This window comes from Shewanella sp. 5S214, from assembly GCF_041439795.1.
Lineage (GTDB): Bacteria > Pseudomonadota > Gammaproteobacteria > Enterobacterales > Shewanellaceae > Shewanella > Shewanella vesiculosa.
This window is the reverse complement of sequence record NZ_JBGOOV010000007.1, coordinates 115344-173014: the sequence shown is the minus strand read 5'-3', so window position 1 is coordinate 173014 and position 57671 is coordinate 115344. Positions and strand designations below refer to the sequence as shown.

Annotated in this window: 54 protein-coding genes and 1 riboswitch (2 of these 55 cut by a window edge); of the genes, 20 read left to right on the top strand and 34 right to left on the bottom strand. The window is 41.8% G+C overall.

All coding sequences use genetic code 11. The annotated features are described in order from the left end of the window. Nucleotides 1–724, top strand: partial view of a glycosyltransferase family 4 protein gene (locus ACED29_RS06985; RefSeq protein WP_124016693.1) — the 3' portion only. It extends 272 nt beyond the left edge of the window; 724 of the gene's 996 nt are visible here — the last part of the coding sequence; its start codon lies off the left edge, out of view; it ends in the stop codon at nt 722–724. 66 nt (nt 725–790) lie between these two features. Here the strand turns inward: ACED29_RS06985 and ACED29_RS06980 are convergent, their stop codons facing one another. The 6 genes from ACED29_RS06980 to ACED29_RS06955 all read right to left on the bottom strand — a co-directional run bounded on the left by ACED29_RS06980 (nt 791) and on the right by ACED29_RS06955 (nt 5706). Beyond that, nucleotides 791–1930 (bottom strand): glycosyltransferase family 9 protein, encoded by a 1140-nt coding sequence (locus ACED29_RS06980; protein WP_347690610.1) that lies wholly within the window; start codon nt 1928–1930, stop codon nt 791–793. Between the two features lies 1 nt (nt 1931). After that, nucleotides 1932–2714, bottom strand: a complete 783-nt coding sequence (locus ACED29_RS06975) for a glycosyltransferase family 25 protein (RefSeq protein WP_347690611.1) — start codon at nt 2712–2714, stop codon at nt 1932–1934. Nucleotides 2715–2806: 92 nt separating this feature from the next. Further along, entirely contained in the window at nt 2807–3289 is a 483-nt protein-coding gene (locus ACED29_RS06970) for a hypothetical protein (RefSeq protein ID WP_371697342.1), read from the bottom strand. A 27-nt stretch (nt 3290–3316) separates the two neighbouring features. Next, nucleotides 3317–3652 (bottom strand): glycosyltransferase, encoded by a 336-nt coding sequence (locus ACED29_RS06965; protein WP_371697341.1) that lies wholly within the window; start codon nt 3650–3652, stop codon nt 3317–3319. 46 nt (nt 3653–3698) lie between these two features. After that, the gene (rfaD, locus tag ACED29_RS06960; protein ID WP_182698227.1) at nt 3699–4652 is read right to left on the bottom strand and encodes an ADP-glyceromanno-heptose 6-epimerase; all 954 of its coding nucleotides are present in this window, start codon (nt 4650–4652) and stop codon (nt 3699–3701) included. Between the two features lie 52 nt (nt 4653–4704). After that, on the bottom strand, nt 4705–5706 hold the full coding sequence (locus tag ACED29_RS06955; RefSeq protein ID WP_182756923.1) for a glycosyltransferase family 9 protein: 1002 nt from the start codon (nt 5704–5706) through the stop codon (nt 4705–4707). Between the two features lie 506 nt (nt 5707–6212). Between ACED29_RS06955 and ACED29_RS06950 the strand changes: the two genes are divergently transcribed. The 3 genes from ACED29_RS06950 to ACED29_RS06940 all read left to right on the top strand — a co-directional run bounded on the left by ACED29_RS06950 (nt 6213) and on the right by ACED29_RS06940 (nt 9083). Further along, entirely contained in the window at nt 6213–6968 is a 756-nt protein-coding gene (locus ACED29_RS06950) for a glycosyltransferase family 25 protein (protein ID WP_371697340.1), read from the top strand. A 104-nt stretch (nt 6969–7072) separates the two neighbouring features. Next, entirely contained in the window at nt 7073–7579 is a 507-nt protein-coding gene (coaD, locus tag ACED29_RS06945) for a pantetheine-phosphate adenylyltransferase (RefSeq protein ID WP_371697339.1), read from the top strand. A gap of 4 nt (nt 7580–7583) precedes the next feature. Next, complete coding sequence (locus tag ACED29_RS06940) at nt 7584–9083, top strand: capsule assembly Wzi family protein (protein ID WP_371697338.1); 1500 nt, start codon at nt 7584–7586, stop codon at nt 9081–9083. A gap of 96 nt (nt 9084–9179) precedes the next feature. Here the strand turns inward: ACED29_RS06940 and mutM are convergent, their stop codons facing one another. From mutM to ACED29_RS06905, 7 genes are all read right to left on the bottom strand, one after another. Beyond that, the gene (gene mutM / locus ACED29_RS06935) at nt 9180–9995 is read right to left on the bottom strand and encodes a bifunctional DNA-formamidopyrimidine glycosylase/DNA-(apurinic or apyrimidinic site) lyase (RefSeq protein WP_124016702.1); all 816 of its coding nucleotides are present in this window, start codon (nt 9993–9995) and stop codon (nt 9180–9182) included. Nucleotides 9996–10003: 8 nt separating this feature from the next. Further along, nucleotides 10004–10462 (bottom strand): hypothetical protein, encoded by a 459-nt coding sequence (locus tag ACED29_RS06930; RefSeq protein WP_182741151.1) that lies wholly within the window; start codon nt 10460–10462, stop codon nt 10004–10006. A 276-nt stretch (nt 10463–10738) separates the two neighbouring features. After that, nucleotides 10739–12556 (bottom strand): bifunctional molybdopterin-guanine dinucleotide biosynthesis adaptor protein MobB/molybdopterin molybdotransferase MoeA, encoded by a 1818-nt coding sequence (locus ACED29_RS06925; RefSeq protein ID WP_371697337.1) that lies wholly within the window; start codon nt 12554–12556, stop codon nt 10739–10741. A gap of 18 nt (nt 12557–12574) precedes the next feature. Next, on the bottom strand, nt 12575–13165 hold the full coding sequence (mobA, locus tag ACED29_RS06920; RefSeq protein ID WP_182698238.1) for a molybdenum cofactor guanylyltransferase MobA: 591 nt from the start codon (nt 13163–13165) through the stop codon (nt 12575–12577). Then, complete coding sequence (locus tag ACED29_RS06915; protein ID WP_371697350.1) at nt 13149–13841, bottom strand: energy-coupling factor ABC transporter ATP-binding protein; 693 nt, start codon at nt 13839–13841, stop codon at nt 13149–13151. Before ACED29_RS06915 ends, mobA begins: the two co-directional genes overlap by 17 nt. Nucleotides 13842–13899: 58 nt before the next feature. Beyond that, the gene (locus ACED29_RS06910) at nt 13900–14607 is read right to left on the bottom strand and encodes an ABC transporter permease (protein WP_124016707.1); all 708 of its coding nucleotides are present in this window, start codon (nt 14605–14607) and stop codon (nt 13900–13902) included. After that, on the bottom strand, nt 14604–15368 hold the full coding sequence (locus tag ACED29_RS06905; RefSeq protein ID WP_371697349.1) for a substrate-binding domain-containing protein: 765 nt from the start codon (nt 15366–15368) through the stop codon (nt 14604–14606). Before ACED29_RS06905 ends, ACED29_RS06910 begins: the two co-directional genes overlap by 4 nt. A gap of 644 nt (nt 15369–16012) precedes the next feature. Here ACED29_RS06905 and ACED29_RS06900 point away from each other — a divergent pair. Beyond that, nucleotides 16013–17401 (top strand): sigma-54 dependent transcriptional regulator, encoded by a 1389-nt coding sequence (locus ACED29_RS06900; protein WP_182698241.1) that lies wholly within the window; start codon nt 16013–16015, stop codon nt 17399–17401. 56 nt (nt 17402–17457) lie between these two features. Next, a complete protein-coding gene (locus ACED29_RS06895) occupies nt 17458–19548 on the top strand; it encodes a HAMP domain-containing sensor histidine kinase (protein ID WP_124016773.1) in 2091 nt (696 codons plus the stop codon). A gap of 541 nt (nt 19549–20089) precedes the next feature. Here ACED29_RS06895 and ACED29_RS06890 read toward each other — a convergent pair. Together ACED29_RS06890 and ACED29_RS06885 are read right to left on the bottom strand one after the other, a co-directional pair. Next, nucleotides 20090–20770, bottom strand: a complete 681-nt coding sequence (locus ACED29_RS06890; RefSeq protein ID WP_124016710.1) for a 7-cyano-7-deazaguanine/7-aminomethyl-7-deazaguanine transporter — start codon at nt 20768–20770, stop codon at nt 20090–20092. A gap of 304 nt (nt 20771–21074) precedes the next feature. Continuing rightward, complete coding sequence (locus tag ACED29_RS06885; RefSeq protein WP_371697336.1) at nt 21075–22433, bottom strand: isochorismate synthase MenF; 1359 nt, start codon at nt 22431–22433, stop codon at nt 21075–21077. 354 nt (nt 22434–22787) lie between these two features. On the opposite strand from ACED29_RS06885, the gene ACED29_RS06880 reads away from it, so the two are divergent. Next, a complete protein-coding gene (locus tag ACED29_RS06880; protein WP_124016712.1) occupies nt 22788–23981 on the top strand; it encodes an HD-GYP domain-containing protein in 1194 nt (397 codons plus the stop codon). Nucleotides 23982–24015: 34 nt separating this feature from the next. Here ACED29_RS06880 and ACED29_RS06875 read toward each other — a convergent pair whose 3' ends face one another. From ACED29_RS06875 to ACED29_RS06860, 4 genes are read right to left on the bottom strand one after another with little or no spacing between them, the layout of a single operon-like run. Beyond that, nucleotides 24016–24447 carry a group 1 truncated hemoglobin gene (locus ACED29_RS06875; protein WP_124016713.1) on the bottom strand — a complete coding sequence of 144 codons (432 nt, stop codon included), beginning with the start codon at nt 24445–24447 and terminating at the stop codon, nt 24016–24018. Next, the gene (locus ACED29_RS06870; RefSeq protein ID WP_124016714.1) at nt 24447–25289 is read right to left on the bottom strand and encodes a DUF3034 family protein; all 843 of its coding nucleotides are present in this window, start codon (nt 25287–25289) and stop codon (nt 24447–24449) included. The genes ACED29_RS06875 and ACED29_RS06870 overlap by 1 nt, the downstream gene beginning before the upstream one ends. 18 nt (nt 25290–25307) lie before the next feature. Continuing rightward, nucleotides 25308–27617, bottom strand: a complete 2310-nt coding sequence (locus tag ACED29_RS06865) for a putative bifunctional diguanylate cyclase/phosphodiesterase (RefSeq protein WP_371697335.1) — start codon at nt 27615–27617, stop codon at nt 25308–25310. Further along, nucleotides 27607–28302: a methylamine utilization protein gene (locus ACED29_RS06860; RefSeq protein ID WP_259396827.1), complete on the bottom strand. Its 696-nt coding sequence runs from the start codon at nt 28300–28302 to the stop codon at nt 27607–27609. The genes ACED29_RS06865 and ACED29_RS06860 overlap by 11 nt, the downstream gene beginning before the upstream one ends. Before the next feature lie 160 nt (nt 28303–28462). On the opposite strand from ACED29_RS06860, the gene ACED29_RS06855 reads away from it, so the two are divergent. The 3 genes from ACED29_RS06855 (at nt 28463) to ccoG (ending at nt 32396) form a co-directional block, all read left to right on the top strand. Beyond that, complete coding sequence (locus ACED29_RS06855; protein WP_182756903.1) at nt 28463–29113, top strand: paraquat-inducible protein A; 651 nt, start codon at nt 28463–28465, stop codon at nt 29111–29113. A 204-nt stretch (nt 29114–29317) separates the two neighbouring features. Continuing rightward, nucleotides 29318–30760 (top strand): sigma-54-dependent Fis family transcriptional regulator, encoded by a 1443-nt coding sequence (locus ACED29_RS06850; RefSeq protein ID WP_182756901.1) that lies wholly within the window; start codon nt 29318–29320, stop codon nt 30758–30760. A gap of 172 nt (nt 30761–30932) precedes the next feature. Continuing rightward, nucleotides 30933–32396, top strand: a complete 1464-nt coding sequence (ccoG, locus tag ACED29_RS06845; protein WP_371697334.1) for a cytochrome c oxidase accessory protein CcoG — start codon at nt 30933–30935, stop codon at nt 32394–32396. 148 nt (nt 32397–32544) lie between these two features. Here ccoG and ACED29_RS06840 read toward each other — a convergent pair whose 3' ends face one another. Then, nucleotides 32545–33057: a malate synthase gene (locus ACED29_RS06840; protein WP_259395664.1), complete on the bottom strand. Its 513-nt coding sequence runs from the start codon at nt 33055–33057 to the stop codon at nt 32545–32547. Nucleotides 33058–33209: 152 nt separating this feature from the next. On the opposite strand from ACED29_RS06840, the gene ACED29_RS06835 reads away from it, so the two are divergent. Next, nucleotides 33210–34745, top strand: a complete 1536-nt coding sequence (locus ACED29_RS06835) for a DUF3612 domain-containing protein (RefSeq protein ID WP_124016721.1) — start codon at nt 33210–33212, stop codon at nt 34743–34745. A gap of 63 nt (nt 34746–34808) precedes the next feature. On the opposite strand, the gene ACED29_RS06830 is transcribed toward ACED29_RS06835, so the two are convergent. The 4 genes from ACED29_RS06830 to ACED29_RS06815 are packed head-to-tail and all read right to left on the bottom strand — an operon-like array spanning nt 34809 to nt 38421. Further along, complete coding sequence (locus ACED29_RS06830) at nt 34809–36149, bottom strand: sensor histidine kinase (protein ID WP_371697333.1); 1341 nt, start codon at nt 36147–36149, stop codon at nt 34809–34811. Next, nucleotides 36113–36790, bottom strand: a complete 678-nt coding sequence (locus ACED29_RS06825) for a response regulator transcription factor (protein ID WP_371697332.1) — start codon at nt 36788–36790, stop codon at nt 36113–36115. The genes ACED29_RS06830 and ACED29_RS06825 overlap by 37 nt, the downstream gene beginning before the upstream one ends. Nucleotides 36791–36833: 43 nt before the next feature. After that, nucleotides 36834–37592, bottom strand: coding sequence for a hypothetical protein (locus tag ACED29_RS06820; RefSeq protein ID WP_124016724.1), 759 nt, complete (start codon nt 37590–37592; stop codon nt 36834–36836). Nucleotides 37593–37617: 25 nt separating this feature from the next. Continuing rightward, complete coding sequence (locus ACED29_RS06815; RefSeq protein ID WP_371697331.1) at nt 37618–38421, bottom strand: hypothetical protein; 804 nt, start codon at nt 38419–38421, stop codon at nt 37618–37620. 290 nt (nt 38422–38711) lie between these two features. Between ACED29_RS06815 and ACED29_RS06810 the strand changes: the two genes are divergently transcribed. The 5 genes from ACED29_RS06810 (at nt 38712) to ACED29_RS06790 (ending at nt 44910) form a co-directional block, all read left to right on the top strand. Continuing rightward, nucleotides 38712–40232 carry a flavocytochrome c gene (locus tag ACED29_RS06810; protein ID WP_371697330.1) on the top strand — a complete coding sequence of 507 codons (1521 nt, stop codon included), beginning with the start codon at nt 38712–38714 and terminating at the stop codon, nt 40230–40232. Between the two features lie 28 nt (nt 40233–40260). Then, nucleotides 40261–40614, top strand: coding sequence for a cytochrome c3 family protein (locus ACED29_RS06805; protein ID WP_124016726.1), 354 nt, complete (start codon nt 40261–40263; stop codon nt 40612–40614). Between the two features lie 297 nt (nt 40615–40911). After that, complete coding sequence (locus ACED29_RS06800; protein WP_182723181.1) at nt 40912–42156, top strand: hypothetical protein; 1245 nt, start codon at nt 40912–40914, stop codon at nt 42154–42156. Between the two features lie 39 nt (nt 42157–42195). Then, a complete protein-coding gene (locus tag ACED29_RS06795) occupies nt 42196–43323 on the top strand; it encodes a hypothetical protein (RefSeq protein ID WP_124016728.1) in 1128 nt (375 codons plus the stop codon). Nucleotides 43324–43608: 285 nt separating this feature from the next. Next, nucleotides 43609–44910 (top strand): anaerobic C4-dicarboxylate transporter, encoded by a 1302-nt coding sequence (locus tag ACED29_RS06790; protein WP_371697329.1) that lies wholly within the window; start codon nt 43609–43611, stop codon nt 44908–44910. Nucleotides 44911–44943: 33 nt separating this feature from the next. Here the strand turns inward: ACED29_RS06790 and ACED29_RS06785 are convergent, their stop codons facing one another. After that, entirely contained in the window at nt 44944–45810 is an 867-nt protein-coding gene (locus ACED29_RS06785; RefSeq protein ID WP_182698256.1) for a LysR family transcriptional regulator, read from the bottom strand. A 121-nt stretch (nt 45811–45931) separates the two neighbouring features. Between ACED29_RS06785 and ACED29_RS06780 the strand changes: the two genes are divergently transcribed. Continuing rightward, nucleotides 45932–46564 carry a TetR/AcrR family transcriptional regulator gene (locus tag ACED29_RS06780; RefSeq protein ID WP_371697328.1) on the top strand — a complete coding sequence of 211 codons (633 nt, stop codon included), beginning with the start codon at nt 45932–45934 and terminating at the stop codon, nt 46562–46564. Between the two features lie 423 nt (nt 46565–46987). Beyond that, a riboswitch (cyclic di-GMP riboswitch) is annotated at nt 46988–47086 on the top strand. A gap of 130 nt (nt 47087–47216) precedes the next feature. Continuing rightward, nucleotides 47217–48662, top strand: coding sequence for an N-acetylglucosamine-binding protein GbpA (gbpA, locus tag ACED29_RS06775; RefSeq protein ID WP_371697327.1), 1446 nt, complete (start codon nt 47217–47219; stop codon nt 48660–48662). A gap of 121 nt (nt 48663–48783) precedes the next feature. Here gbpA and gorA read toward each other — a convergent pair whose 3' ends face one another. From gorA to ACED29_RS06760, 3 genes are all read right to left on the bottom strand, one after another. Beyond that, nucleotides 48784–50139 (bottom strand): glutathione-disulfide reductase, encoded by a 1356-nt coding sequence (gorA, locus tag ACED29_RS06770; protein WP_273058040.1) that lies wholly within the window; start codon nt 50137–50139, stop codon nt 48784–48786. 88 nt (nt 50140–50227) lie between these two features. After that, nucleotides 50228–50749 (bottom strand): hypothetical protein, encoded by a 522-nt coding sequence (locus tag ACED29_RS06765; RefSeq protein ID WP_124016733.1) that lies wholly within the window; start codon nt 50747–50749, stop codon nt 50228–50230. Between the two features lie 72 nt (nt 50750–50821). Continuing rightward, entirely contained in the window at nt 50822–51481 is a 660-nt protein-coding gene (locus ACED29_RS06760) for a hypothetical protein (protein ID WP_371697326.1), read from the bottom strand. A 470-nt stretch (nt 51482–51951) separates the two neighbouring features. Here ACED29_RS06760 and prlC point away from each other — a divergent pair, with 470 nt between their 5' ends. Beyond that, the gene (gene prlC, locus ACED29_RS06755) at nt 51952–53991 is read left to right on the top strand and encodes an oligopeptidase A (RefSeq protein WP_182741130.1); all 2040 of its coding nucleotides are present in this window, start codon (nt 51952–51954) and stop codon (nt 53989–53991) included. A gap of 215 nt (nt 53992–54206) precedes the next feature. Continuing rightward, nucleotides 54207–54869 carry a flagellar brake domain-containing protein gene (locus ACED29_RS06750; RefSeq protein WP_371697325.1) on the top strand — a complete coding sequence of 221 codons (663 nt, stop codon included), beginning with the start codon at nt 54207–54209 and terminating at the stop codon, nt 54867–54869. Nucleotides 54870–54970: 101 nt separating this feature from the next. Here ACED29_RS06750 and ACED29_RS06745 read toward each other — a convergent pair whose 3' ends face one another. From ACED29_RS06745 to ribB, 6 genes are all read right to left on the bottom strand, one after another. After that, nucleotides 54971–55351 carry a carboxymuconolactone decarboxylase family protein gene (locus tag ACED29_RS06745; protein WP_182698263.1) on the bottom strand — a complete coding sequence of 127 codons (381 nt, stop codon included), beginning with the start codon at nt 55349–55351 and terminating at the stop codon, nt 54971–54973. A gap of 58 nt (nt 55352–55409) precedes the next feature. Next, complete coding sequence (locus ACED29_RS06740) at nt 55410–55769, bottom strand: MerR family transcriptional regulator (RefSeq protein WP_371697324.1); 360 nt, start codon at nt 55767–55769, stop codon at nt 55410–55412. Nucleotides 55770–55806: 37 nt separating this feature from the next. Beyond that, nucleotides 55807–56193 carry a VOC family protein gene (locus ACED29_RS06735; RefSeq protein WP_182723186.1) on the bottom strand — a complete coding sequence of 129 codons (387 nt, stop codon included), beginning with the start codon at nt 56191–56193 and terminating at the stop codon, nt 55807–55809. A 111-nt stretch (nt 56194–56304) separates the two neighbouring features. After that, nucleotides 56305–56682, bottom strand: coding sequence for a DUF3703 domain-containing protein (locus tag ACED29_RS06730; protein ID WP_371697323.1), 378 nt, complete (start codon nt 56680–56682; stop codon nt 56305–56307). Between the two features lie 2 nt (nt 56683–56684). Further along, a complete protein-coding gene (locus tag ACED29_RS06725; RefSeq protein WP_371697322.1) occupies nt 56685–56948 on the bottom strand; it encodes a hypothetical protein in 264 nt (87 codons plus the stop codon). Between the two features lie 346 nt (nt 56949–57294). Further along, nucleotides 57295–57671, bottom strand: partial view of a 3,4-dihydroxy-2-butanone-4-phosphate synthase gene (ribB, locus tag ACED29_RS06720; RefSeq protein WP_011639277.1) — the 3' portion only. Its footprint extends 280 nt past the window's final position; 377 of the gene's 657 nt are visible here — the last part of the coding sequence; its start codon lies off the right edge, out of view; its stop codon occupies nt 57295–57297.

The following is a 57671-nucleotide window of genomic DNA, read 5'->3' as shown; positions in this document are numbered from 1 at the left end:
ACACGCCAATGCAGATAAAGCGAAACAATATGATCGCAACACTATTTTTATCTCTCAGCGCCATGCTAATAATCATCACAGCGATTGCTATGTTTACAATGGCCTAGATTGGTCTGAGTATGGCCAACCTAGCTTTGAATCTAACAGTAACTATGTTCACTTTTTGGGTAAAGCGACGGTTCGTCATAAAAACATGACTGGCGCTGCTAAGATTGCCAAAAAAGCGGGTCATAAATTAGCGGTATTGGGCGGTAAACGATTTGAGTTTGGTAAAAAAGGCTACTTTAACCTTGATATGAACATCGACTTTAAAGGCATGGTGGGTGGCGATGATAAATTTACGATTATTAAGCAATCACAAGCGTTATTATTTCCAGTGAGATGGCATGAACCCTTTGGCTTGGCGATAACCGAAAGCCTGTTTTTAGGTACGCCAGTTATTGGAACACCCTTTGGGTCTTTACCTGAGATTATCACCCAACCTGAAATGGGACTGCTGACGACAGATTATAATGAGATGGTGGATGCACTGAAGCACCTAGATCGTTTTGATCGTAAAGTGTGTCACCAAGTGGCAAGGGATGTGTTTAATGCAGATGTGATGGCGCAGCAATATCAAGCCATGTACGACAAGGTGCTTAACGGTGAATATTTAAATCAGGCTGCACCTTATGCTACCCAGAGTTTATTAGATTTACTGCCTGTTACCGAATTGATGTCATAACTCGCATCATTCACGGTTAACCGTTTCAATAAAAAAGGCCTATTCGGCCTTTTTTATTGACTCCAATTATAGCCGTTCAGCTAGCTTGGGCGTGCCACTATAATGTTGCTTTAGCTGTTGGGTGAATGCATCAACAATTTGCTGCGGTGTAATTGATTTCGCTTGGCCGCTACCGGTTAAAATAATACTGTCGCCCTTAGGTTGCCATAGGGTTAAATCATTCGACATTATGGTCACTTGTGGTTTATCCATGCATACAGCTAAGTGTGCCGTAGCGGTTTCAGCGCTAATGACGATATCGCTTTGTGCAATTAAGGCGGGCAATTGAAAAAAGTTTTGCTTGGCGGTAAATGTGGTAATCGCTAAATGGTTTAGCTCGCTATCTTCAGCAACTTGAGTGGTCACTTCATTCAATTTATCTGGTGGACAGTTGAAAATATACACCAGATTTTGATATTGAAGTTCGAGAGTTAAAATCACTTGTTTAAGTTGAGCAAAAGGATAATCACGTTTATCGGCGGTGGATAAATGGTTTACAAACACCACCAGTTTATTGGTGTCATTTGCGGTTAACTTGTTAATCAGTGTACAAGCTTGTTGTTGATAAATAGCATCAACATGAAACACTAACTGCTTTTGACCATCGACTAAATCGCCACAAGTAAGACCTAACGCCCGCTCGAAACATTGGCCATATAAATCGGTAATATGTTGACTGCTCTTAACCATGTCATCGTAGCTGAAGTAGGCATTTATATTATTAAAATACAGCCATTTTGCTATCGGGTTACTCAATGGTTTACTTTTAGAGGCGACGACAAAGGCTGAAGTTGATATTTTTCGAGCAATTTTTGCGAACTGCTCACTGCGATTCTTACCAATAAATACAATTAAATCATAATTGAGCGATTGTGCTTGGCTGATATAGCCTTGTCTTTGGGCGAGATCGCCAACAATGGGGTAGGTGTTATCGATAATACCCAGTGAGTCTATCCATTCATTGAGGACTTTATTGCGGCCTGTTGCCCACGATTGTGGACGACTACGACAATCATCAAACCACACATCAATAACCAAATGTGGATACTTAGCTTTTAGGGCTTTTAACCAGACACTCTGGTAAACAAAATCACCAATGGCTAAGTGGGTCATATACAAAATACGCTGGGCATTTTGTAATTGTGTATGGCTAATTAATGAAGACACATTAATCCTTTTTTAACGCTTGAGTGAATTGACGAAATTGTTTTTCCAGCTGAGGTGTTGCGATAAATCGCATCAATGCCCGGCTCCAATTTAACATTAACTTTGTCACACGTCGTTGAGGTGCTCTTTCTAAGTTACCGTCAGGATTAATATCTGACGGACCTTCTATGTCGACAGAAATACAGTAAGGCAGCAAGCCAAAAGGCGTTATTCCTAGGCTCCACCAAGATTTTAAATGACCATCTACTGGTTGAACAATATAAGGCATATGTTTAATCAGTGACTCTGCACCACGACGACTAATGGCTTGGGCCATTGCCCCAAGTGGAAATTTTTTATAGGTCACAAATTCAAATTCACCATAGTGCATCGACGACTGAATATTTTTACGACTTTTTCGTGTCAATGGATATAGCTTAATAAAGTCCCAATCCATGGTGGGCAGATTGAGGATCATGTTGATTGTATCGGCAAAGTTAGCCTCAAGGTGAATATCATCTTCAAATACAAAGGCTAAGTCTAAATCGTCGTCGATAATTTTTTGCCACGCTCGTTTGTGGCTTAAGCTACAGCCGATTTCACCAGCACTGAGATCGCGATAATAATGTTGTCTGGCTAAACGTGCGGGGGATACGGCTTCGATTTCTTCGCTTGATAGCAATTTACCTTCAACAGCGTCAATGCGTTCAAACGGAATGTTAACCGCCGCAAGTTGCGCTGCAATTTGTGCTAGCCGCTCTTGCGAACGAGCCAAATTAATAACAAACACTTTGTACTTTAACATGAATAATTAAGCCTTTTTCACGGAATACTTTGTTGCTAAACGGGTTAAATCTCAATGCCTATTACGCTAAAAATAGGGTCAATAACCCTTTATTAAATAGTGATAAAACGCTTTGCTATCGCATTGATAATCGGTTTGGGTAATTTATAGCGTTGTTGGGCTTTATTGATAAACAGATCCCAACCACTTTGTTTAATTTCATCTAATGTGTTGTCATCGATGTGACCTTTGAATAGCTCGCAAAAGTCATTTACAAATCTTACTTCTCGCTTGAGCGATGAATTACTGTAGCCTCGGCCAGCGTAGTGAATAAAACTGGCATCGCGATAATGCTCTGGCCCCATAAAGTCCATGCGATTAAATTTAGGCGAAATATTCTGATGCTTTAGACCGTCTCGGTGCAATAAGTAGTTTACATATGTTTGTTCGTAATACTTGATATGGTTACATAGCTGTTGCAGATCGTCGAGTTTAGCAATATCAAACAATCGGTTTTGCTTCGAAATAAGCATACAACCTAAGTTGTAATACACTGGGCGATTGTTGACCACAGGCCAGTTATCGACAGGCCCCATAATTGAGGTTATTTTATCAATTACACTTTAGCGCGCTAAGTGCTCGCCTTCATTAAACAAATAAACCGTGTTCAGGTCATCGTAAACCTCAAAGATATTCTCTGCATCGGGTTGAATAATAATGTCAGCATCGACATACAATACGCGATCATATTGTTTCAGAATTTCTTTAATATACAGTTTTTCAGTCCATGCAGGGCTGGCAGTATGTTGAGGATCTGTAATCGTGATTGGATAATGAAATTCTTTAGATACAATGAGATCCGCGCCAACTTTTTGTGCATATTGCTCAAAGCTGAGCAGTGCCGCTCGGTACATCGGATTTTCATCACCAATCGCAAGCGTGAAGATAGCTTTTTTCATTATTGTATCCAAGTAAAGTAAGAGTTAGCTTAACGGTTGCTCGTCATTATTGACCAATAAAGTGCTGGCTCTTAAGCCAATTTAAATACTCTGGTACCGCTTGTTCGACCGTTTTAAATTCGGCGTGATAACCGGCGGCCCTTAGTTGAGTTAAATCAGCCTGAGTGTAACTCTGATAGGCACCTTTAAGCTTATCAGGGAAAGGAATGTACTCAATGTGTCCTTTACCATGATACGCAATCACAGCGTTAGCAACATCATTGAAGCTTTGTGCTTGGCCAGTACCACAGTTATAAATGCCCGATACTGATGGATTCTGCCAGAGCCATAAATTAACCTTAACGACATCCTCGACAAACACAAAGTCACGAAGTTGCTGGCCATTGTCATAACCATCCACGCCTTCAAATAAACGACATACACCATTATGATTAATTTGGTTATTAAAGTGGAAAGCCACACTGGCCATACCGCCTTTATGTTGCTCACGCGGACCATAGACATTGAAATAACGTAAACCAGCTACCTGGCTGGTAAGTTTTTGTTGTCTTACATACTGGTCGAATAAAAATTTGGAGTAAGCGTAGACATTCAGCGGCTTCTCGAGTTCACGTTGCTCAATAAACTTTTCGCTGCCGCCATATACCGAGGCCGAAGAAGCATAGATAAATTGACAGTTATTGGCTTGGCTATAATGTAATAAAGTTTTTGAATACTCGTAGTTGTTAGCCATCATAAACTTGCCATCCCACTCTGTGGTAGATGAGCAAGCACCTTGATGGAAGATTACTTCGAGTGCGTTATCAAAATCACCCGCTTGAATTTGCTTGATGAAATCATCTTTATCGAGATAGTCGGCGATTTCACAATCGGCTAAATTAAACATTTGGGTACCGTCGGTTAAATCGTCAACGGCAATAATGTCATTTCGTCCCATGGCATTAAGTTGTTTAACTAAATTACTACCAATAAACCCTGCTGCGCCTGTAACCACTATCATAATAATATTTCCAATATTTGTGCTCTAGATGAGCAGGCTGAACCTATTGCGATTAAGATAACTTATTCAAAAAATCTGCAATTTCTTGGGACACTTGATCAAAGTCAATTAGCGACATATTACGGCCAGTTTTCTTACCAATTGGCGGCGTATAAGTGAGTCGCTTACTCGGCTCGGTTAACGTTTGCCATCTAATATGTGGTGCTGATCGTCTACCGGCATAAAAACCGACAGTCGGTACATTATGTAAGCCGGCAATGTGCAATGGGCCTGTTGAACCGGCAATAAACATGTCTGCGGCAACTAGCGACTCGGCAAAATCACGTAAACTGCTTAATGGTTTCGCTAACGAAACGCGTATAGGTTGATCTGCAAGTAACGCTTGAATATTTTGGGCTAAAACCAATTCATCGCCATTATAGGTTAAAACAAAATGACAAGCTGTTTGGGTAAGGCGGTTGATTTGGCTGATCATTTTTGCCAGATCGACTTCTGCAACACTGCCCGAAGAACCACCGGTACCTGGATGAATAAAAATCAGCTTTTCATCACCTTGTTGGCCATAATATTGCTGCCATTTAGGTTTATATTCACTCATATCCCAATACTGCTTCGGTAAACTTGGGATAGGATAACCATGATGGTGTAAAAAATGTTCTATCAACATACAGCTGCCACGCCAACAACCTTCACCTTTTTTGTAATCTGTGTTTGCTCGATGTTTATACAGATACTGATACCAATTATGTTTCGGCACTAGCTTGTATGGAATATCAATGTTTTTTAAGAGCTTATACATTCTCATTTCAGAATGTGCCACGATGACAGCATCGTAATTTTGCTTGGCAATATGTTCTGCGATAGCTTTGTCATCACCAGAATCAGCAATAGCATTATCAATATAGGGACATGCTTCGGCAAAAGGTGTAATTACTTTGGCAACAAATACGTCAATTGTCGCATCTGGAATGGCTTGTTTGAGTAGATAGAATGCAGGCCATGTCAGTACAAAATCGCCAATTTTATCGTGTTTGATGACTAAGATTTTTTTCATATTAGTGTCTGAAAGATAAAAATATTAACTTAATTCCATCAGATGATGGGGCTCATTATAGTGTAACTTTTAACGATTCTATTAACCATCATGATGATTGAGGTATAACGCTTTTGCCAAGTATATCAACTCAAGACCGTTTGTTCATCGTTTTGCATTAGGAATTGTATTGAGGGTGAGTAAATATCGGTTGTTATTGTTAACTCATCTGGTGACAATGAAGAAGTTTTTTGACAACAAACTAAAGCGATAATATTAGTGATATACTCCCAAACCTCTCACTCTCAAAATAGTGAAATGTATGTGAGAGACAGGACGCAAATAACCACTAATTTAATAACGGTTATTTCAAGCTTATTCAAAGGATTACATCAAATGTCACTGGCAAAAGTAACCTAACTGAAGCATCGACCATTTTATTCAGCAGATATCATCACGACTGAGTATTATTGGGTTAATCGTCAGTAGTTGAACATGATTAAAATAGGTGTTTGGGTTATTAGCATATGAAATTTAAAGTTTTTCTAATAAATTTAGATAGCAGTACAGAACGATTTACCTTCATGGATGATCAACTCAAACAGTTAGGTATCGAATATCAACGTATTTCTGCCGTATATGGTAAGGATTTACACGCTACCGACATTAGCAAAGTATATGATCCGCAAGCAAACCTTCAAAAGTACGATAAAAAACTGAATTTAGGTGAAATTGGTTGTTACCTCAGTCATGTGCAATGTTGGCAAATGATTATTGATCAGCAATTAGATTATGCCTTAATTCTCGAAGATGATTCTGTCTTAGATCCCGCATTGATGACTGTGATACAGCATATCGATAATTTATCTACAGATTGGGATTACATCAAACTGTGTCATGGGCGTAAGCAGAAAGGCATTGTACAATCAATAGCGCTTGATGATCGTTTTAGTTTATCGACGTGTTTGAAGCTGCCGTCTTCGACTCGCGGGCAGTGCGTATCATTGGCTGGTGCTGAAAAATTATTAGCTACGGCCTATCCTATTGCACGTCCTGTGGATATTGATATTCAGTATTGGTATGAAAAACAATTACGCTGTTTTGTTGTTAGACCTTTCCCGGTGATCGCGACCGATTTAGACAGTGATATTAGCCGACAAGGGCGACGCAATAACGCCAAGCGTCATCATTTATTGCGTATTTGGCAAAAAGTGAAATATGAGCTGGAATTATTAAAATATAAACAACAATTGCCGCCATTGCCCAGAATACAAAAAGAGTAATTTAGCCATGTTACCTTGCTAATATGTAAACTTAATAGTGATTCATTCTGACCCCAAAAATAGATAAACTAGCGACTATAAAGATGATGTAAAGGCGAAATATTATGCATAGAAGAGCAATTTATCCGGGTACCTTTGACCCAGTGACCAACGGTCATGCCGATTTAATCGAACGTGCTGCACGCCTATTTAAACACGTGATTATTGGTATCGCCTCAAACCCTTCTAAGCAACCTCGTTTCAGCCTCGAAGAGCGTGTCGCTCAAGTTAATTTGGTGACTGCACATTTAGACAATGTTGAAGTTGTCGGCTTTACTGGTCTGTTAGTTGATTTTGCTAATGAGCAACATGCGAGCGTGTTGGTGCGTGGATTGCGTGCGGTATCCGATTTTGAATATGAGTTCCAATTGGCGAATATGAATCGCCGTTTAAGCCCCGATCTTGAAAGTGTTTTTTTGACACCAGCGGAAGAGAATTCATTTATTTCATCTACGCTAGTGAAAGAAGTTGCCTTGCACGGAGGGGATGTGAGCCAGTTTGTTCATCCACAGATTGCGTTACAATTAAAGCAGAAAGTTGCTCAAATTAAAGCTGAGAATAAGGGTAAGTAATTGCATGATAAAAGGATTTAGTTTAGCTAGTGTTACCGCCGCATTGGGGTTAAGCGCTATGATGGTTTACACCAATGCTCAAGCTGCGCCCTGGGTTGATACTTCAGATATCTATTTACGCGCAGATATCCAAGCTTTAGCCGATGCAGGTGTGATTAGCGCGCCGATTAATACGTTTCCATTGATGTGGGCGGGTATTGGAGCTGATCTTGCCAAAGTTGAGCCTTCGATATTAACCCCTGACTTAGTGGATGCTTTCGCACGGGTTAACTTTTACTACCAGAATGCTGTGGGTAATCGTGGTAACACCAGTATCAAAGTGGCTGCTGCATCTGATGAGGCGCGCTTTCAACATTTTGGCTCTGATTATCGTGAAAAGGGCCAATTACAAGGCTCACACGAATACACAGGTGAGCGTTTCGCTTATAAGATTTCCACCTCTGCAAATTATAACCCTGCGGACGACGAAGAAATCCGTTTAGATGATTCTTATATTGCTGTGGTGTTAGGCAATTGGATTGTCACTGCTGGCAGTGTTGGCCAGTGGTGGGGACCAGGATTTGACTCCTCGCTGCATAAATCGAACAATGCCAGACCCATGCCATCGTTGATGGTCAGCCGTAATAATTCACAAGCATTCGAAACGCCTTGGCTGTCATGGATGGGCGATTGGAGTTTAACTGGAGGTATAAGTGTTACAGAGAAAGATCGTTATGCTCCGCATACCCTATTGTGGAACCTCCGTGGTGCCATTAAGCCATTTAAACAGTTAGAAATAGGCTTGTCTTGGACTACGCAGTTTTGTGGTGAAGGCCAAGAGTGTAGTTTTAATACAGCGGTTAAATCCATTACTGGTCAGCGCGATTGTCGAGCAGATAATGTCGATGAATTTGGTTGTTCAAACTATGGTAACCAGATGGCGGGTTTTGATGTCCGTTATGCAGATACCTGGTTTAATGTGCCTGTCGGTTTGTATCTGGAACGCACTTGTGAAGATTCTAAAGGTGATCCATGGCAAATTGTTGACTGCGGCAAAATGGTCGGTGCTGACACGCGTTTCAATTTTGCCAAACAACAGTACAAATTGTTTATCGAATATACCGATACTATGGTGTATTGCGGTGAAGATAAAAACCAGTTTAATTGTTTTTACGAGCATTCAACTTACCAGAGTGGCTCACGTTATTATGGTCGTGCTTTTGGCAGTACCTATGACAGCGATGCCAATGTTTATGCTCTCGGGTTAATAGGTCAGTTCGACAATAGCCATGGTTTTACCTCAATTATTCGTTACGCTCAATTGAATAAAGATGGTGCTAATCGTGGCGGTGAATGGGCGCCGCAACCATTAAAAGAAGATATTATGATGCTCGAGTTGTCATATCGCTTGCCAGCGTTTAACGGTATGTTGACCTTAGGCGGCAGTGTGGCAAATTCCAAATTTGAAGTGCAAGCCAATGATAGTCAAGGGACTATTTTTTCAACTTACGAGTATAAGTTTTAAGCGTTATGGTTGATTAACCGAGTTGAGGTTGATGATATAAGGGAGCCGAATGGCTCCCTTTTTTATTGGTTAATGCTAGGCGCAGTGGCTAGACATTTACCGTTGCTGGCATAAACCACAAAATACTGTAGTACGCTGACCGAGTTTTATCTCGCTTAATAAGTTGCCACAGCTGGTACATGTTTCGCCGCCGCGGCCATAAACATGCAACTTTTGCGCAAAATATCCTGGCTTACCATCTGCATTAGTGAAATCTTTCAATGTTGTTCCACCTTGCTCAATAGCATGAGCCAAAATCTGTTTAACTTCCGCCACAAGAATGGTTAACCTTTCTAGGTCAATACTCCCAGCGGCAGCTTGTGGATGGATCCCTGCTGCAAATAGTGCTTCATTAGCATAAATATTACCTGCTCCCACTACGATATGATTATCCATTAGGCATAACTTAATGGCTTTTTTCTTGCCAGCCAGTGCAGCTTGCAATTGTAATGGTGTGAAATGCGGGCTTAATGGTTCTGGACCAAGCTTTGATAGCAATGGATGAGCCTCTTCTGGTAATTCGTACCATAGCCAGGCGCCAAAGCGTCGCGGGTCGTTAAATCGCAACATACGACCATTATCGAGGATTAAATCAATATGGTCGTGCTTTTCTACCGGGGTGTTACGCGGCAAAATACGTAAACTACCGGACATACCTAAATGCACTATGGTGATGCCCGCATCAGTGTCGATTAATAGATATTTGGCGCGGCGACGAACATTATTAATCCGTTGGCCGACAATATTTTGTGCCACGTCAGGCACTGGCCAGCGTAATGATCCATTACGGACAATGAGCTCACTGACAGTTTGGTCTATGAGATAAGGACTGATCCCAAGGCGGGTTACTTCAACTTCCGGTAATTCAGGCATAAAAACTCTTATTTTGATTGAGAAGGAACGGCAAGAATAGGCTGTAAATCGGCGCGTAAACTGGGTGGTACTTGATACCAATTTTGGTTAGACGATTGTAATAGACCTTCATTTGGAAAATAACGCCATTGTTGTGCTGTGTGAACATGATTAATCGCGATCGTGAGCGTCTGCTCTGCAAGGCTATGCTCTGGTTCGGTTTTTAATGGTGACACACTAATGTTTTGCCATGATTGGGCCCATTGCTGACAATTGAGTACTTGCTGGTGGCATTGCCATTGACCATCTTGTTGACTTAGCCATATATCATCGAGGTGTAATTGCTTTAAAGGCATTTGCGAGTCAAATAAAGCCACAGCATCAGCGGGAACGCTAGCCGTTTTATCATTGATGAAAGACAGTACGGCAATCATAAATACACTGGCTCCAATAATAATATAGTTCCAACTTTTACGAGAAAGCGCCATAGTCATTACCTTTAATCGGATGATGTTATTTATCTTAAAGCAGCATTGTGCCCTGTTGATTTTTGAGTGTATCACCCAGGAGATAAAAAACGAATCGGCTCAGGAGTCATCCGTAAATTAATCTTTGTTGTAGTATTGATACGGTTGCGGATAGGGTTTTAGGTTAACGATGAGCAATGAATTATCTGCTTTACTGCATTCCCCGATAGTCATTACACTAATATCATGACGTCATGATATTAGTGTAATGACTATCGGGGGCGTGTTTAGTTTCAGTTACAATAAATCGGCAAATGGCTGAATAAATACAGATCCACCAGCGGGTATGGTGTCATGGTCATCGCCAATGACGATAAGGCAATTGGCATTGACCATCGAACTGAGCATGCCTGAACCTTGTGCTCCCGTTGTACTGACATGAATTTTGCCATCAGGCCCAAGAGTATAAATACCGCGTAAAAACTCTGTGCGACCTGTTTTGCTTCGCAGTGGTTGGCTGGCAATGGCGGGAATAAATTGCGGTAGCCAGTTTGCTTCGCCTGCCATTTTACGAATAGCCGGCTGCACAAATTGTAGAAAAGCCACCATTACAGCCACTGGGTTACCCGGTAAGCCAAAAAAGAGACTTTGATTAATATTACCCACCGCAAGCGGTCTTCCTGGGCGCATATTAATCCGCCAAAAATGGGTATTGCCCACATTCGCGAGAGCCATTTTAATGTAATCGGCATTACCCACGGATACGCCGCCAGAACTGATCACAATATCTGCTTTGGTTCCTGCATCAATGAGGGTATTGGTCAGTGTCTGCTCGTTGTCATCTATGATACCGAGATCAATGACCTGACAACCGAGCTTTTTCGCCATAGATAAAATCGTGTAGCGATTAGCGTCATAAATGCAGTTAGCTTTTAGTTGATCGCCAGGCTGACTCACTTCATCACCGGTAGAAAATACCGCGACAATCGGGCGTTTAAATACCGGTAATCGATGGAAACCGAGTGAGGCCATTAATCCCAGTTCTGCAGCGCCTAATCTTGTACCAGCAGCTAAAGCGACTTGACCTTGAGCTATATCTTCACCAGCAAGGCGAACATGTTGGCCTTTGATAATCTTGTCTTTTTCAAGCAGTATTAATTTTTGATTTTGCTCATTTGCCAGTTCGATTGCCTGAATCGTATCGGCGCCTTGTGGCACGGTAGCTCCAGTCATAATGCGCACTGCTTCACCGTCTTGTAAAATATTAGGATAGTGATGTCCTGCTAACACTTCAGCGACAACTTTGAGGGGGGCGTTAGCTATGCTATTGAAGGCAAATGCGTAACCGTCCATTGCGGAGTTCGTTTGCTGCGGCACATTGATTTCAGAAATAATATCTTGTGCTAACACATGGTTATCGATATCAATCAGGTCAACGACTTCGGGGTGATTCGTTGGTGTAATTTGTGCCAACACTGCAGCTACACCTTGCGATACACTAATACCGTTTTTATTGTTTGCGGTGTCGTCTATTTTCGCCGCTTTACTGGCATCAACCGGTAAATTGATGACTGTAGCTTGCCAGTTTTGTTGGTAGTGCTGAACAAAATCAGCAATTTGTGCCACATTGTTTAAATCTAAACGAGTTAAAGATGCAGGGACCGTCGTCTCATCACAGCAGGCGATAGCGACAATATTGTCATCATGGATATGGATCAATGGCTTATTATGTGCTGCACGATGTAGTTCAATTTTAGGTAATGCTAACTTTTTAAAGCCCTCTACCAAAACAATATCCACTTTATCGACTTCAATTTGACGCAATAAGTGTTGTAACTGGGGATCATCATCGAGCGGATCTTCGGTCATTAACGCCCAACGCATATTCGACGCCACTAAGACTTGTTTTGCTCCTGCTTTACGCATTTCGAAACTGTCTTTACCTGGAATATCGACATCAAAATTATGGTGAGCATGTTTTATGACTGCCAAACGTAAACCACGCTGATTCAATAACGGAATAAGTTGTTTCAGTAAGGTGGTTTTCCCAGTGCCGCTGTATGCACAAAAACCTAAAACGGGGATCGGCAATGGATTGGTAAATAATGCTGTCATGAAGTACCTCTACTGAAATTACTTGGCAATTTGCTTTGCTAACTGATGTTTTTGTTCTGGTGTATTGATGTTAACGAATGCATTGGGTTGGTCGGCAAAACTTTCTACTGCCACTTTATGTTGCTTGTACCACAAATCAATTTTGCGCTCTCCCGCATCCAAGAAAGCCTGCATCGATGTCACTAGATGAGGTTTTAATAGTAATACTACGGGTTGTTCATACTCACCATCACTGGCCACAGCAAGGTCGGCCTGCTGTTGCTCTAAAGCCGCTAATAACCTTACGACTAAGTCATCAGGTAACATTGGGCAATCACAAGGCACGACCAGAAGATAATCTGCTTCAGTTTGCTTTAATGCGGTGACCATTCCAGCAAGCGGCCCTAGATAACCACTATCTTGGTCGCTAAAGACTTTGTAACCCCATTGTTCATACTGCTCTTGATTACGGTTAGCATTAATCATAATGCCATCGACTTGGCTTTTTAGCTTATCAATTGTATGGCAAATCATGGCTTGGCCATTAAGACTCACTAAGCCTTTGTCATTGCCACCCATGCGCCTAGCCATGCCGCCAGCTAAAATTACTGCGTCAATTTGTGGTGCCATAATGTAATTCCGTTGTATTAGCCTGATGCACTTCTCCTACTGTAGGAACATGCATGCTGGTATGAATGGTATGTTGTTTGATGTGCCAATATTGATGACATAACGCCGTCAGGCCACAGGTTTGATGGCTACTGATTAATAGTCCTGTGCCATCTTGTTTTAATTGATTAATCATCGCAAGCACTAAACTCTGCGAGTGTTTATCCATATTCGAAATCGGTTCATCGAGCATTAATAGTTTTGGTTGAGCGATCCAGGCTCTTGCGATGGCAAGGCGTTGTCGCTCTCCGCCAGATAAGTCACTGGCATGGTGGTTAAGCAAGTCAGTTAATTGAGACATATGAATCGCTTGGCTAATGCGTTTTTTTCGTTGTTCTGACGATAACGACCGTTGAGCTAAGGCATAAGTTAAGTTGTATTTGACTGAACCCTCAAACAGGTAAGGGTGCTGATGCAAATAGACTGCTTTACCTAAAAGCGACTGAGTTCGCCACCACGGTGTGGGCACAAAGCCATGACTCTCAATTTGGCCCTTAGTAGGGGACTGTAATCCAGCAAGTAGCTTCATTAAGGTTGATTTACCTGAGCCATTATCACCTTGCAGATAAATGACATCACCCTGACTAAAGCTAAGTCTATCAGCACAAAATAACATCTTTTGATTAAATTTAATCATGACATCTTTAGCTTCAATACTGACTGGGTATTTAACAGCGTTATTCGCTAACGACATTTTAATGGCTCCTTGGGACGGCTTTGCCTCGCAATGAACCCAAGATGAAATTTAACACTAAGGCTAATATGAGTAACACCAGTCCTAAGGCAATTGCTTGGGCAAAATCGCCTTTGCTCGTTTCGAGGGCGATAGCCGTAGGGATATTACGAGTGACATTCATAATATTGCCACCGACCATCATAGAGCAACCCACTTCAGTTAAAATTCGACTGAAACCGGCGATAATAGCGAGTAAGAGTGGCACCCGTAATTCACGGCATAAAGTCCACACTGCGCGTAACCAGGATGCTCCTAAGGTTCGTGATGTTTCCCAAGCTCGACGATCGACACTCGAAAATGCTGCTTGTGATAATGCTATCAATACCGGGGCGCAAATTAGCATTTGACCCAGAATCATGCCTTTTTGAGTAAATAGCCATTTTAAATCACCTAAAGCGCCATTACGGGTCAGCAATAAATAGACTAATAAACCGATTACAACGGTAGGAATGGATTGTAAAGTTTGCACTAAGTTAGTGACAATCCAACGACCTCTAAAGTGGCTAAAAGCAAGGATAAAACCTAAAATAATAGAGGGAATAATCGTGATCAATAGTGCAGCAAAAGACACTGAAAAAGAAATATTAATAATGGCCCAAACATGAGGGTCAAAAGAGAGCAGCAAGCTAAATGCTTGCTGCAATAGTACTAACCAGCCATCACTCATTTTTTATAGGTTGCCTTAAACAATTGCTCTCCTTGCACTTTATAATTGTTAATCATCGTTTGTGTTGCAGGACTAATAAACCAATCGCTCAATGCTCTGGCACCCTTATGATTTAAATCTGGGTATTTTGCTGGGTTAATTAACATGATCTGATAAGGGTTAGCTAATTTATCACCACCTTCAAAGCTAATATTGAGATCGAGTTTAGCTTTATAAGCAATATACGTTCCACGATCGGTTAATGTATAAGCTTGTAATTCATCCGCCATTAATAACGTTTTACCCATGCCTTGGCCTACAGAGGTATAACCTGCAAAGTCTGGTGTAATGCCGGCATCTTTCCAAATGATTAATTCTTTCATGTGGGTACCAGAGTTATCACCGCGAGAAACAAATTTACTGTTACTTTGGGCAATTTTACTGAAGGCTTCAGTGACTAATTTGCTAGACTTTACTGCCGCAGGATCATTTTTAGGTCCTAATACCACGAAATCATTTTCCATAATGCCGCGCGGTTCAATACCATCGCCATCGGCGATAAATTTCGCTTCAGCATCTGGGGCGTGAGTCATCACAACGTCAACATCTCCTTGGCTGGCAAGTTTTAATGCTTTACCTGTACCCGTTGCAATAACTTGAACAGTATAACCTGATTCAGCTTCAAACTTAGGTAACAGTGCCCCCAGTAGGCCTGAGTTTTCAGTACTGGTTGTGGTTGCTAACTTAATCACTTCATTTGCCAGTGCAGTAGGGCTAAACATCGCTCCACTAAGTACCGATGCTGCTATCAGAATACTAATGCTTGCTTTGAGTTTTAACATTGCCGCTCCTTGATATATTAATCGTTATGATATTCATATTTTTGGTCTGTTGATCTTTGATGATCAAAATTTTTAAACGTAAACCGTGTCGCACCTTGTATCAAAATCGCAGTGCAAGTTATGACGCCTAGCCTGCTAAGCGAATAATTTGCAACAAAGACTTTTACTTGCAAAGGCGTCTCACGCTTAAGTGGAACCTTTCGGGCAGCACTTGTAGCCACTTTCTATTACTTGACCGCTTGTTCATGTAGAATGATCACACGCTATAAGCTTCGCCTCGGAGAAATGGCTATAAACTGCATAAAAATTCATCTCGAAAGATCAACAAGCCCTAACTAAAAAATTAAATGCATTAGGAAATAACTAATTCCCAACGTAATAAGCAAGTTAAATGCCAAAGTACTTTAATGCAAATACTGTTCACGCATAAAATCGAAACTGTGAACTTGCTCCCAAGCTATGGTTATTTATATTAGACAAATTGTCCCATGATCACCTTTCTATGGTTCATAGTGACCAAGTGATTTGAATTCAGTGATACAGTATTACAAAGCTTGCCAAAGCGTCCATATAAGAGTCCATTTATGAGTCCAAATGAACATGCCAACCCAGTAGCAAAGACCACAATGTCAGTACTCATTGTTGATGATGAACCCGGTATGCGCAGTTTTTTGATGAAAGCCTTGGCTAAAAAGTTTGCCTTGGTTGAAACCGCTTCTTCAATTGCCCAAGCTGAAGAGTTACGCAGTCATGGTCATTTCGATTTATTGATTGTGGATATTCGCTTGCCTGATAGATCGGGTATTGAATGGCATGAAGCGCTTAATGATCCCGAGCACCAATCCGATATTATTTTTATGACTGGTTACGCCGATATGGATGTGGCAATCAAAGCATTACGTGCGGGTGCGTGTGATTTTATTATGAAACCGTTTCATTTAGAGCAGATGATCACTGCCGTTGATCGTTGTATCGAAAAACGTTTGCTTAAGCGTGAGAATTTTATGCTAAAGCGTGAATTATCGCACGGTCAATCATCGACTATTATCGGTAACAGTGAAGCTATTCGCGATGTTAAAGAAGTGATTGAACGCATCGCCCCGACGAACGCTGTGGTGTTAATTGAAGGCGAGTCTGGTACGGGTAAAGAGCTGGTGGCCAGACAGCTACATCTGCTTAGCGGTCGAAGTGGTGCATTTGTGCCGGTGAACTGCGGTGCAATAGCCCCAGATCTGTTGGCCAGTGAGTTGTTTGGCCATACTGCAGGCGCATTTACAGGGGCCAAAGGTAATCGTGAAGGCTTATTTAGTTATGCCTCGGGTGGCACAATATTCTTGGATGAAATTGGCGAAATGCCAATGAATATGCAAACGGCATTATTAAGAGTGCTTGAACAGCGTGCGATTCGTCCAGTTGGAAGCGAAAAAGAAGTGGATATTAATGTGCGCGTTATCGCGGCAACTAATCGTTTATTAATCGATGAGGTTGAGGCGGGACGTTTTAGGCGCGACCTATTTTACCGTTTGAATGTATTAAATATTGTTATTCCATCTTTGCGATCTCGCCCCGATGATGTTGCTGAACTTACCCATTATTTTACCTTACAATTGTCACAAGAATTGGGTATTAAAGACGTTATTTGGAGCCACGAAGATCTGCAAGTGCTGCAGCAACATGATTGGCCTGGTAACATTCGCGAGCTACGTAATATGATTGAACGGTGTATTTTATTAGGCAAACCCCCTGCTGAATATTGGAAAAAACCTGCGTCAGTTATGGTCAACGATGCCATGGGTTACCCGCTTAATTGGCCATTGAAAGAAGTTGAAAAACAACATGTCACAAAGGTTGTTGATAATCATAACGGCAATAAATCTGCTGCTGCCCGCGATTTAGGTGTGTCGCGAAAAACATTAGATCGAAAATTTAAAGATTGGTTGAATCACGCCGAAGAAGGTCACGAGGAAACATAAACGTGGCGAATTCGAAGGGTTTTTTTACACGAGTTTTCGGTATTAGTTGGCAGCAAATGCAAGCCAAAGTACGTTATCGGATCTTGTTTCTGACATCTCTGCCTATTGTATTAACCCTGGTTAGCTTAGTTTTTATAACCATATATTGGAATGTAATATACACGGGCAAACAATTGTTTATGAAGGTAAAGGCTGATTTAGTTGTCGCCAATAGTACCTTGATGCAAGTGCAGGAACGCCAACAAGACAGTTTAGAGTCGATCAGTAAATCATGGGATTTTCAACATGCATTTAGGTTGCTACAACACAGTCAGCAGCAAGCTGATCCCAAGGTTATTAGTGCGCTAAATATACTATTAGAACAGCAGCAAAAAGCATCAGGATTAGACTTTCTAAGGTTAATTCGTGTCGCAGATGCTGCCGCGGATCCCGACTTACGTTTGATGTTGCACCAAACTCAACAGAAGGCTTTTTCTGGTTTGATGGTGCTGTCAGCTAAACGTCTCGAAAGAATTAATTCAAGTCTAGCAACCCAAGCTAACATTAGCTTAATTCCCACATTACATGCCAAACAGCCTCTACAAAATATTGAAACACGTGGTTTATTAAGCCGAACCTTATTACCGATAGCCGACCAGTCGGGTAATGTATTTTGGTATTTAGATGGTGGTATGTTGTTTAACCGCAATACTGCCATCGTCGATAATATTCGTGACTTAGTTTACGGCAAAGGCACATTACCAGAACGCTCAATCGGTACCGTGACCCTTTTTCTGGATAATATTCGGATTAGTACTAATGTCCCGATGGAGCAATTTCCCAAAGACCCGAATAAACCCAATAGAGCATTAGGTACGCTGGTGTCTAATGAAGTGTATCAACAAGTACTGGTTGAAGGGCAAACATGGATAAATCGTGCCTTTGTTCTCAATGATTGGTACATCTCTGGTTATTTACCTTTACAGGATGTGCGCGGTAAACGGATTGGGATGGTTTATGTGGGCTTTTCTGAGTCTCCTTTTCTGCATAATTATTTACTCAATATTATCGAGCTCGGTACCATTTTAGTGTTTGTGTTATTGATTTCAGGTTTTCTAGTGTACCGGGGAGCAAACAGCTTATTACAGCCAATTGAGTATATTCACCAAGTGGTTACTGCGGTGCAATCTGGGCGCAATATCAGGATCGGTAAATTAGACATCAATGGTGATAATGAACTGGCACATTTAGCCGAACAATTTGACAATATGTTGGATCAGTTGCAGCGACGTAATGCCCAAATTCAATCTGCTGCAGAGCAACTTGAAATTAAAGTTGAGCAGCGTACTCGTAGCTTGCAAGATAAAACGGAGGAGCTCGAGCGTAATGTGGCGTTATTGCATGCGACCAGACAACAGTTGGTCACCAATGAAAAACTTACCGCATTAGGAGAGCTCATCGCAGGTATCGCCCATGAAATTAATAATCCTACCGCGGTAATTTTGGGCAATATGGAGCTGTTAAAATATGAACTTGGTGATAATGCTGCCGTAGTCGAAGAAGAGATCGAGTTAGTGCTCCAGCAAGTGGGCCGGATCACTACAATTATACGAAGCCTACTGCAATACAGCCGTCCAGGTGAGTTCAATGCCCCCATAACATCGCAACCAGTGACGCAAATTGTTGAAGAGATGCTGTTGTTAGCCCGCCATTCCATTGAACAACAAGAGGTCACACTGATCAAGGATTTCACTGCCACAGGTGATGTTGAAGTCAATCGTCCCCAGCTGTTACAAGTTCTGATTAACTTAATGGTTAATGCCGCTCATGCGATTGAAAACAAAGGCCGAATTTGGCTACGAACATATGACTGGCTAGAAGATGGCAAAACGATTGGCGTTAAAATTGAAGTTGAAGACGAGGGAGTGGGGATTAATAAAGAAGATTTGAGTCGTATTTTTGACCCATTTTATACCACACGTAAAGATGGTACCGGTTTAGGTCTCTCGTTGAGCTATGGGATAATTAAACGGCTTGGTGGTACGATTGAAGTGAATTCGACAGTAGGTAAGGGCACCATATTTACCATTGGTCTTTACCACAAGGCAAAAGATGATCAACAACTTGGGCCTTATGAAGGCTTACATTTTGGTGAAAAAGCACAATAAGAAAACAGCTAAAAAAAAAGCCGGATGATGAATCCGGCCACAAAGAGTGTATGAGCAATGTCGTGCTTGCGAACTCTGAAAAGTGATTAAAGGTGATGAAGTCTTTAATCACTAAACCGAGTTTTGGAACGCAAGTTAATAATAATCATTCTCATTAGTGTTTGCAAGCATTTAAGGTAATATATCGAATCTTTACATTTAATTAAGCACATAAAATAATAAGCTATTGTTTTTATTAAAAATGTTTATGCTTTATTACTTGTGTGTAAATGTATTTTGTAAAATAAAACAGTTTGGCGCTTATTCTGGTATTAGAGGTTGGTGTTAGTCTGATTGTTATTGTTCACGCTTAGATGAACGTTACTGGAACGCGAGGCGCATCTTGCGATTAATGTGCTGATGATAATCTGTGGAATATTGTTTAGAACAACAATACTGTCATCGTATTTGATAAAAACTGCGCATATTAAATAAGTAAAGCATCGGCGGCACTGTAATTGAGCTGACGATGCTTTTGCTTATTCACCTATCCTAACAACGATTACTTTGATGCATGAATAATAATGTCGTCATCAGTCGTGATGTCATTTAATAAAATTTTATCTTGTAGTACCTTCAATAACACCCCATAAGCCGGTAAAAACAATCCTAAGCTCACGATCAATTTAAAGGCGTAATCAACGCTAGCAATTTCTGGCCAATGTGTGGCCATAAATACATCACTGGAAGCATAAAACGCGATACTGAAAAACACTAAGGTATCGACTAAGTTACCTACTAATGTTGATGCTGCGGGGGCAACCCACCAAGCTTTGGCCTGACGTAATTTAGCAAATACAGTGATGTCCATTAGCTGGCCAATCAAGTACGCCACAAAGCTGGCAAAGGCGATGCGAAACACAAAGCTGTTCCACTCGATTAATGCACCAAACGCTTGTAATTGACCTTGGTGAAACAATACCCCGACTAAATACGACACCACAAGTGACGGTATCATGGCTTTAAGAATAATGCCTCTAGCAGCTTGTTGGCCAAAAATTCTTACGGTTAGGTCGGTGGCGAGATAGACAAATGGAAAGCTAAATGCACCCCAAGTGGTGTGGTAGCTAAACAGCTGAAATGGTAGCTGAACAAGATAGTTGCTTGCGCAAATAATTAAGATATGGAAACTGACTAATAGCATCAGTGCTCGGCGATATTTCGCCTGGGTTAACGTCAACATATTGTGGCCTTTTTAATTGGGTTAGCGCGGGGTGAGGGAACCCGCTATTAATTAGTTAACAGTATTTACTGGTGTTAACGGGACTATATAGCCTGAGTTAAGCCGATAAGTTAATACCTGTTATAGAGAATATTATCATTATAGTTTATTGGTCGTGTTTGCTGATAAATACACCACTTGATTAACCTTTTTAAGCGAATTCATGGCGGTCAGCAATCATGGGGGCGGGATAATAGCATGGGTTTTGTACAAGCGAAAGGCCTAGTCATGGCGAGCAAGCATCGTTGGAGTCAGCTTAGAAATATTAAAAATCGATTAATATAGACAATACTGTCGCTAATTTGTTTTCCAGCTCTTGCCACTCAGCTTCAGGATTTGACCCCGCAACAATACCTGCTCCGGCAAACAAGTTGATTCTTCTGGGTTCAATTAAAGCGCTGCGGATCGCAACAGAAAACTCTGATTCATGGTGATTTAAATAACCACAAGCTCCAGCATACCAACCTCTAGCGTAACCTTCTCGCTGGCGAATAAAGTTTAATGCCGCCTCGCGAGGTAAACCTCCTACGGCAGGAGTAGGATGCAGCGCCCGTAATAATTCAAAATCACTAATGCCTGGTTTTAACTGTGCTCGAATAGCGCGATGTAAATGTTGAATATGATCAAGCTTAAATATTTTAGGCTGCTCGTCGGCGCCCACATACTGACTTAATGGTGTGAGTACATTGACAATATGCTCTCTGACTAACTGATTCTCATGGCTATTTTTAATATCATCTAATAGCGCTTGAGCCAGTAATGCATCCTCATCAGGATTAAGTCCTCGCACTGTTGTTCCGGCTAATGCTTCGGTAAACAGTTCCTGTTGGCGGCGTAAATATAACCGTTCGGGTGAACAAGATATAAATGCGCGTTCAGGGCTAAATTGAAAGCCAAATTGAAAGCTATTTGGATTACGCCCTTGCCAACAGGCTAAAACAGTCCAAGGGTCAATATGGTCATTTACATCAATTTGGCTGTGGCGTGATAAGACGACTTTGGGAGTCGATTTGATAAAATTAGCTTGGGTGACCTGTTCAACCAATTCCTTCCAGCGGGCAAAATTAGGTAAATCACTTCGACCCATTAACATGAGTTTATTCGGTGGCGACAAGGGAGCAGGTTTTTGCACCATTGCGATAGTATCAAGTGCAGCTTGGATTTCGTCTTCAGCGTTTCCATTCTCAAAATTAAGGTTTACTAATATCCTAACCTTATGACCGCTTCGGCGTAATTCTATTCTAGGTAATATAAAGTGTGCACGGCCAAATTCAGGCCAACATTCTACCGTGCGATCGAACGCTAAACCGCCGTAATAGCGAATGTCTTGGTGATTGGTTTTGTTACGCTGTTGCTGATAGATTTGCGCTAAGGCATTGTCGTCGACTTGGTCGGCAAAATAAAATGCCTTACATGAACCTATAGCGGCGACATCTTCATTTCTATCACGGCCATGCCAATAAATTTTAGGGTATACGGTTTGGGCACTTAACCAAGAGATTAATGGTAATGCTGGAGCATCGACTGACAGTTGCACTATAGGGTCACAGATCGGTATGCTGCGAAGTTGTTCGAGCTTAGAGATCAACTCGCTAAATTGTGGTGAAAAAAAGTGACCTTTCAATCTGTGCCTCTCGTATATCAACATAAGCGTTAACGTTAATAAACAGATGAAAAAGTGTCAATTAGCAAGATTAAAGTGTGTGATCTGAATTGCTAATATAGCCATGAGATTTTGGTAATGTGTCTGTTAGGTAACCATGTTAAAGAATTCAGCTATTGGCTAGTGTTATTGGATCGTTATAGAATGAAAAAGCAATGTCGAACATCTCGTTGAGTCAATGTTAAAGTGCCATCGATATTTGTGTGATGATCTGAAGTAAAAATTAGCTGAATTGAGTAAAGTAGTTCAAAATATAACTAGAAATTGCAAGTCAGATTTCGTTTTTTAGTTTCGTCTCCCGGAGTAATTTGTACAATGAATGATTCTGCCGAATCAAGCAATGTCATCAAAGTCCCTATCGATAAACTTGCTTTAGGCATGTTTGTTACCGCGATAGATCATCAGAACGGTAAAGTAGCCATCCGTAATCCCGGACAAATTAAATACCGTGATGCAATTGTCAAACTTAAAGCCAACAATATTGCATTGGTGTGGGTTGATATTGAACGCTCTTCAGACACCTGTGGATTAAAAAAAGCAGAAAGAGCAAGCTCTGCTAGCAGCCTATTAATGCGTAAAGCGACGGTCACTCGAGATGGTCAACGAGGGCAAGCTAAAAAGTTACTTGCTGAAGCCAAGGGGCTTATCAAAAAAGTAATGTCTGAAACCTTCGAAGGTAAAGCTATCGAAGTGGGTCAATTTGAAGATGTTGCTGATAAAATGATTGAGTCGGTTATGGATGATGCCGACGCATTTAAGTGCATCTCAGCACTGCGTAGCAAAGATGCTTACTTACTTGAACACTCTATCAATGTTGCCTTTTTGCTCGTCACCTTTGGCAAGCACCTTAAGCTTGACCGCGAATTGCTTAAGCAAATGGCGGTTGGGGGGATTTTACATGATATCGGCAAAATTAAAGTTGATAACGAAATATTACACAAACCAGGTAAGCTGACCCCAGAAGAATTTGAACACATGAAATTGCATCAATTTTATGCAATTGAAATCATGAATGAAACAACAGGGCTGTCACAAGTGAGTAAAGATGTGTGCTTAATGCATCATGAAAAGCTTGATGGCCGCGGTTATCCTAATGGCCTCAAAGATGAGCAACTTCCTCAGCATGGGCGAATGAGTTGTATTGTAGATATTTTCGATGCGTTAACTGCTGCTCGTTGTTACAAAGAAGCCATGAGCCCCGCGGCAGCATTTAAAATATTGATCAGCTTGACACCATTTCATCTTGATCAAAAACTGGTATATGAGTTCATCCGCTGCGTGGGTATTTACCCTGTCGGTTCATTAGTACAGCTATCGGACCTGCGTGTAGGAATTGTATGGGATGCTAAAGGTCGCGATGCCTTGCATCCTATCGTTAAGTGCTTTTATTCAATCAAGCATAAGCACTATACCGAAGTGACTATGGTGGATTTACTTAAATCTGAGTTAAATATTGAGCGAGGCGTATCGCCAAGTATGCTCGATGTCGATCCTAGCCCTTTTTACTAAATGCCAGTAAAGCCCTGTGAGTGAATAGCAATAACTAATGGCCAATAATCTGTTGGTACATGGGTGCTAACTTAGCTAGAAGCGCATTACGTGTTGCGATAGGAATATGCTGTTGTTTAAGGGCTTCAATCAAATGGCCCACTAAGGCATCAAAGTCGGCTTGGCTAATGTGCAGTCCGATATGGGCATCATACATAGATGCTCCTTGATAAAGACACTCACCGCCAGTGACAACACATAAATGCTCAATCAGCCGTTGACGAAAAACACTGATGTCGGTTTGTTCAAAGTGATGTAAGAGGCGTTTGTCTTGGGACAAATTAACCAGGAAATCGTCGGTGATCATACTGATGCCTTTGTTTCCCCCCAGCTGCTGGTAAAGGCTTGTTGGTTGGCTTGCGCAGCCAGTAGACAGTAATAACAGTGCGCCCAATACCAGTAGATGATGTTTAAAAGCATTCAGCATTACAGTGTTCCCTCTACGGATAAATACCACCCTTGTTGCTGCTTAAATCCGGCAATACTGCCTAAATCGACATATGCGCCGACAACCGAAAGGTGTTTATTAACAAACCAGGCGACAAAAATATCTTGCCAATCTTGCTCTTGCGCAAAACTCAACTCATCTGGTTTTTGTTTGTACTCATAACCCAGAGCAATATTATCAGTTAATAACACCGCAATAGAAGCTTCGGCTTGTAAGGTGTAATCGTTGTTGGTTGCAGTGCCAAATCCGAGTAAACCTGTTTGGTTTGCTTTGGTGGCTCTCAGGGTTAGGTTGGTTACAAGGTTACGGCCTGCAATGGCTTCAAAATAGACCTTGCTAGCGGCCAAATACACATCTAACCCCCAATCATCTCTTGCTCCCACTGCTTGTGGTAAGGCAAAGTCATCAACACGTTTGTACTGTAATCCTAAGCTGATTTGCGGCATTGCGGTATAGAGCACTTCACCAGCCAGTTTGTATTTTATGCCTACAATATCTTGGCCTAGTTTGCCGCCCAGAGTGTCTAAATCAAAAGTTTGTTTGGCAATACTCAGTTCAAAGCGATTATCAATGCTTAACGATGCCCCCATAGAATGCAGTGTAAAGTCGTCAACATAAACGGCGGAGTTCATCGCGGTTAAAGACCATTGATCAGAGCTTGCATAACCATTAATTACCGCCCAAGGTACTATGCCACCTCCGGCACTACCTTCAATAGTGGTTGCGCCGCCAGTGGCGATAATTTTGCTCGTATCAGCTTGGGCCTGCGTCACGATTAGGCTTAATAGCCCGGATAATATAATGCATATGATTTGATACATTAGCGCACCGTATCTTCATTAGAATGGAACATTAGATTGATTGAATTGTTGAAACCATACAATAAAATCATCCGCTTTTAATGGCTTAGAATACACATAGCCTTGAATTATATCACAATTAAGCTTGCGTAAAATATCGATTCCTTCTGCGGATTCTACGCCTTCAGCCACTACGGATAAGTTAAGTCCCTTAATTAACCTAATGCTAGTATCAACGATCATTAAATCAGTGGCATCGGTATGAATATCTTTAATAAAACTGCGATCAATCTTCACTTCATTGACCGGTAATAATTTCAAATAGGCTAATGAAGAGTGTCCTGTGCCAAAGTCGTCGATGGCAATCGATATACCGATATTGCGAAATTGCTGCAAAACCGCAATCACCGTTTGCGCATCTTTCATCACCGCACCTTCAGTGACCTCTATCGATAGGGCGGTAATGGGTAAATCATTGCTAATGAGTAATTGTTCAATGTCCAGTGGTAGCTGAGGATTGGTTAAGTCGTGGGCGGATAAATTTATCGCGACCGTAAGTGAAATACCTTGTTGCTGCCATTTGGCTAGCTGTTTTATGGTGGTATTGAGCACCCACTCGCTAATAATCGAGATATTACCTGAGTTTTCAGCTAAGCGAATAAATTCATCCGGTGGAATAAACCCTAATTCAGGATGCAGCCAACGGATCAGGGTTTCTGCTCCATGGCAATGATTCGTCTGAATATCAACTTTGGGCTGAAACACTAAATGCAGTTGCCCTTGACTTAGGGCTATCGGTAAATCGCGGATGATCATTAATTCACGCAGATAGCGCTCATCTTCGCCTTGTTGATAAGTGGCAATACTTAATGATTCCATGCGGGCTTGGTTTAAGGCAATTTCAGCATGGCGAATCAAGGTATCGATATCATTACTGTCATAGCCTCGGGATAAATCTACCATCCCTACGCGAACGTTGACTGTGATTTTTGATCCTTGAATGGCAAAGGGTTGAGTTAATAAGCGTAAATAATTATCAAGCTGTTGCTCATCAATACCAGGTTGGAATAACAATAAAAACGAGTCGCCATCTAAGCGCGATATTAACTGTGCTGTTGGAGATAAGCTTTCTAAGCGACTCGCAAACAATACCAACAGATCATCGGCATTGGCAAAGCCAATAATGTTATTCAAATGACGAAAGTTTTTGATGTCTATCATCACTAAGTTGCCATGCATTTTGCTTAGCAGCTGACTAAGGAGTTGTTTAGCTGCTACGCGGTTATACAAGCCTGTGAGGTTATCGTGCTGTGACTGGTACACTAAGTCATTTTTGCGTGACTCAATATTTTCACGCATTATCGATAGGGTGTTGGCTAATACTTGTAACTCTGCGGGAGCACCTTTAATTGGCGGAGGATTTTCGCCTTGGCCCACTTTGCGGGCAAAATTAACCAATCCATAAATAGGTTTGGTTAAGCCGCCAGCAAACCAGGCTGCAATCATAAAGGCCAGTAAACAGGTTATCGCAAATACAAGTAACATGTTATTGCGTAATGCATCGTAATTTTGCTGCCACTTAATATTTGATTGGTGTAATACCGCTAATTGATTATCGCTATTGTTGTCTAATGCAATGGTGGTAGATAAATAGCCCAGTGGTACGTCGTCGCTGACCACATCGATAGTTTGGTCTAATTGATCCATCTGCGCTAAAACATCTTGTTGCTGAGCGGGTGGCAGGGTGGAGACTATTTCAATTCTGTCAGCTGACTGGTTAATGAAACTAATATCGATCCCGGTAATGGTTTTTGCTTGGTCGGCGACGTTTTTATCCATCGCAAAGCCCATACCAACCCAAGCGATTAATGTAGGTGCTTTAACTGGCTGCAAAACAAATTGGTAGCTACTGTGATCATAATTAAAAATTTCGAACGTGGTTGAGCGATTTTTTGTTAATGCAAATAACTCATCAATATTCGCTTTAGTCAGACCTTGTAAACTTGATGACAGCAGGGTTCCCTGCGGAGAGAGTAAAATAGCGGCATCGGCATTAATCCGACGGCCGTGGTTTGCTAAAACGGATGATATTGTATCTTGCTCGCCGGTCGCGACCGCGCGCTTAAAGCCAAAGTCAGCACTTAATAATGACAAACTTTGGTTAAGCTGCTTGTTGCGATTTGACAACATTTCGACAAAAACGTTAGAGCCAATTTTAAGATTTTGAGTTTGTTGTTGGCGGAAATCTCGTTGAGTTGCGCTTAACACAAACAAGGCAGTAGTTAACTGCATTAAAGTTAATATGAGTAAAAATGCAATGATCAATCTGCTGCGAAAACTATTTGGCATGTTGTCCCATCATATGGCTGGCATGATCAGAAGCACCAAATCCGCTAGGTGGCGATGATGGTTTATTTTGGTGTTCTATATCGACACTAAGCGCTAATTGATTAGCGCCATCATTAAGGATAATCGAAGATGATGCTGGTGCAACAATTTGCCAAGGATGCCAAATCTTAACTTGATATTCTCCTGGCGGTACATCCGTTAATTGTATTTTCCCCGACGCATCACTTACCGAGAAATAAGGACTTTTAGCAACGTAAATAAAGGCTTGCATATAGTCATGAATATTACAGCCGATAGCGACTAGACCCGCTTTATCAAAGTTAATCGGATCTGCGGTCGTGCCTACGTATAATTTTAGCTCAAATTGTTTGGCTTCAGAAAATGAATAAACATGGTGTCGAGTACGATCTAAATTAGGAAAATCAACATTTGCCCCTTGTGGCACAGCTAATACAAAAGGGTAAAATACGCGATCTTGTTGACGCATTTCGTAATGGGCTGTAGCAGGCAGTGTTATTTCTGTTGTCGAAGTGGCTTCAAGTGGCGCAGTCGAGATAAGTTCTACCACGCTATCACTGAGCATATTACCTTGAGCATCGGTAACATCAACCGTTAAGGTTGCCGCAGTCACTGATGCTGAAATAATATAAGTTAACCAGAGTAAGCATGTCGTAAACCGGAACATTGGCATGTATTCGCCTCATTATTAGACAGTAGAGCGGGTTGCAACATAATGGCTAATCATATGAACAATATGACATCATAACCTAGCATACTCAAAATACATCATTATCACAGTAAAATACGACCATTTGTTTTGCTACAAATTATTAACCGAGGTGTTCATGAAAGTGTATTTATCGATTAGTTTAGTATTGATATCGTTAATATTACTCATTCCCGGTGTAACAGAGCCCATGTTAACGATGACAGGAACGATTGAAAAGTCACAGTTGCTTGATACGGGTAAAGACATGTTAACCCAAAAACTCACCGAAGATTCTCGTGCTAATACCCGTGGAATACTCGATGTTGCGGCCAGTCTGTTTGGCCTAGATACACTTGAGGGAGAGGTGGAGGTGTTTCGCAATAGTCGCAGTATCATTGATACCATAGTGGCGCTGTACCAGTCTCATAATCTAATCGTCGCCATGTTAGTGGGGTTATTTAGTATTGTGATCCCCGCAGTGAAGTTAATCACTATGCTGATATTACTGCTGCCAGTGCCCCAGCGAATCAAACAACAGCTTAACAGTATGATTGGCGCTATCGGCAAATGGTCTATGGCCGATGTTTTTGTGGTTGCTATTATCGTGACCTACATGGCAGGTAATGCTTCAGCCGGTATGGGCGATATGCTTAAGACTCAATCTCAGTTTGAAATCGGTTTCTATTATTTTCTAGGCTACTGTATTTTTTCAATCGCCAGCCAGATGATGATCGACATGACACAAACGCGAAAGTCACAGAGTACCTTTGTTAATATTGACGGCTGATGCTGCTAGGCTTTTGAGCTGACGACAATAATATTTTTTTTTAAAATAAAAAGAGCTTAAATCAGTTTCTTATTATCTTGATGAGTCGTGAATAACACGAAAATAAGTCATTATTGTTTTGGATATTCAAAGTCGTGATATTTCGCGACTTATGTTTTTCAATGGTTATAATGAGCATATGCATTGGTAACCTTAAGATTGACTATGACTGACTCTACAACCACTGACTATATTGGCTCTGATCATTTTCTACCCGAAAATACTCTATTGCTTAATGCCATGACAGAGGGCGTATATGGTTTTGATTTAGCCGGTAATGCAGTGTTTATCAACCCCGCGGCAGAACAAATGACCGGCTGGAAAAGTGCCGAATTAATTGGCAGAAATATTCATGACTGTCATCATCATAGTCATGCAGATGGCAGTCATTATCCTCAGCATGATTGCCCCATTTATCGCACCTTACATGATGCTATCCCTCGGCAAGTGACCGACGATGTATTTTGGCGTAAAGATGGCAGCAGCTTTCCAGTGTATTACAGTTCCACCCCAGTATATGATCAGCAACAACTCGTCGGTGTTATCGCGATATTTCGTGATGTAAGCATGCAAAAACATACCGAGCAATCATTGAGACAAGCATTGGCACAAGTGCAGGCTTTGTCAGAACGGTTAGCATCAGAAAATCAATACTTACTCACTGAGCTTCAAGGTCAGCAAGGCGCCTCAGGAATATCGGGTAACAGCCAACCTATCAATCAACTCATTCAACAGATCCACTTAGTCGCAAATACCGACAGTACGGTATTAATTTGTGGTGAAAACGGCACCGGCAAAGAGTTAGTTGCGCGTAACTTACATAGGCTAAGTCATCGTAAAGACCAGCCTATGGTAAGTGTTAACTGCGCTGCATTTTCGACGGCCTTGTTAGAAAGTGAGCTGTTTGGGCATGAAAAAGGTGCATTTACTGGCGCCACAGCGCGTCGCAAAGGCCGATTTGAATTAGCCAATAATGGCACCTTATTTTTAGATGAAATTGCCGAGCTAAGTTTATCGGCACAATCTAAATTGTTACGGGTAATTCAAGAGCAAAGCTTCGAGCGTGTTGGCAGTAGTGAAACCATTAAGGTTAATATTCGCTTAGTTGCTGCCACCCATCACGATTTAGCCGCACGAGTAGAACAGGGCTTGTTTCGCATGGACTTGTATTACCGCCTGAACGTATTTCCAATTACCGTGCCTCCTTTACGAGAGCGCCGTGAAGATATTCCACAATTGGTCAGTGATTTAGTCACATCACTGAGTAAAAAGCTTGGAAAAAAAATCACTAAAGTGAGTGCTAAAGGGCTGAAGAACTTACAGCAATATGCTTGGCCAGGTAACGTACGTGAGTTACAAAACCTGATTGAGCGAGAAATGATTTTATCGCAAAGTGGCCATTTACTGTTTAATACTTTGCCCGCAGTGGTTGCCCCTCCATTGGCAGCTAGCACGTTAACCATGGCCCAAGCCGAAGCCGCGCATATTATTACGGTATTAAATGCTAGCCATTGGCGTATTTCTGGCCCGTTTGGTGCTGCTGCAATGCTAGATATGCCGGCGAGTACCTTGCGATCTCGGATGAAAAAGTTAGCCATTACGCGCTAATTTTTATTACTCACTTTATTAAGTCACGATATATCGCGTAAAAGATGATATATCGTGATTTTTATTTATGGAGTTTTTATTTTAGTTGTTTAAAATCATAATATTAAGATAATTATTGAGTTGGCTTAGTCTTTGCTATAACAGGGCAATATTGTGTTATAGGAATATCTTCATGCCTAAATTATCATCTCAAACTCCGGCAGTGATTATGTCAGTCGATAACGCTGCCGTTTCACAACGGATCCCAGTGGTGCAAATTGCTACGCCGTCGACAAAAATTCATGTTCGAGAACAGAAGGGCGTTTTTCAACGACTGCGTCAGCACAGTAATACTTTACTGATTGCGATTTTTTTCCTGATCCCATTTATCAATTACCAAGGCCGGCAAGCCATTCTGTTTGATGTAACCGAACAGCAATTCTTTTTCTTCAATATCACCTTGTGGCCACAAGACTTTACCGTATTAGCATGGTTTTTTATGGCTGCTGCTTTTGGGCTGTTTTTTGTTACGGTTTACTGGGGGCGGGTGTGGTGTGGTTTTTTGTGTCCACAAACTGCGTGGACCTTTATTTACATGTGGGTTGAAGCCAAAGTAGAGGGCATTCATCATCATCGGGCGGCGTTAGATAAAGCCCCATGGTCATTGAGTAAAGTGCGTAAACGAGTGATTAAGCATGCGGTGTGGATAGTGTTTGCCTTGCTGACCGGCTGCGGATTTATTGGTTACTTTATGCCTGCTCGCGAGTTGTATGTTGATATTTTTAGCGCAAACAGTGGCTTTTGGACTGGTACATGGGTGTGGTTTTTTGCCATCTGCACTTATTTAAATGCCGGCTGGATGCGTGAAATGATGTGTTTGCATTGCTGTCCTTACTCACGTTTTCAAGCGGTGATGTTTGACGCCAATACTAAAACGGTTAGCTATGATGCTGCTAGAGGTGAGTCTCGTGGGCCACGTAAACGTTCACAAAAAACGGAGCTAGGTGACTGTGTAGACTGTAATTTGTGTGTTGATGTTTGCCCAACTGGGATTGATATTCGTAACGGCTTACAATACGAATGCATTAACTGTGGTGCCTGTGTTGATGCATGTAATCAGACCATGGAAAAATTTGGTTATGCCGCTAATTTAATCAGCTTTACCAGCGAGAATGCCTTAACAGGACAAGCAAAAGCCAGTTTGTGGTCACTAAAATCTCTCGGTTATGCCAGTGCACTATTGATTATGATTATTCTGATCATTAGCGATTTAAGCCACTTAAGCCATATACAGCTTAATGTGATCCGCGATCGCCAAACCTTGTATCGTCAAGTGGGCGTCGACCAAGTTGAAAACAGCTATCAGCTCAAAATTCGCAATAAAACGCAACAAATGGCTTTTTATCAAATCAGTATCCACAGTGACGATGCTCAAGAGCAAGTATTGCAAATCGTTACCGACAGCTTGATTGCGATAAAACCTGCAGAACAACTGGATTATCCGTTGACCCTCATTGGTCGCTTAAGTAACCGAGCGAGTGAGAGTACGCAACAAACAGTGCAATTTAGGGTCACCCAAATTCAAAGCTTGGAAAATCCAACGCCAACGGAACCAGCGAACCAGACCTCGCAAACATCACGGTTCTTTTGGCCATAATCTCTGTATCTCAGTATGACGACATAAAGACGTGCTGACCTTACTCGATGCAACACAGCAACATGGTTAAGTAACAAAAAGGCTTGTCGCATTATTAATGGGACAAGCCTTTTTTGCTAAATGGTCGTAGTGTTATCGCGCTAACGTATTAACGCTGATGCAGTGCGTAGTCGCTGCCGTCTTTAGCGGTAAACACTTTACAGTTGCCTTCAGTTGGCTGACAGCCTGTGTGGATTAAGCTAATCCATTGCTTGTATGGCGTCGGCAAATTCTTAATTGGAATAGCAACCTGAATGTCTTCAATATTAGCTTGGTCTGTGGTGCCCATTTGTCCTTGGCGGTCGAAGCTAATCTCAACATGGGTATCATTATTCTTTAATACCACTGAAGTCGGTTCACTTTTATGACCCGTCAATGCCACAAATTGACATGGATTTTGTAAACCACACTGAGAACCATCTTTCAAAAATGCTAATAAGTGGGTGTAGTAAACAACATAGCTGCTGACATCTTGGTGTGAGCCTTCGGCTAATGGAAATTGTGCATCCAAAAAGTCTTTTGCATTTGTGCTGCGATCCTGTGGATTGGTCGTTGCCACAAATTGCTCACCAATGAAGCGGTTAAGGTTTTGGGTGGCTGTTGCGCTTGCTTGAGTAGACATATTCATCGCCTTATTCCTCTTCGTGTTGTTGTCGGTCAGAAACCTTTGTCATTATTGTTTATCATTAAGCTCTGTTAGCAGCTTGATTTTTAGTCTATGCTATTTTTACAAACAATTTCACAATAAAAATTTTACAGTGTGAATTATACAAAATGAGAAATGAAAAAAGCCTAATGCGAAAGACCCATTTTTTGGGCACAAAGATAAGAAACTTGCGTAAACGCAACAACTTAACCATGGAAGACTTGTCAGCTCGTTGTGTACGTGTTGATTCAGGTAATTCGCCATCTGTGTCATATTTGTCGATGATCGAACGCGGAAAGCGTGTTCCGAGTGCAGATATGTTGGCGGTAATTGCGGTTGTTTTTCAAAAAGAAGTGGAATGGTTTCTTGATGATGTGCCAGAAGATGAAGCCATTACGCCGGAAAAAGGCAACAAAGGTGGCATTAGTGGTATGCCGCTGGAGCCGAGTTTTTTGTTTTCTAATGACATTCTGCAAATTGCTATTCCTGAAATGTTGTCGCAAACCGGCACCAGTGGCCGCCAGTTTGCTCATTTACTCATCCGCGCGCATCAAGAGCATCATCAAAATCATTTTCCTGATTTAGAGCGCGCCGCCGAAGAGGTCGGCTTAAAACGCATGCCGCTTGCCACTGAAGATATTATCGATATCGCCAAAGGCATGGGCTTAAAAATTAAATGGATCGACCGGGTTCCACAAGAAGTGATCAACGAAATGGGTGTCAGTGCTAAGCAGTTAGTGACTTCATTTTTTGAGCCGCCGGGGACTATTTACATTAGTAATATGTTGAAAAATAGACCCAGTAGATTGCGCTATGATTTGGCCGTGCACATAGGTCATTGTGTATTACACAATAAAGATGGCTTAAAGAGTGTGATGATGTCGGGTCGCCGTGATGACTTTGATGATGCTCTTGTCCCTCAATCCAATACATTGAATGCACAAGATATTTTACATGCATGGCGCGATTTTGAATCAAGCTTCTTTGCCGGTGCTTTGTTGTGTCCAAAAGTGCCGTATCGACAGTTACTGGATCGTCATGGCTATGAGATTAGTGTGCATAAGCAATTGCAGGTGTCAGCTTCAGTGGCTATGCGCCGCATGACAGTGGTATCACCTTATCCTCATTGGCATTATTTTGATGCCTATGCGCCGGGTAAGTTAAAAGCTGTGTATCGCGGTAATGGTATTCCTTTGCCTTGGGGCAACATGCGCCTAGTGGAAGATCCTTGTCAGCATTGGGCTGTATTTAGGATGCTTAACGAGCAAGTCGAGGGTACCTCTGCACAAATATCGATTTTAAATGTTGGTAATGAACCACGTATTTATTGCTGTGAATCGATTAAAGTGGACGACTCGGCGGGCAATGCACATGTGTTATGTGCTGGAATAGATTTAAATCCGGCGATTGAAGCGCAAGGCAAAGACGCTCAGTCGATTGCTCATGATTTGAAACAGGCTTGTGCTACGGGCGGCGGCTCTATCGTTATTCCTAAACACATCCAAAAAGATCTCACCAGTGTGGCAAAAATTCTGAACATTAATTGGATTGAACGTGGGATTAAAAAAGATGCCCAGTTAATTTGTTCGCGTGGTGCCGTGTGTCCGCGTCAGCCAAGTTGTTATGCCGCCGGGCGTAATTTATGTGAAGAAAACCAAGGTTAAGTGGTCCTTTATGTATGCCGCATCAACATAAGTTGATGCGGCTTCAAGCAACATCTGATGTACCTAAAGGGGAAACTGTACCGTCACGCAAAGCCCGCAGTTGTTTACAGGATCTGCTGGGGTTAAGCTAATTTTTGCATCCATCTGCTGCACAATACTCGCCACAATCGCTAAGCCTAAACCTGAGCCATATTCATTACTGCCTAATATGCGATAAAAAGGTTCAAACACTTTTTGAACTTCAGTATTTGCGATACCTGGGCCTGTATCTTTGATGGTCATCTCTATGCCTTGCTCGGTTTCAATAATACTCAAATCAACTCTACCGCCACTAGGTGTATAGCGGATAGCATTGTCGATCAGGTTGTGAATTAAGGTTTTTAAACGGACAGGGTTGGCGTTGAGCTGGGCGTCGCTATCTTGGCTAAAGCCCAAATCAATCTCTTTTGCTTCCACAAGTGGGTATAGCTCTTCAATCACCTCAGTGAATACTGTTTTTAGTGAGGTTCGTTGATGTTGTTGGATGCTGTTGTCTTGTTGACGCGCCATCGATAATAGTTGTTCTAGCAGATGAATACTGCGACTGATCCCAGCTTGTAATGCATTTAGTTTCTGACGCGCATCGTCGGTTAACTCTGTCTGCTGAAGACGTTGAGCCTGTAACGACAGCGCCGTGATAGGCGATCGGAGTTCATGGGCGGCATCGGCAATAAAGCGCTTTTGGCTAGTAATAACCTGGCTGTTTTTGCTGAGTAAGCGATTAATCGCCTCAACAAAGGGCACAATTTCACTCGGCAATTGAGTGGTGGGAATTAACTGTAAATCGTGCTCAGTTTGGCGGTCTACATCGTGGGCTAAAATGCTAATTGGACTCAGAATTTTACCTAGAATATAGCCGAGTAATAATAATAAAATCGGAATTAATACTAACAATGGCATTAGGGTATGTAGTGCGGTTTCAAAGGCGATGTTGTCACGAATGGCAGTCTCTTGAGCGACAGCTATTCGCTGCGAGGATGATAAGGTGCGCACAAATACTCGCCATGACTGTGTGGCTAAATTAACCGTGTGAAATCCATCAGTTAAATTGCTCGGCAAGGCTAGGATATTTTTCGCTATAGGATTGCTTGCTGGATTGTCACCCAATAACTGCACCGAAACTTGAAACTCCAACTGATCTTGGCTTAACGGGGTTAGTGTGCTGTCGTTTGGGGTCAGCGAGTAACGGTCAAATAGCACAGCCATTTGTTGCAATACATCATCTTGTAGCTCATGGGCTTCTTCAAAAGCACTGCTAAAAGTAAAGCTGGCAGCAATGATCGCAACAGACAAAATTGCAGCTGAAATCCAATAAGATAATCGCGTTTTTAACGAGTTACGGGGGCATTTTTTGACACCATCCATCCTACACCTCTGACATTTTTAATGGTTTCTGTACCCAGTTTTTTACGCAAACAATGGATTAAAAACTCTACCGCATTGCTTTCTACTTCTTCACCCCAGGCATAAATACGTTCTTCTAAATCACTTTTTGAATGAATTGAACCGGGTCGGATAAGCAATGTTTGCAGTAAGGCGAACTCACGGTTAGACAGTAAGATATTATCTTGAGTGAGGGTTTTGGCTTCATGTGTGGCAGGGTTTAGCCATACAATATTATTGGTTAATTCAGGCGTATGCTGGTTGGCATTGCGCCTTGCTACCGCACGAATGCGAGCCTGTAGTTCGCTCATATCAAAGGGCTTAATGACATAATCATCGGCACCTAAATCGAGCCCTTTGACTCTGTCTTCTAAGCTGTCTCTGGCGGTAATAATGATCACCGCCAGAGCGGGGTGCTGAGCTCGAATATATTGCATCACTTGCAAGCCATCCAGCTTAGGTAAGCCAAGGTCGAGCAACACCACATCATATTGCTGGCAACGTAAACTGTGCAGTGCCGTTTCGCCATCGCATATCCAATCAACCGCATAGGCGACATCTTTTAAGGCACTTTGCATGGCATCACCAATCATTTTATCGTCTTCTACTAATAAAATACGCATAGCACCTCAATTGAACACAATGACACAAAGTGAAAAGTCTTAATTAATGATTCTTTGTTGCAGCTTGCTGCTTAAATAGCATCAAACACAACACCATACCAAAGAGTAGTGCCGCCGATGCAGTAAAGCGACTAAATTCTAATCCACCATGGCTAATGGGTTTATCTAAAAAGTCACCGACTACAGCACCTAAAGGTCTGGTTAAAATAAAGCTAAGCCAAAACAACAGTGTGCGAGATATTGGGCTCCAAAGATAGGCGGCTAATAATACTAATAGCATACTACCAAAGATAAGCGCGCTGGCATCGTAACCTAAACCCGCGCTATCCACAGTCCAGTCGCCTAAAGCTGTACCTAGGGTTTGTGACAGTAAAATCGTAACCCAATAAAAGCATTCGGTTTTGGTATTGTTTATCGATTGATTAGACAGGCTACCGGCACTGACGTACCAAATTGAAAATGACATGCACAACAGGCTCACCAGTAACAATGTGCCCCCGGTATAGCCTATGCCTAATGAGCGGTCGGCAAAGTCTGCCATGGTAGTGCCTGCAGTAGTTGTGGCGATAATGGTGGCCCAATAAATACTCGAAGAATAATGTTTACTGCGAATTTGTATTGCTACCGCTATCGCGAATAAACCGATAAAAATAACTGAGCTCACTAAATAGCCGAGGTTAAGCGACATCGATAAAGCATCACCTGCCGTTTCGCCTAAGGTGGTCGCCAGTATTTTAACCAGCCAAAATATTAAGGTGACTTGTGGCACTTTAGCCCGCGCCTGCTGTTGTAGTGTTTCCATATCGATACTCACTTATGTTGATACATTATTGGCTTTTTTGCTGTTTGGCGCGCACTGAAAGGTAAGCTACAAGTGCAACAATAATCGCTAAAAAAACAATACTGGTGCTGGTGGTGCCAAACCCAAAGCCACCTTTACGAACCGGTTGTGATAATAAATCACCGATAGAGGCACCCAGCGGGCGGGTTAAGATATATGCCAACCAAAAGCACAATACTGCATTGGCTTTGAAGCGATAAAAAGCCACGCTAATGACGGTGATTAAACCACCAAATATCAAAGCCGAAAGGCCGTAGCCAACATTCATGTCTTCAGATACCCAATCACCGACTGCAGTGCCTAAAGCAAAGGTAATGAGAATGGCCAGCCAATAAAATAATTCACGCTTAAGAGTGACAATGGAATGAATCGATAAAGTGCGTTCTTTGCTAAACCAGTATGCAAATGTTGCCGCTAATAATAGGCTAAACACCGTAGTCGATACTGGCAAAGGCACATCAAGTTTGTCTGTGAGAATGTCGGTGACTAAGGTGCCAAAAATACTGATAAGTACCACTACACCCCAATAAGCATATGGGCGATAGCGAGTTTGCTTAAGCTGCACCAATAAGGCGACAAGTAATAATATCCCCATGATGATGCTGGTATTAATCATGCCTACATGAAGATGGAAGCTAAGATAATCTGCTGCGGTTTCTCCTACCGTGGTCGACATCATTTTTATTACCCAAAAGATCAGCGTGATTTCGGGCACTTTATTAAGCCAAGTATTTGGTGATAGGTCATTCGGCATTGTGTGAATAGATGATGCTTTGGTTAAAGGTTTCATAAGGACTCCTCATCCAACAGTGAAACTGATTTAGCACTATCTTGCCGCGCAATACTTAGGCCAAACATAGGGCGGTGATGTCAACCATAAATATGTTAGCCAGATGAGTTCAGCGTTTGGACTGCATTCCAATATCTCTGCTTGGTAACAGATCCCGCTAAAAATTCTACTCATAATTGATAAGTCGATATTTGTTGTTATTTTCACCAAACATTAACAATAGTTCCCGTTTTGGAATTGATTCCATCGATATGATGAAGCGTCAATAATATAAAAAGGGGTGATAACCTATGAGCAATATCGATCTATTAGGGCGCCGTAAGTTTATTGCAGGTCTAGGCATTGCTGCTGGTGCAGCGATGGTAGCACCAGCAATGGCTGTGTCTGAAAAGGCAGAAGGGGTTAAATGGGACAAAGAAGTTGAAATCGTCATTATTGGTTCTGGTTTTGCGGGGTTAGCTGCCGCAATCGAAGCCACCAAACATGGTGCAACAGACGTCCATATATTTGAAAAAATGTCCTATTTTGGCGGTAACTCGGCAATTAACGGTGGGCTTTTCGCCGCACCAGGCACGCAGATGCAAAAGAAAGAAGGCGTTGAAGACTCAGTAGACAAAATGGTTAATGACCAATTATTGTCTGGCCGTGGCATTGCCGATGAAGGGTTATTACGCCATGTCGCATCTCATGCGGTTGAAGCGTTACAAATGACCTTAGATGCGGGTTCTGAATACCATCCTTACTTACAACAACTAGGCGGTCACTCGGTTGCACGTACTTACCAAACCTCAGTAAGTTGTGGTGCTGGTATTACTCAGCCATTGTACAAAGAGTGCAAACGTATTGGTGTAAACACCCACAATCGTTCAAAATTTGAAGGATTCCTCGTCGGTAATAAAGGCGAAGTTGTTGGTGTTAAAATGCGTCAAAACTATCACTTTGGCGAAGACCAGCCTGGTAAGGTTCTCAATATTCGCGCCAAACGTGGTGTGATTATGGCTACTGGTGGCTTTGCGCAAAACGTTGATTTACGGATGGCGCAAGATCCAACCTTAACTGCAGATGTGGGTTGTACCAACGCACCAGGTGCAACAGGCGAGGGCATGTTCGAAATGTTCCGTTTAGGGGCTATCCCTGTGCATTTAGCTCACATTCAATCTGGTCCTTGGGCTTCACCTGATGAAGGTGGCTTTGGTTATGTGTCTAACTATTCAATTTTCAATTTACCTCACTCAATTGCCGTTAGCCGGACAACCGGTAAGCGTTTCATGAATGAGATTGCCGATCGCAAAACACGTGCTGATGCTGAATTAAGTAACCGTGATGAAAAAGGCAATCCTGTACCACCACTGTTGATTTCAAGCTTTAAAGATTCTAAAGCACATCCAAATACCGAAAAAGTGATTAAGTACAATGTCGGCTGGAAGTTTGATTCAGTTGAAGAGTTGGCAACACACTTTGGTGTGCCTTTAGCGGGCTTAACAGCACAAATCGCTGAATACAATGGCTATGTAAAAACGGGTAAAGATAAGCAATTTGGTAAAGATATGACCTTGGCGAAAAATAAAATGATCGAAGCGCCATTTACTGTCGTTCGCTTGTGGCCAAAAGTGCATTACTGCCAAGGCGGTGTAAAAGTAAACACCAAAGCCGAAGTAACAGATAGTTTTACTGGTAAGTCTATTACTGGCCTTTATGCCGCTGGTGAAGTGTGTGGTGGTATTCATGGTGTTAGTCGTCTGGGGAGTTGTTCTATTCCAGAATGTATGGTGATGGGTATGACTGCAGCTAGAAGTCTCATGAAAGTTTAATTAGACCAGTGAACAAGAGGAATCATTAATGAAAAACTTTAATATTATACTTGGGCTGGTACTACTTGGATTAACCAGTTTATCAGTACAGTCAGCAGAGATCCGTGACTATCATAAAGAGGTTATCGGTAAAGACTGTAAAACCTGTCATGACAATGGCATCAAGCAGTTTCCATCTGATCAATCCTGTTTGCAGTGTCATGATGTTGATGACTTAGCAAAGAAAACCGCCCGAAGTGAAGAAGACAAGTGGCAGAACCCACACAATAACCTTCACTATGGCAAAGATGTACCTTGCCAAGAGTGTCATGGCGAACATACACCTAAAAAACCATTATGCAGTAACTGTCATACGTTTAAGTTTGATAAGCATAAAGGCTAAACTAATTTAAATTTATATTAGTTCAATAAGCCACATATTAAGTATTTAATGTGTGGCTTTTATGTTTTTATAATTAGTATTCTATTAATTTTTATATATTTAGCGTTTTATTAATTTAGACTTTTAATAATTAGGTTTTGTTTAACGAGTTTGTGTTGTTAATGACTTAAGTTAATGTGTGGCATTAACTTTGGTTTTGGTAAATATATTTGTTGTAAATAGGTTGAATGTAAGTTTTTGGAATTAATTCCATAGTTAATATCTTGCTGACGTTAATAATAAAGCAAGAGAGATGTGATGAAGTATAATACGCTATTAATCATGATGATGTTGTCTAGCTCAGCTATGGCAGGTGAGTTACCTAGCTTTTTAGATTCTAATGATATTAACAATGCAGAGTTTGCCTGTTTAGGAGAGGAACCTCAGTACGATAAAAATGATCAAAAATATGTCGATATTTTATGGAATGAAACCCTGCAATACTTACAATCTTACGCGGTAGCATTAACCAATAGTGAAAACGGCCCTTGCTTAAATTCAGATCAAGCAATGTACGATTCTACTGAAGGTGGTAAGAATATGTGCATTATGGATCGCACAGACATGAAGCTATTAGTTAAAAACATTTATCAAGTTATCAATAATCCAGACAAAGCTAAAAAGTGTTTTGGTGCACGCCAAGACGTCGATTGGATATACAGCCCTGGTGGCCAATTAGCCCAAAACTCCCCCGTAGCGAAATGGCTTAAACGCACAACATTTGAGACCTTTTTTGATACTAAAGTGACTAATAAAGAAGTCCGTAAACTTGGTAAACAGTTTACTAAAAACTTTACCAAAATGGTGACGGGTGATGAAGTGAAGATGCCCTCAGCGTTCCCAACAGATATTAGTGCCAATGCATTACCTAACTTATGGGCTGCTGCAGGTTGGTACCCAATGTATGCCGAAGAAAGTAAGCGTAATGATAAAAACTTCAACAACATACGTGGTGGTTATGCCTATGCCGAAATTTTTGGTCACTGGGGACTATTACGCATAGACGAAATTAACGGAGAAAAGGTTGGTGCAGAAGTCGGTATGACAGTGCAATCAGTTGACACTTTATACCCATATCATAACCATGCAATATCTGAAATTTATTACAATATGCGAGTGCCTGCGTGTGCGAATGAATTTAAGAGTTTTGCAGTGCGCGAAGATTCACCGTTAATTAACACTGTTAAAGAAGACGACAAAGTCAGACAAGTTCAGTTTGATGCAGGCCAACACAATGGGCAGACCATGTGGCTGTCAGGCAGTGCTGTTATCGATCCACTCATGTATTTTCATCAAAACACTATTCATGCCTTTGAAGTCGATGGCAGCTGTGAAGCTAAACCACAAGAGCGCGCAATCGTATCTGTTTGGGCAAGAAGCAATGCAAACGACAAGCGTAATGATTATGGCACCACATTGCTTTGTGAGTCAGCTAATAAACCCGGTACACCCGCTCATAAAGATGAAGTTATTCAATGTGACTTAACAAAAATTAAATGGTAACTGCCAAATTATTAATTATCGAATTAGGAATACAATAAAATGAAATTATTAAAGTTATCTTTATTATCTTCTTTAGTATCACTGAGTATGGTTTCTTGTTACTCAATAGCACAAGATGTTGAAGATGGAATTAACGTTTCCGGTACGTTAAGAGCTAATTATTCATATAAACAATATAGTGATAGTTCTAAAGATAAATCAGGTGATTTAACTTTTGAAATGGCGTCAGTTAAATTCAACGGCAAATTAGATGATTGGGGTTTATCTTCTGAATATCGATTTTATGATGGTTGGGAGGCATTAAGGTATGGCTATGCTTTTTATGATTACTCACCAGAGTGGCAAGTTCAAATTGGTATAAATCAAGTGCCATTTGGTAACCCGGGTTTTATTTCAAATAGTTTTTGGTTTGGCGTACCGTATTATTTAGGTTTTGAAGATGACTATGATGCAGGTATTAAAACTGTTTATTCAAATAATGGTTGGGGGACTGAGTTTGCATTTTATAAAGGCGCTGAATATGGTGCCAGTCGTAATGAACGATATTCAACAGACTTATATTCTGGTCAGGTCAACGGTACCGACTATTACAATGAAGAAACTAACCAATTAAACTTACGTCAAACCTATGCTATGGAGTATGAAGGCGGTAAAACCGTGGTCGGTGCTTCGGTCGAGGTGGGGCAAATTTATAATAGTAATACGGGTAATAATGGTGATAGATATGCCGTCGCCTTACATCTTGACAGTAGTTATAAAGGTTGGGCGTTGCAGTTACAGGCAATGCAATATGAGTACAATGCAGCAGATGCGTTAGACGATAACAAGCTTGCGGTATCGGCTTATAATTGGCAATACGAAATTGCGTCTAAAGCGCAAGCTTATAGCATAAACATTGCTAAAACGATCACTACCAGCTGGGGCAGTGCAAAAATCTATAATGACTTTGGCGTGGTAACCCCCGATGTTGACAATGAAGACTACGATAGCAGCTACCAAAATGTTACTGGGGTTGCGTTATCTTCCGGACCAACATACACCATGATTGATTTTATTATGGGTAAGAATATGTATGCCTCTACGCTTGATAATGGCCATGTTGGCCTACCTGAAATCGGCGACAGCTGGGATCATCGTATTAATATCAATTTTGGTTACTATTTTTAATTGCTAGTTGATTCGTTAGATAGTCACGTTTCACTTTTATCTCTTAAATGCCAATCCTTGGATTGGTATTTTTCTATTTCCACTAACACTAACCGCTGTCTTTTATTACATCATTAGCAAAAAATGGTTAATAAAACTGCTAATAAAACTCATCTTATGCCTTTCAGTAGCGTTAATTGATCCAGGTCTACATTCGGCCAAGCTCAACAGAGTAATATCGCGATCTTTAAAGTAGCAATCGCTGCTATTTCATTGACGTATTTGGGTTTGAATAGAGTTAACACTATGATGATAATAGAAATAATAATTGTGCTTGGGTCTATTTACCTTGGTGCAAGAATGGGCAGTATAGGGATAGGTTTTGCTGGCGGCGTAGGGGTATTAATTCTTACCGTCGGTTTAGGATTAACACCTGGTGCGATCCCTATCGACGTGATGCTGATTATTATGTCAGTGATCACCGCGATTGCTGCGATGCAAGAGGCAGGAGGAATGGAGTATTTGGTGTCAATAGCGGAGAAACTACTGCGTAAACACCCTAAGCACATCACATTTTTAGCACCAATGGTAACGTATTTTATGACCTTATTTGCCGGAACGGGCCACACTGCATTCTCGACATTACCAGTTATAGCCGAAGTCGCCAAAGAGCAGGGCATACGACCATCTCGGCCTCTATCTATCGCAGTTGTCGCCTCGCAAGTTGCCATCACGGCCTCTCCTATTTCTGCCGCAGTGGTGTTTTTCTCGGGTATTTTAGAACCGTTCGGGGTGGATTATTTAGTGCTATTAGCCGTATGCATCCCCTCAACCTTTATTGCTTGTTTAATTGGTGCCGCTGTTGCCTCGATGCTCGGTAAACCGTTAGCGCAAGACCCCATTTATCAACAGCGTTTAGCCAGCGGACTCGTCAATATTCGGGGTGAAACCCAAGTCACTTTGCAACCTGGCGCTAGAAGGTCGGTGGCTATTTTTCTAGTCGCGATAGTGGCGGTAATGTCTTACGCCACAGCCATTTCTGACAAAGTGGGCTTAATTGTGAACCCAGTGCTGTCGCGCGATGTGGCGATTATGTTGTTTATGCTATCTGCCGCAGCGGCGATCACTTGGTTTTGCCGTTTAGATGCCAGCAAGATTTCTAATGCATCAACGTTTAAGTCGGGCATGTCAGCGTGTATTTGTGTGTTGGGCGTAGCTTGGTTGGGTGACACCTTTGTGTCTAATCATATTGACGAGATAAAAGCGGTTGCGGGAACCTTGCTCCAAAGTCAGCCATGGTTATTATCGGTGGCATTATTTTTTGCTTCTATGTTGCTCTATTCTCAAGGTGCGACCACTAAAGCGTTAATGCCAGCTGCATTGGCAATTGGGGTGAGTCCATTAACGGCAGTTGCTTCGTTTGCGGCGGTGAGTGCGTTATTTGTATTACCAACTTATCCGACGTTATTGGCGGCGGTAGAAATGGATGACACTGGCTCCACTCGCATTGGCAACGCGGTGTTTAACCACCCATTTTTAATCCCAGGCGTAGTGACCATAGTATCGAGTGTGTTATTGGCCTTTTTGTTTGGCAGCTTGATTATGTAACCTCACAGTATGCGGCTTGGTATAGTAGTGATGTTAGTTGATTTGATAGCCTTTATGCTCAACATTGGCTTTTATTAAATTAATTAATTGCAAGGTCGCATAGGTTTGAGTCTCTGGGTTGAGGTAAAGCGATTCGTTAAACATCGGCAGTGGCGGTAAGCCATGTTCAAGTGGATCTAAAATCTGCATTTTATCGTTTATTCTAAATTCGGCTACCGGCGCAATCACAAGATCATTTTCGACCGCCATCGATAACGCTTGTGGGGATGGTGTTGACAGTAATACCCTTATCGGACGCATAGACAATTGATGATTGGCGAATACTTGTGCTCGAATAGGGCAGTTTTCTGGGTATAAGCCCACGGGGATGGTTTTGTTTTTATGGGCGTTACCGTTAGCTGCTGCGGCCCAATGAAAGCGGCGCGTAAATAACAGTTCGCCGTTGACGGGGGCTTGCCAGTGAGTTGCGACTATCACGTCAAACTCGCCTTGATGGAGTCGTTTATATAAATTGCCACTTACATCGGTATCGATAACTAATTCTATATTGGTAAATTCACGAATAAACTCTAATAAGCAGCTGCTTAGGTAGCATTTGATAAAATCGGTTGGCACACCAAGGCGGATCACTTCGCGATTTTGACAATCTTTTAACTCATCAAGTGCCTGTAAGTTAAGTTGCATCATTTTATAGGCATAGCTCAGCAGGGTTTCACCTGACTCGGTCAAGGTGACGCCTTTGTTGTCCCTAATCAGCAAAGTTTGACCGACACTTTCTTCAAGCTTTTTAACTTGTAGGCTCAACGTTGATTGGGTTCGGCAAATTTTATCAGCCGCTTTTGACAAGTTGCCACATTCAGCAACAGCGATAAAACTTTCAAGTAAGTCAATTTTTAACATGGGCTATTGAGTAAGTTCATAGTGGTATAAGTATTACTCAATTTAGGCTATCCACAAAGCTTGCTATAGTGTAACTGTGAGGTGTTAATGGTTATTTAATTAAAATATCTTGGAGTAAGGAATGGGTAGCTGGGAGGATCGTGGGAACTACTTGATTGAAGTGTCACAACGTTGTTTAAAAGGCCATAAAACCTTTGATTTATGCCGCTCGCATCTAGTTCAAGCCAGCCAGATATCCAAGGGCACTATTTATAATCACTTTACCTCAGAGGCCGATTTAATTGTGGCCGTAGCCAGTGCAGATTATCGTCATTGGTTAATTCAAGCCGAACAAGATACACAGCAATATAGTGATCCCTATTTACGGTTTATTTTTCATCATTGCCAACGTTTGTACCGTATTTTATCTGAACAATCATTTGTTATTGCTAGAGTGATCCCCAACGAGTCAATACTAATACAAGCCAGCGATTATTATCGCGCCCGTTTTGAGCGAGTACTTAAACAATATCAACAATGGAATGCACAAACCCTGACAGAGATTGGTGAGGTTGGTGGCTTTAATCGTGGTGAGTTGCTTTGTGACTATTTACGCGGTGCTATGATCAACAGTGACGATGCACAAAAGCATCCCGACGATGCTGAAATGTACTACCAGTTTAGTTTTGCCATGACCCAGCTTATGGGCCATTCACACAAACGCATGCCCACGATTAATACATTCTTGCTGTGGCTAGCCGGTAAACCCGCATAAATGATTTATCCTCGCTCTTGAACTCTAAATGCCATGGATCCCCTAACTTCAGTTAACGGTTTGCTCTGGAACGCATTTGGCCAGCTTGGGATAATTATTAATCGCAGTCAATTAAGCGTTTTCTAAACTAAAATCGATAATGGCCCACCTACCTATCTACTCACACAATCGTGTTTTAGTACATCAGTAAAATATGGCAATGTCATCGATGCTATGTTTACAACAGCATGAACCTGAGTTCCTTAATGCTAGAGAGTAGCAGATAAAATCATGTCGCCTTGATCCCACGCCAACACTGAATGTACTTTTTTAAGTGTTTGTATTTATTGTTTTTATATTTTTTGACACGGTTGATATTTGTTGTTAGTTTAGTCGTGTTAGTTGATACCTTGTTATAAATAGCGTTATCACCAAGCTAACACTCATAGTATTTGGCAAACTAATTGAAAAGTTAGGACGCAAAGCTTCCGGTCTAAGGTGGTAAATTAATTTTTACGAAACTAAGATAGCGGAGTTGCCGCAGAGCTCAGGTTCTGCGTGAAACGCACAGCCGTTTTTTTAACGCTGTTGTTTGCCAAAATACCACTTTGATATTGATATCGAGGCCTATCACTTATTTTTAAGTAATAGGTAACCAATGGAGTGCATATAAGTGGCAAATCTTCCTGTTTTACCTCATGTTTCTAAATTAAGCCTACTCGCAGCCTCACTTATGGCTGCAAATTCTTTCGTCAGTCTGTCTGTTGAAGCGCATGGTTATGTGCTATCGCCAGAGTCACGCTCATACGCTTGTAAAACTGGCAATAATGCAAGCTGTGGCGCCGTTCAGTGGGAGCCACAAAGTGTTGAAGGGCCTTCGGGATTCCCTGAATCAGGCCCTGAAGATGGTAAGTTAGCGAGCGCTGCAAATGGTGCCTTTTCTCCTCTAGATGTTCAGAGTCCGGTCCGTTGGTCTAAAACGGATATCAACGCCGGATGGCAGCAATTTACTTGGCAGTTTACCGCTAACCATGTCACCCGTAACTGGCGCTATTATATTACTCGCCACGGGTGGGACCAAAACCAAGCCTTAAGCCGCGCGAGTTTCGATTTAGCGCCTTTTTGTGTGGTCGATGGTGGCATGGTTCAGCCACCTAAATTAGTTACTCATGACTGTTACGTGCCAGAGGGACTAAGTGGTTACCACGTTATTTTAGCCGTATGGCAAGTCGGTGACACCAGCAATAGTTTCTATAATGCTATTGATGTCAATTTGAGTTCAGGCTCGGGAATCCCTAACGAATGGCAAGATGTGGGTGACATTAATCCGTCACTGGATCTCAAGGCTGGTGACAAAGTGATGACCAGGGTATTTGATGCTAATGGCGAGCAGCTCTCTAAGCAAACCACGATTACAATTACCGATGCGACTCAAGGTGATAAACAGAATTGGCCTTTCCTTCTTGCCAGCACTATTAATGCGCAGCAATCACAACTCAATGCAGGACAAAAGAATGCCGCTGGCAGTATCATGCCGGTTTACGGTAAAAATGATATTTTTACCCTAACTGACTCAGGTATTAAGCGTGTCGAAGTCGAGTTTGATTTAGCGCCTGCCCCTGGGAATCAGCTCGATGTGACCTCGCTTGCTGATGCTATTCAAATCAACGATGGTGCGGCTCAAGTTAGTTTTGATGTGACAACCAATTCCGCTATGCAAGTGTCAGCTTATTTATTTAATCATGATGGCGTTGCATCTGGATTTGTGAGTCAAGCGGTTAATAATACCAATGCGAGTTTAGTGCTGGATGTAGTCGCACCTAAAGTTGGCCATTATCACTTACAAGTTAAAGGTGAACCTCAGCAAGGGGATGTCATCCAGCAGAACTTTGATGTGTTTTTAAAGGATGAGCTACCAGTATCAGAAGCCGACTTCGTGTTTCCAGCTGAAGTGACGCGTTATGTTACCGGTACTAAGGTTTTGCAGCCTAAGACAGGTAAGGTTTATCAATGTAAACCTTTTCCATACGGCGGCTACTGTATGCAGTGGTCAGCTTCTGCTACCAGTTATGAGCCGGGCGTAGGAGCTTCTTGGGCGGTAGCATGGACTGAATTGTAAAATCGGAACATCATATAAGAGATTCAAATAGGTTTAAATCTCTTTTTTAGGTTTAAATAAAGATAAAAAAACCGTGAATACCGATTAAGGTGTTCACGGTTTTTTATTGATTATCAGTCGCTTATCTCATAGTAACAAATTCTTCAGCACCCGTTGGGTGTATTGCTACTACTGAATCAAAATCTGCTTTAGTCGCGCCCATTTTCATGGCCACGCCAAAGCCTTGTAGTATTTCGTCCATACCAAAGCCGATACCGTGAATACCAACGACGACTTCATTATCACCTGCACACACTAGCTTCATTTTACAGGCTTGGCGATGTGCGGTTACTGCAGAGTACATTGAAGTAAATGTTGAGGTATACACCTTAATATTGTCTTGGCCATATTTTTCAGCCGCTTCAGGCTCTGTTAAGCCCATAGTACCTATGGGTGGATGGCTAAAGACTACAGTAGGAATTAAGCTGTAATCCATTTTTGCATCGGGCATGTTACCAAATAAACGCTCTGACAATAAACGACCCGCTTTAACGGCAACAGGGGTTAATTCAACACCACCTGCCATAATGTCGCCAACACAATAAATCCCTTTTGCGGTAGTATTTTGTTGTTCATCAGTAATGACGTAGCCTTTTGCATCTAACTGCACGTCGGTATTTTCTAGACCGATATTACCCGTTGATGGTGAGCGGCCAATGGCCCAAATTAAGCAATCAACTGTTAAGCTTTCGCCATTTTCTAATTCTAAAGTGACACTGCCATCGTCATTCTTACTGACCGACTTAGGTACACTATGGGTGTGCAGCGTTGGACCATCAGCGGCCATAGCATCAACTAATGCATCCGCTAGAATAGGATCGAAGTTGCGAAGTGGAGCATGCTTACGCACCAATAAATGAGTCTCGCTACCTAGGGCATGTAATACCCCGGCAACTTCAACCGCAATATAACCCGCACCTACCACAGCAACGCGTTTAGGTTGCTCGCGTAAAGCGAAGAAACCGTCTGAGTCGATACCGTATTCGGCGCCTGGAATATCAGGAATCGTCGGTGCACCACCAGTAGCAACCATAATATGGTCGGCTGTGTAATGCTCACCATTGACTTCAATGGTGTTGTTATTGACGAAGCGGCCATAGCCGTCTAATAAGGTCACGTTATTGTTGGCAAAACCACGGCCATAGGCATCATGAATGCGCCTAATATATGCTTCACGGCTATCAACTAGAGTGTTCCAATCGAATTTGTTGACGGTAACGTCAAAACCATAGTCTTTGGCGTAAAGGTTAAGTGCTTCGGCAATATGAGCGCCATACCACATGACTTTTTTGGGGACACAACCAAGGTTTACGCAAGTGCCGCCAACCTGATTTGCTTCAATAATTAATACTTTTGCGCCACGCATTGCTGCACGGTTTGCAGAGGCAATACCACCACTGCCTGCGCCAAGCGCGATATAGTCAAAATGTTGAGCCATGATGATCTCCACTACGGTTAATGCGTCCATTGTAGGGGGGATTGTGTTTGCAATCTAGTCGTTAGCTCAATGCTTTATGCTAAATGAGTCAGCGTTTATGTTGGCACTCCCCTCGGTCAACGTCATTGGGACCGGTAGTTGCGCACTTAAGACAGGTCCATTCACTTTTTCTAATATCAATTTCATCTTGATAATGACTAAATTGACTGTTTTGATTTTGTCTTTGTTGTTTGGTTAAGTGCTTTATACGGTTATTGAGCCAACGACAGCTAGGATCGTCCACAACATTGATGCCAGCTTGGCGTGATGAGGTATTGGTTTGTTGGTTGGCTTTGATGAGCTTTTGTAGGCTAGGTTTGAGGTAGATTTCATCGGCGCGATATTCTAATGCTGAGCGGGTGTCACTGGGTAAGCTAATCGTATTACCTTGGCTATCACTGGCAGATTGCAGTGGTAAGTTTTTGGCATTGTCATTAGTGAGTGATACGGCTTTATTCGTCGATGCTTGAGTTAACTCACTGAGTTCTCCAGCACACAATATTGGAGCACTTAATAAGGTTATCCATTGTACGGCACATAAAGTGGCGAATTGCACTTGGCGGGTAAACATATGCGTTCCTTGCATAGCTTAATCTTGGTCATTAATTGTAGTCGCAGATGATTAAATTGCGAGCCTAAGGCTTCAAAACGTCCAGCCTATATGCACGCCAGTATAGGTTGTATCTAGACTGCCTTGACGATTTTCGGTACGGGCTTGCAGCTTGATGTTCTCTAGAGCAATAGTGCGGCTAAGTTGTGCTGAGACCGTTAGGTTAGCTGTTAATTGGTACAGTGCTTCTAAACCAAATTGCACATGGTTAGCGCCATTGTGTTGTTCGCTGCTGTACTGAAAATCAACGCCATGTACTAAGTAGGGGGTTAATGTGAGCCGCTCGTTAATATCCCATGGATTGTGTAAACTGAGCTCCACAAAGTAGCCCGCCGCTTCAGTGGCAAACGTGTAGTTAATGGTTGGTACCAGCCAGCGAATACCGTTATAGGTTAATGAACTGAAAAATTCATTGTCAGATGTGCGTTCAGCGCCATAACACTCTACGCGCTGATAACCCAGGGAGAGATCAACTTCATCATGAAGTTGGAGGGTGTATTCTATACCTGCATTCCATTCAATATAGTGAACTTGAGTCGCGCGTCCAGCAATGGCGAAAGCGACTAAGTTATCTTGTGCAACACTTGCGACACCCCAAACAATCCCACCGTTGGCTAAGTTATTGCGTCCTTGGCTAATATAATGATCATTCCAGGCAACATCGAACGCCATTATTGGCTGGTCGTCTGCCATGGTAAGCGCGGATGTTAAGGGAAACGTTATTACAATAAAGAGAGCAACCCAAAAATAGCAGACACAATGCTTCTGACTTGGCAGGTAACAATCAAAGGGCATATTTATCTTGCTCATAGTTACAATGTTGCTCGAGAGATGTTGATGCCGCGTATGTTAGCCTTTTTAAAAATTAATTAAATGATAATAAGTCTTATTTGAGACTTCTGTTCAATATTAGATATTTTGCTCAAGTAGTAAATTAAAGTGGGAGCTTGGTCATTCTATTCTCTTGATAAATCGGTTAAGAAGAAAGCATATGCTGTAATGGATCTGCGAGAGTACCCTCGAAAATGGGCAATGGAAATATCATCGGGTGTATTAGAAATGCTGGTTATATTTGTTAGGATAAATTGCTCCAATGCTTGAAAATGGCATTATTTAACCCAATATAAGCTAAATACTCACGCGAAATATTTCGAGGAATCTTTATGAGCAATCCATTGCTAAGTGGCGCAGAATTACCAGAATTTTCAAAAATCAAACCTGAACACATTCAGCCTGCTGTTGAGCAAGCGATTGCCAAATGTCGTGAAACCATTGATGAGCTATTAGCTAAAAATAGCTCATACACTTGGGATAATCTAATTGCACCCCTTGAAGAGATCGATGATCAATTAAGTAAAGCATGGTCACCTGTGTCACACATGAACTCAGTGATCAGTAGTGATGAATTACGCGATGCACACGATGCTTGCTTGCCGCTTTTGTCTGATTACGGCACTTATGTTGGTCAACATCAGGGCTTGTACGAAGCGTACAAATCGATCCATCAATCTGCTGAATTTACTGCGTTAACCCAAGCGCAAAAAATGGTCATAGAGCAAAGCTTACTCGATTTTGAATTGTCTGGTATCGGCTTAGACGATAACCAAAAAGCACGTTATGGTGAGATTGTTAAACGTTTATCTGAGTTAACTAGTCACTTTTCGAATCAACTGTTAGATGCTACCGAAGCGTGGACCAAGTTGATTACTGACCAAGCCGATTTAGCCGGTTTACCGGAATCAGCGATTTCAGCTGCCAAAGCAATGGCGGATGCTAAAGAGCTAAAAGGTTGGTTATTCACACTTGATTTCCCGTCTTATTTACCTGTGATGACCTACAGCGAAAATCGTGAGTTACGTGAAGAATGTTACCGTGCATTTGTGACTCGTGCGTCTGATCAAGGCCCTAATGCTGGTGAGTTTGATAACACCAACAATATGAATGAAATCGTCGCACTGCGTCACGAGTTAGCTAATTTACTCGGCTTTGCTAGCTACGCTGATAAATCATTAGCCACTAAAATGGCAGAAAATCCAGCGCAAGTACTGGGCTTTTTAAATGAATTAGGCGAGCGTTCTAAAGATCAGGCTGCCACTGAATTAGCCGAGCTACGTGCGTTTGCTAAAGAGCATTATGACGTGAGCGAAATGGCATCATGGGACTTAAGTTTTTACGCTGAAAAACTGCAACAGCATAAATACCAAGTGTCACAAGAAATATTACGCCCGTACTTCCCTGAAGATAAAGTCTTGTCAGGTTTATTTTATACTGTAAACCGTTTATTCGGCTTAACTATTAGTGAGCAGAAAGGTGTCGACACTTGGCATAAAGACGTGCGTTTCTTTGATATTTTTGATGATCAAAAACACCATCGCGGTAGCTTCTACTTAGATTTATATGCTCGCAGCGGTAAGCGTGGCGGTGCATGGATGGATGATTGTCGCGGTCGCCGTATGACCTCTACGGGTCTGCAAAAACCGGTAGCGTATTTAACTTGTAACTTTAATGGCCCAGTGGATGGCAAACCGGCATTATTTACCCATGATGAAGTAACCACTTTGTTCCATGAGTTTGGCCACGGCATTCACCATATGCTCACCAAGGTAGATGTTGGTGGCGTGTCTGGTATCAATGGTGTGCCTTGGGATGCAGTAGAGTTACCAAGCCAGTTTATGGAGAACTGGTGCTGGCAAGAAGAAGCGTTAGCGGAAATTTCTGGTCATTATGAAACTGGTGAACCATTACCAAAAGCCTTGCTGGATAAAATGCTAGCAGCTAAAAACTTCCAGTCTGGCATGATGATGGTGCGCCAACTTGAGTTTTCATTGTTTGACTTTAGAATGCATCACGAATTTGACCCAGCAAAAGGTGTCGATATTCAAGGCATTTTAGACCAAGTACGCAGCCAGATTGCGGTATTAACCCCACCAAGCTTTAATCGTTTTCAGCATGGTTTTGCTCATATTTTTGCTGGTGGTTATGCGGCAGGTTACTATAGTTATAAGTGGGCCGAAGTACTCTCCGCTGATGCTTTTTCGCGTTTTGAAGCCGAAGGTATTTTTAATGCTGACACTGGTAGAAGCTTTTTAAACAACATTCTTGAGATGGGCGGCAGTGAAGAGCCGATGGCGTTATTTAAACGCTTTATGGGCCGCGAACCAAACACTGATGCGTTATTGCGTCACAGTGGTATTGCGGTGTAATTGGATGGATTCAAACATAAGAGGTACTTAACTCGTGCCTCTTATTAACTGACTAATTAATCTTTATTGAGTAACGAATATTCAATAAAGATTAATTAATTTAATTTGGCGACATCTTTTTAGTTTTAAACTGTGTATAACTATTGTTTTGGTTTTATTCACAGCATACATTTACGGTTGTAAATTTATCATTAAACTCCCATGGATCCAGAACATTGACAACCACAACCAACGCTATATTTTTCGAGTTAACTCCCGGAAAAATTGTTGATTTACAGATCGACCATCCCGTTAAATTGCGTCTTAAAGCAATGTTGGTCGGGTACGATCTAGGTCAATATATTATCCTCAAGCATCCAGCTCCTCAGAATATGAGTAACTACAGTGATGTGCTTGTGGAAGGTAATGTTGTGGTGGTTCGTTATTTATTGGAGGGCCAGCAAGGCGAGTGTTATGCATTTCGATCGACAATTAGAAATATCACTAAAATCCCTGAAAAATTTATCTTCTTAAGTTATCCCGCTAAAATAGAAAACCGTCAGCTTCGCACTCATCAACGTTTTGTTACTCATATACCTGCATCTATTGTCACAAGAGACGATGATGATGTAAAAAAAATATCCCAATTAAAAGGCATTATTTCGGATATTTCTGCCAAAGGCTGTGGTTTTGTATTCAAAACTGATAACTCGAAAGTTAAAGTTAATCCGAAAGATATTTTCATCATTATGCGTTCACCCAACGATACTGAAATAACCATTCCCGCGAAGGTGTGCAATAGTCGCTTTGAGAACGGAAAAGTTAACGTAGGTATTCAATTTGCAGAGGATGATGAACAAGTTAGGGCCATATTGAATCAGCTTTCTATTGAGTTATAAGCTAGAGTCTTGGGCATAATCATTTCGTTAACGTCAGTGTTGGAGCATAAGCGGCTCTTAAGCTGGTCCTTGTTATGGACTCACAATTAATCGCAACTTGCTTATTCTGGTTTTCGCTCTTGAAGCACTTCTTTAAAGGCGAACATAGCGTTTAATGCCGCAGGAAAACCAGCATATACTGACATTTGTAATAATACTTCTTTTACTTCCTCTTCGCTGCAACCGACATTTAAAGCCGCACTCAGATGAACCTTGAGCTGAGGTTTACAATTACCTAATGCGGTCAGTGCGGCAACAGTGGCTATTTCTCGCGACTTTACATCCAAACCGGGTCGGGTATATATATCGCCAAACGGATATTCAATGGTAAATCGAGCTAAGTCGGGGCAAATATCTTGTAGGCTTTCGATAACATTATGACCTGCTTCACCGTCAATTTTGGACAACTGTTCCAGACCTAAAGTGAATCTTGAATTTGACATTGATGTACTCCTATTGATAAGTAGAAGTCACACCGTACAAGTTAGAGTTAACTCTAAGTCAACTGACTTTATTAGCTTTATACAAATTAATTTTGTTTTCTAGCGCCAGTAAATGTTGTTGCTGGCGTTCAATGTGAGCTTGCAACTGGTCTTTGTGATGCTCAAGTAGTTGTTGGCGATCTAACACTGTACTTTGCCCTAATGCTCGCAATTGGGCGTATTCTTGAATTTTTACTAAAGGCATGCCAGTGTCTTTCAGGCGTTTGATAAACGTAATCCAGGCTAAGTCTTTAGCTGTGTAGACTCGATGGTCACTGCTGTTTCGATGAATCTTGTTGAGTAAACCGACTTTTTCATAATATCGCAGCGTATAAGAAGATAATCCGGCTAACGTCGAAAATGCTTTCATGTTCATCATTTATTTTTTACCCTGAAAATGGCTACATTCAGCATTATTATTGACCTAAAGGCGGTTGCCATAATTCGACTTTATTACCTTCAGGATCGATCACCCACGCAAACTTGCCAAATTCAGACTCATCTATCTTATCGAGGACGTTACAGCCTTCAGTTTTTAGGGCTGCGACGACAGCTTTGAGGTCTTCAACTCGGTAATTGATCATAAATGGGGCTTGGCTTGGGGAAAATTGGTCGCTTTTCTCTGAACTCACCGCCCAGATAGTCGTTCCACCTACGGGCTTGTTATTTGAGTCGCTCCAAGAGAAAGTCGTGCCGCCCCATTCCTGAACATCAATGCCGAGATGACGCTTGTACCAAGCTTGTAATGCAGGTGCATCTTTTGCTTTAAAAAATATGCCGCCGATACCTGTGACTCGTTTCATGTGAACCTCCCATGTACCATGTTTAGAGATGTCTTTGTGTTACCTAGTGATGTATTTTACATTCCATTATTGGCTTACAGTATGATGTAGCTAAGGCGTCTATTAATCTTTTTAGCTCGTTGAGTTATGTTGTTTTTTTACTTTCGCTATGATCTCGGCATGCTCTGGTTTAATGGGCATGACTTTTACTAGACTAACATTGCTACCGCCAGTGTTCCCCGTTGATACGCCTTTTATTGCAGTGAATAAAACCGCCCCAATGATACGAATCATTTGACCTATGGCTTCATTCATATCACGCTGTTTTATTGCCCAACGCAGCATTAAACAATGCACTTTTACATGCCAATAGGTTGATTCCTGCCCAAGCACGTGAGCATTCTCAAGGTAAACAAATGAATCTGCAACATTACCTAAACGGTCGGATTGATCTGCTTTAGATAACTGCTCTTGCACGTAAGGAGTGATATTTTTGGTATAACTATTCAATGTTACCTCTCCAATTTATTATCCTCAGCTGAATTTTCGTCGTTATTTTTTTGAACTTCAGAGTACAACCAGTTAAAAAATTGGCCGAAAAAATAATAAAACACTGTCATTAGGGCGGCATAAATACCGATATCAACGATACGCGGTAAGTCAGATAACCCGGTAAAATTATCTTCCAACGAATATGTCACAAAACTGACTACACTAATTGAGCAGATTAGCGTTAAGTACAGCGAGAGTGTGCTAGTGGTATTCCATTTACTCATAAGCGTCCTTTATTTCATGTTGGCTAACTCTCAAGGGTAGCCGTGAGCAATATATTTTGAGGTTATTTATCCTGCTTTTTTCAGTCTGCAATGTAAAGTATTGCATGCCCTAAGCATACTCGTTGAGTTCAAATGAGAGTTATGCGGTGGTAGTCCTCGGGGTGAGGGGGAGAGGTTATGGATGGCAAATAACAAGTCATACAAGGATTAACTCATAAGGCCTTATTTTCTATAATCTTCATGATTTCAAGCATAAAAAAAGAGGTGCTTAGCACCTCTTGAACGTGACATTCCATCTTCATTCACTGCAGATAAGTCTGCTTATGAATGACGTATTAGTAACATATTATGCCAGTTTTAAATCGTACTGGTTGCGGTACATCACCATGTCTTCGATGGTGAGTACAGGCATGTTGTGCTTAAGGCCAAAGGCGATAATTTCTGGTGTTTTAGCCATGCTGCCATCTTCGTTGGCCAGTTCGCATAATACGCCAGCTGGCATTAAGCCTGCCATTTGCATTAAGTCGACGGTGCCTTCGGTATGACCACGACGAGACATCACTCCGCCAGCGCGAGCACGTAATGGGAATACGTGTCCAGGATGGGCCAAGTCTGATGCTTTGGCATCGCGGTTTGCCGCAGTTTTAATGGTGGTAACACGATCTTGAGCGGAAACGCCAGTGGTCACTCCATGCTTTGCTTCAATGGAGATGGTAAACGCAG

Coding starts and splice junctions, on each gene's coding strand:
- ACED29_RS06950 (WP_371697340.1), top strand. CDS start 6,213: ATGAAATTTAAAGTTTTTCTAATAAATTTAGATAGCAGTACAGAACGA.
- ACED29_RS06840 (WP_259395664.1), bottom strand. CDS start 33,057: ATGTCTACTCAAGCAAGCGCAACAGCCACCCAAAACCTTAACCGCTTC.
- ACED29_RS06815 (WP_371697331.1), bottom strand. CDS start 38,421: ATGAAACCTTTAACCAAAGCATCATCTATTCACACAATGCCGAATGAC.
- ACED29_RS06940 (WP_371697338.1), top strand. CDS start 7,584: ATGATAAAAGGATTTAGTTTAGCTAGTGTTACCGCCGCATTGGGGTTA.
- ACED29_RS06955 (WP_182756923.1), bottom strand. CDS start 5,706: ATGAAAAAAATCTTAGTCATCAAACACGATAAAATTGGCGATTTTGTA.
- coaD (WP_371697339.1), top strand. CDS start 7,073: ATGCATAGAAGAGCAATTTATCCGGGTACCTTTGACCCAGTGACCAAC.
- ACED29_RS06785 (WP_182698256.1), bottom strand. CDS start 45,810: ATGTTAAAAATTGACTTACTTGAAAGTTTTATCGCTGTTGCTGAATGT.
- ACED29_RS06780 (WP_371697328.1), top strand. CDS start 45,932: ATGGGTAGCTGGGAGGATCGTGGGAACTACTTGATTGAAGTGTCACAA.
- ACED29_RS06790 (WP_371697329.1), top strand. CDS start 43,609: ATGATGATAATAGAAATAATAATTGTGCTTGGGTCTATTTACCTTGGT.
- ACED29_RS06850 (WP_182756901.1), top strand. CDS start 29,318: ATGACTGACTCTACAACCACTGACTATATTGGCTCTGATCATTTTCTA.
- ACED29_RS06970 (WP_371697342.1), bottom strand. CDS start 3,289: ATGGGGCCTGTCGATAACTGGCCTGTGGTCAACAATCGCCCAGTGTAT.
- ACED29_RS06870 (WP_124016714.1), bottom strand. CDS start 25,289: ATGTATCAAATCATATGCATTATATTATCCGGGCTATTAAGCCTAATC.
- ACED29_RS06725 (WP_371697322.1), bottom strand. CDS start 56,948: ATGAGTAAATGGAATACCACTAGCACACTCTCGCTGTACTTAACGCTA.
- ACED29_RS06760 (WP_371697326.1), bottom strand. CDS start 51,481: ATGGCAGACGACCAGCCAATAATGGCGTTCGATGTTGCCTGGAATGAT.
- ACED29_RS06880 (WP_124016712.1), top strand. CDS start 22,788: ATGAATGATTCTGCCGAATCAAGCAATGTCATCAAAGTCCCTATCGAT.
- ACED29_RS06905 (WP_371697349.1), bottom strand. CDS start 15,368: ATGTTTAGCCCTACTGCACTGGCAAATGAAGTGATTAAGTTAGCAACC.
- prlC (WP_182741130.1), top strand. CDS start 51,952: ATGAGCAATCCATTGCTAAGTGGCGCAGAATTACCAGAATTTTCAAAA.
- ACED29_RS06930 (WP_182741151.1), bottom strand. CDS start 10,462: ATGGCGCTTTCTCGTAAAAGTTGGAACTATATTATTATTGGAGCCAGT.
- ACED29_RS06805 (WP_124016726.1), top strand. CDS start 40,261: ATGAAAAACTTTAATATTATACTTGGGCTGGTACTACTTGGATTAACC.
- ACED29_RS06810 (WP_371697330.1), top strand. CDS start 38,712: ATGAGCAATATCGATCTATTAGGGCGCCGTAAGTTTATTGCAGGTCTA.
- ACED29_RS06835 (WP_124016721.1), top strand. CDS start 33,210: ATGAGAAATGAAAAAAGCCTAATGCGAAAGACCCATTTTTTGGGCACA.
- ACED29_RS06800 (WP_182723181.1), top strand. CDS start 40,912: ATGAAGTATAATACGCTATTAATCATGATGATGTTGTCTAGCTCAGCT.
- ACED29_RS06890 (WP_124016710.1), bottom strand. CDS start 20,770: ATGTTGACGTTAACCCAGGCGAAATATCGCCGAGCACTGATGCTATTA.
- gorA (WP_273058040.1), bottom strand. CDS start 50,139: ATGGCTCAACATTTTGACTATATCGCGCTTGGCGCAGGCAGTGGTGGT.
- rfaD (WP_182698227.1), bottom strand. CDS start 4,652: ATGATAGTGGTTACAGGCGCAGCAGGGTTTATTGGTAGTAATTTAGTT.
- ACED29_RS06735 (WP_182723186.1), bottom strand. CDS start 56,193: ATGAAACGAGTCACAGGTATCGGCGGCATATTTTTTAAAGCAAAAGAT.
- ACED29_RS06740 (WP_371697324.1), bottom strand. CDS start 55,769: ATGATGAACATGAAAGCATTTTCGACGTTAGCCGGATTATCTTCTTAT.
- ACED29_RS06865 (WP_371697335.1), bottom strand. CDS start 27,617: ATGCCAAATAGTTTTCGCAGCAGATTGATCATTGCATTTTTACTCATA.
- ACED29_RS06820 (WP_124016724.1), bottom strand. CDS start 37,592: ATGGAAACACTACAACAGCAGGCGCGGGCTAAAGTGCCACAAGTCACC.
- ACED29_RS06860 (WP_259396827.1), bottom strand. CDS start 28,302: ATGTTCCGGTTTACGACATGCTTACTCTGGTTAACTTATATTATTTCA.
- ACED29_RS06875 (WP_124016713.1), bottom strand. CDS start 24,447: ATGCTGAATGCTTTTAAACATCATCTACTGGTATTGGGCGCACTGTTA.
- ACED29_RS06975 (WP_347690611.1), bottom strand. CDS start 2,714: ATGTTAAAGTACAAAGTGTTTGTTATTAATTTGGCTCGTTCGCAAGAG.
- ACED29_RS06925 (WP_371697337.1), bottom strand. CDS start 12,556: ATGACAGCATTATTTACCAATCCATTGCCGATCCCCGTTTTAGGTTTT.
- ACED29_RS06855 (WP_182756903.1), top strand. CDS start 28,463: ATGAAAGTGTATTTATCGATTAGTTTAGTATTGATATCGTTAATATTA.
- ACED29_RS06915 (WP_371697350.1), bottom strand. CDS start 13,841: ATGATTAAATTTAATCAAAAGATGTTATTTTGTGCTGATAGACTTAGC.
- ACED29_RS06825 (WP_371697332.1), bottom strand. CDS start 36,790: ATGCGTATTTTATTAGTAGAAGACGATAAAATGATTGGTGATGCCATG.
- ACED29_RS06765 (WP_124016733.1), bottom strand. CDS start 50,749: ATGTTTACCCGCCAAGTGCAATTCGCCACTTTATGTGCCGTACAATGG.
- ACED29_RS06965 (WP_371697341.1), bottom strand. CDS start 3,652: ATGAAAAAAGCTATCTTCACGCTTGCGATTGGTGATGAAAATCCGATG.
- ACED29_RS06910 (WP_124016707.1), bottom strand. CDS start 14,607: ATGAGTGATGGCTGGTTAGTACTATTGCAGCAAGCATTTAGCTTGCTG.
- mobA (WP_182698238.1), bottom strand. CDS start 13,165: ATGGCACCACAAATTGACGCAGTAATTTTAGCTGGCGGCATGGCTAGG.
- ACED29_RS06830 (WP_371697333.1), bottom strand. CDS start 36,149: ATGGATGGTGTCAAAAAATGCCCCCGTAACTCGTTAAAAACGCGATTA.
- ACED29_RS06795 (WP_124016728.1), top strand. CDS start 42,196: ATGAAATTATTAAAGTTATCTTTATTATCTTCTTTAGTATCACTGAGT.
- ccoG (WP_371697334.1), top strand. CDS start 30,933: ATGCCTAAATTATCATCTCAAACTCCGGCAGTGATTATGTCAGTCGAT.
- ACED29_RS06745 (WP_182698263.1), bottom strand. CDS start 55,351: ATGTCAAATTCAAGATTCACTTTAGGTCTGGAACAGTTGTCCAAAATT.
- ACED29_RS06895 (WP_124016773.1), top strand. CDS start 17,458: ATGCAAGCCAAAGTACGTTATCGGATCTTGTTTCTGACATCTCTGCCT.
- ACED29_RS06900 (WP_182698241.1), top strand. CDS start 16,013: ATGAGTCCAAATGAACATGCCAACCCAGTAGCAAAGACCACAATGTCA.
- mutM (WP_124016702.1), bottom strand. CDS start 9,995: ATGCCTGAATTACCGGAAGTTGAAGTAACCCGCCTTGGGATCAGTCCT.